Genomic DNA, 57,671 nt, shown 5'->3' with positions numbered 1-57,671 from the left:
TCTTCAGGTCATATCTGGGAATTAAATACATATTGTGCAAATTCAATTAGACCATATGTGGCAGGATATAATCCAACAATATTAAGTGGAAATGGTAGTTATACTTTTGATTTCGATCCGCCAGTTACTGGTGTGACCCTAGATTTTGGTGGCACGACAAATATTGGAGAACACTATGAAGAAGTTGTTTTATATGTAAATGGAATACATTATACTTTTACCGATGTTGGCAGTCAGAGCATTTGCGACGATCTGTCTATAATAACGCCTGAAGGAAACATGGCCGCTTGCGATGAATGCTTGCACTCTGGATGGTACGGGACACATATCAATCAAGAGATTTCATCTTTGACCGTGGAAGATATATTCTTTACAGGCAGTCCTCAAGGGACGGTTTTTTCGCTCTACTTTTGTGACAGTATCTTAGGGGACGGAGATTTTTCCACCTTAAGCACAGACATTGCCCCAAATCCATTTTCATCAATAAGAAATCTGCATTTTAATGTTCCGCTTAGCAATGCAGCTTTACATATTTATAATAATCAAGGTCAGGAAGTTTTAGTTTTCAAAGAAATTAGCGGTCAGGACATTCCTCTAAATTGTAGCTCCTCAAATTCTGGGTTGTATTTCTTAAATGTGGTTATAAATGGCCAGCACGTGCAAACAAAAACGCTTGCTATTAAATAATCTACAAAATTATATTACCGCAAATCAATCCGAAAATATATTCACCCATTGGACGTTAAAAAAATGATAATCAAACTTGATTTCTGCGGATTTAATAACTTCAATAATAACTGACTGAGATTAAACATCGCCTAACTGACGCTTACACCAAGAGCAATGGAATGTATATCATTACAGTCGGAACAAGTAAAACAGTATTTAAAAGCTTGAAGTTTGTAAAAAGTTAATTTTTAATCCGGATTCATTAAAAAGCACCTCATCACGATGGTGCTTTTTTTTGCAATAGTACTCTCAGTAATAGTGAAATCAACTCAACATTACCACATCATTATTTAATTTCAGCCCGTTGCAAAACCAATAAATAAAAGCAATGTAAACAATCATCGGTCCTAATTCCCGAAATGAGGATTGTATTGTTTTTATATCCAATAATTACATATTCGTAAAAAATCAAGTAGTATTTTTATCATCCAAACCAAATACCATGAAAATAAACTTACGGCATCCATCAGGAAAAATCTATTTTTTGTTCTTTTTGTTATTTCTTGGAAGTGTAAATCTACATGCTCAAATATTAACCAACGGCGATTTTGAAACGGGCGGAAGCGGCGTTGGATTTTTGGTACACGATTATACCTTGATAAATCCACTCACGGGCACCAGCAATCCTGGATTTTACGCACGGACAACAAATCCGGCTCTTATGAATTCAACCTACAATGCAGGCGGAGATCATACCAGCGGCACAGGCAACATGATGGTTTTTGACGGATCCACCTTAGCCAACCGTTTTTTCTGGACTACCGGCAATACAGGCGGTGCTATTGGTGGCTTCACTGCCGGAACAACATACATCTTCAGTTTTTGGATCAAATCCATTTCCAATGAGGTTACATCAGATGATGCTACCAGGGCCAACATCGGGATTTTCTTTGTCAATGCAAACAATATCAATCCGGCAAACCAGAACTTTTTGGCCCCGCTTCCGTCTGAAGGCTGGGTAAATATCCAATACTCATTCGTAGCCACGGCCGATAATGCTATGGTGCGCCTGAAAACCAACAACGGCCAGGCTATCGGAAATGATTTCGCAATCGATGATTTTTCTATAACAGAAGGAGGTTTACCATTTGAAGGTTCCTACACATCGGTCAATCCAACGTGTCCTATCGGAACAGACGGATCCATTACGGTGACACTTACCGGCGGAACTTTACCCTACACATCATACAATCTGACCGGCAGTGCCACACAAACAAACAATAATGGCATATTCACAGGCTTGGGCGAAGGAACTTACAATATATCTGTATCTGATTCAGATGGCAACCAATACATCCAAACGGCTATCGTTCTCGAAGCGCCAAATGATCTGGAGTTAAGTGCCCCCGTAACAATCTGTACCGGAGATTCGACCGCATTGACCGCAACGGGAGGAACAGGTTCCTATACGTGGTCGGCAAATCCTGCAGACAGTTCCATCACAAATCCAAACAGCGCTTCGCAAACGGTCAGTCCTTCCGTCACTACGACGTATACCGTGACTTCGGGATCAGTTTCTTCTCCGGTCAATCTGATTGAGAACGGCGATTTTACGCAAGGCGATACCTTATTCACCACAGAATATACTTTTGTTGCAGATCCGAATCCATTCGGCGTACAGGCTGCCTACAGCGTCGTCACCAATCCGAACGCCTGGTTTACCGCTTTTTCATCTTGCGGAGACCACACCACCGGAAGCGGTAATCTTATGGTCTTTGACGGATCTACAGATCCTACCGGAAATATTATCGTGTGGAGCAATCAAAACCCGGTAACAATTCTTCCGAATACCAATTATACCTTTTCATACTATGTCGCTTCTGTTTCTCCGGAAAATCCGGCCCGGTTGGAAGTCTATATCAACGGTGTTTCACAAGGACTTCCGGTAATTGCGCCCGGAGCTACCTGTTTATGGACGCAGGTTTCCTACAATTGGAACTCAGGTTCGAACACCACCGCCAATTTTATTATTTACGACAGGAATTCCTCAAGCGGCGGAAATGATTTTGCATTAGACGATATTTCATTAAAAGAGACAACAACCTGTCTATACCAAAAAACAGTCACCGTAACCGTAACTCCCGGAACGACTCCAACATTCAATCCGGTAAACGCAATTTGTTCAGGTGGGACCTTGACAGCATTACCGACTACTTCTACCAACGGAATTATCGGTGTATGGTCGCCCGCCCTGAATAATACGGCAACCACAGTTTATACCTTTACACCAACAGCCGGACAATGTGCCTCGTCCACAACGCTCACCATAACGGTAAACCAATCCACGCTGCCGACTTTTACTGCTGTTGCTCCTGTTTGTTCGGGTACAGCTTTGAGTCCGCTTCCAACTACTTCAAACAACGGAATTACCGGAATTTGGTCGCCAGCCTTGAATAACACAGCGACAACAACTTATACGTTTACGCCAACGGCCGGTCAATGTGCTTCTGTAACTACACTTACCATCACGATCAATCCAACAACAACTACACCTGTTTTTACAGCCATTGCCCCTATTTGTTCGGGTTCAGATTTGGACGCATTGCCAACAACATCGAACGACGGCATCACCGGAACCTGGTCGCCAGCCCTGGATAATACGACGACCACAACTTACACCTTTACGCCGACTGAAGGCCAATGCGCTTTATCTACCACATTGACCATAACCGTAAACGAATCTCCTGAATTCAGCATATCAGAAGGCTGCAACGGAGTCAGTTATACCTTGAATGCTGTCCAGGACAATGCTTCCGGTTCAACCTATGCTTGGTTTAACGCATCCGGTTCACAAATAGGAACTGCTTCTTCCGTCGTGATTTCCACTTCCGGATTCTATAAATTGATCGTTACCCAAAACGGCTGCAGTACAGAGGAAAACCTCAACGTTCTTTCTACATCCTGTGCCATCCAAAAAGGAATTTCGGCAAACAATGACGGATTGAATGACTATTTCGACCTGGAATCATACAACGTCAGCCAGTTGAAAATTTTCAATCGGTACGGAACCGATGTCTATTCCAAAGCCAATTACCAGAATGAATGGTACGGCCAGAGCAATAACGGCGATGAATTACCGGACGGCGCCTATTATTACGTCATCGACTTTACCGATTTACAAACCAAAACGGGCTGGATTTACATCAACAGAGCGCAATAATATGTTCTAAAGTATTTTCAGGAGCTTGATCCGGCTGTCCGCTGCAAGTCCTCGTTTGCAAATCCAGGTTTTTATAGTCTTCCCGCGAGCTTCCGTTGGTCGCTTCGGCACTCCTTAAAAACCAGGGTTTCCAAACTGTGGGCTATCCGCTTACATCCGGGCTAGGCTTACCGACCGGATGGATACTGTGATTTGACTGAAGCTTTTATCTGGAAAAACTTATATTAGTCGTACGATACATCTACCATGAAAAACAACTTGTCACCGTCACATCAGCAGGAATTACTACAGATCCTTAAAACCCGTTTCGAAAAAAACCTCAATCGCCACAAAGAATTGGATTGGGATAGAATCCAGCTGAAGTTAGAGGCAAATCCGTATAAACTCCAATCATTACAACAAATGGAACAAACAGGAGGCGAACCAGATGTCATCGCTTTCAACACCTCAACCCAGGAGTATCTTTTTGTCGACTGCAGCACAGAAAGCCCAAACGGACGAAGAAGCCTTTGCTACGATCGCGAAGCCCTCGAATCCAGAAAAGAACACAAACCCGCAAATAATGTCATTGACGTTGCAACTGCAATGGGTATTGAACTGCTCGATGAAAACCAATACAGGCAACTTCAGGAACTGGGTTCTTTTGACAACAAAACATCGAGCTGGATCAAGACCCCGGACGATATACGCAAACGAGGTGGCGCCATTTTCGCCGATTTCCGTTACGGACATGTCTTTATATACCACAACGGAGCCGAATCCTATTATGCCGCAAGAGGTTTCAGGGGAATGCTGAAAGTGTGATTGGCTGCTTTAAACGTTGCGTGCCGACATAAAGTTATCGAACCACGATCTGTCACCGTTAGGCGGATAGACGCCCTGCCGTAGAGCACTCGAACTCGTTCCCGCCAACTGCAAATGTGGTGTTTCAAAATCAAGCCGCATCAATCCTTCGGCCTGCCCTATTTCATGGAGTTTTTTCCACCAGCCAGCCTTACTTCCGGATGTGTCCCAGCTCCAACTGTCATTGATATATAACACAAAATCCACGGCAAGCCCGTATTGATGGTAAGAGGACCAAGGCTTGGCATAGGTCACAATATTACCCGGCTTGGTTCTTCCCTGCGCATAAAGGTCAGCCTGTCGTTCCGAATAGCGAAACGCTTCAAAGATGCGGAACGGAATTCCCTGAGCCCGCAATTGGACAAACGTCTTTACTACTGCCGTCCTCACTGTGGGATGAAGGTGCTCGATATTGTTATGTCTGTCTTTTCGTGACGAAGCTACTCTTGGCTTCTCGGTTGCGATATATAATTTTGTCCATGTAAATCCACCAACGACACCGTCTGAAACCAACCCATTTGCAGTCTGGAATTCACGTACTTTGACATCGGTAGCCTCATCAAAAGAACCGCTTGGATCTATAGTAAGCTTGGTTTGCAGATAGGTCACCAAAGCGCCGGAACTTCCTTTTTTCAAGAGTTGCATAATTATTATTTTAAGGTTTGTATTATTCTGAAGGTTGCGTTGGTGCAGGTGGCACATCGCTTTCATCTGTGTTCAATATATCTCCGTCTGAAGCAGTGCTAAAGTCTTGTACAGGCGGAGGTGGCGGTGGCGGGCAATCATCATCGCCATTCCCTTCATTTGAAGTGTTCTTGTTAGTCGTGGTAGCATCTACCGGTGCATTTTTATTTTCATTCAGTTTTAAACCCAGATAAGCACCTGTACTGATTCCCATGAGTGCAAATAGCTCCGGCGTGATTGTTTCCCCATCTGGCAAAGTGCCTTTTGAAGCAACGTGCGCAATGTAGATAAAGCCTACGATTACAGTCCATATCACATTTTGCAGCCGATGTACGCTGACTCCTTTTTCATCAGAAATAATATCCAGTAAAAAGCCTTTCGAAGGCATATCCTGTTGTGGAACTGCGGCACCCTGATTTTCCTTTTGGCTCGTATCTATAACCTTGCTTACCAAAGTGGTTCCGGCAGCAATGCCTAATAACCCCAGGCTTACCTGATTGAGTTCCGGAGTTATGATGTGTGGAAAATCTCCCAGATTCATCAAATACAAAAAAGATCCCATAACGATTACCGTCCAGAACGCGAGTTGTGCACGCCCCAGGCTGAATGCCGGCCTTGGATCTTTGAGTTTGTGATCTTGTACCATCTGCCGAAAATTCTCAACATTGAAAATTTCATTCCGAAGCATGGAAGATTTCTTGGAAACCAAGACCACGATAGCGGTCAGGATAAGGAGTATGACAGCATACATAAAAATCAGTAATTCGTTAAACAATATAGAATATCATACTCTCTCTCAGATTCTATATAGGAATCCGACAGAGATTGGCTGGAACGGCGAAAGTGTTTTTGGAAAAATCAAGCAGAATCAGTAACTACTTAACAGATAGCAAGTAAACAAAAAAATCAATCACTTCGATAAAGTATTACAATTTTATTTTACATACGGTACAAGTATAAAAACTGAAACGTAGTTGTCTATTCCTGCATGAATGAACAAAGTATTGAAGAAATTTAAACGAACAGAATCTGCGTATTATTATTTTACATACATTGCACAATATCAGATATATAAAAACATATACTGATAACTGCCACATCTAAAATTTCCCTTTTTAGCGTTTTTTCAAAGTTGGATTTCCTACGGGATGACCCAGCGGATAATCTATTTCCAAATACTGAACTAAAGACAAACATTTAATTTAATTCTTTTTAATTATGAGTGGTTTTATTGTAACCGGAAAACTTGATACCGTGGTAGCGGTAAAAATGTTGAATTCTGACCTGGAACACGGCAAATGGAAAACCCAACCCGGCGGAACTTGCGTCCCCGGAACGTCCATGATTTTTGAGGCCGAAAACCGTGATGGCTCAGCCGTTCCTCCTGCCGGAAAAATGGAGTATCAGGCGGCAGACGGCACGATCTTCAAATTTACTTTTGAAGACAATAATGTAAGGGACAACCTATGCACATCCGAAATGAAAAAATTAAGCGGAAACTGGGCTGTCCCTGCACCCGAATATCCAAAAACAGGCATGACATGGACCGTGACCTATTCCATTATAAACGGATCATCACAACTTTTTCTGGACGCACCCGTATTTCCAGACCAGTTAATCGCTGCGTCCAAATGTGACGCCTTTCCCACAGACAGAGTGGAAAAGCTGATTGGCGATAAATCCTGCATCTACCTTAAAGAGGTTTTCTCAAGCCCGGAGCTGCAACCTGCCGATAAATTGTGGTGCGCTACACATCCCTTGTTCCTTACACCGGCTTCCAAGGCACTACTGACTCGCGATCTTGTCCAAATAGCAAGAGAAGAATTTTCGGCAGAGGCAAAGCTTGGGGCTGATTTAGACGATGCCTTGCAGGTACAAAAGGATTTTGCAGCAGGTCTGGCAGGGAAAGAAAAAATGAGTACCATAAGAAACATACTGGAGGAAAAAAGAGACGCAAGCCGGAATCAAAAAAGAGATTATGAGCTGTTCGATGCCGTGTTATCACTGACCAATACAGATCATCAGGCAGGCTGGTCGAATGCAGTTTCATCTTTTGTCCATGATGCCGATAGCAGCTTGCTTCTACGCAGACAAATCAAAATCGTCGATCTCATATCCAAAAGATTCTGATTGTGGATATTCCGCGTTCCATCCGATTGCATTTTGACAACAGCGATCGTAAAAATCTGAAACTGATCGACGGTACGGCTGCCCTTACCATTCCTCCCGGGTCAGCTTCTCTTGAAAGCAGGGCCGGAATGACCGGATTCTGGGTAGAATTATCAGATTCCAACGGTACATTACTATATCGTATCGATACGCCCGGGCTGATAATACCTCAATCCGAAGATCTGATCAATCCGGAAGCAGAAAGTTTCGATTTGTTGATCCCGTATATGTCACAGGCCACAAATCTTGCCTTTTTTGCACCACCAAGGCATCCGGATAACCTTGAGATACAATTCGGAGAAGAATCTGTTCTGATAAAAACCTTCACTATACCATCTTTACCGGAGCTGATACAATTCCAGCCATCCGTGATACTTCCGAGCGACATTACAGGAGAAGGAAGAGGACAGGTTTTGAGCGTAGCCACATTGTTGCATCACGGCCCTGCCAAATATGTCTATAATCTTGTCATCCTGGCTGAAAAATTCAGCGGTTCGGAACAAAGTGACTTCTTAAAGGCCGCCTCCGAATGTATTTCCTTTTTGCAATCCAAACCACCTTTCACCGGCGTTTTTGGAGCAGACGCAATGAATATCTATGTCTTGGAAATCGAAACGACAGATAACGCCTTGCCTTATTTCCACACGGAATACGCTTCCGAAGGCACAACGACAACATGGAATCATGTGTGTGTAACTACCGTTTGTGACGCTCTTTTTAACTCTAAAGGAAAGCCTTTCTGGAATTGGGCCTGCATTCTGGTCAATGAAACGGAAAAGCGTATAGGCACCCAATTGGGTAATCAATTTGCCACCGGTTTGAAAGAGGGAAGTTCCGGCATTGACCACGAACAGACCTTTCAGCATGAGTTCGGGCATTGCGCCTTTGGTCTTGGTGACGAATACACCCAATCGCCTTTTGGAAGTTATACGGGTGATGAGCCTGCGTATCCCAATCTAACCAAGGAGACTTCGGCCGATAAAATCAAATGGAAAAAATTGCTTACGCCGGGAATTGACATCCCGACGATGAAAAATGTGCCCGGATGCGATTCAAAAAACGAGGACAGTAATCCGACAAATGATGATGCATCTGTAGGATCTTATGCGGGTGGAAAAAGTTTTTCCTGCGATATCTATCATCCGCAGTATCTGTGTGTGATGAACGAGGCCACAAAAGCAGATGGACTGTATTGCGAAGTATGTCTTCACGAAGCGAACAAAGTACTTGCACGAGCCGCACCTTTATTGGCTCCTGCGCCGGGATCTATCTTTTATTCACCTATTTCAGGAACATGGAACAACGCTCAGGTAGCCGCTAATGTGATAGACTACTTTGGGATGCTGTCAGATTATCCCAACTTTGACGAAACCATACTCGAACTGAGAAGCGGAACGGCCGGACCTTATGTATTTGACATCTTCAGTGTGTTAAAAAAAACAATTCCGCCAGATGTAGAAGTGTTTCAATTAGAGTATGATGATAGCGCATCCGAAGGTATCTGGTACCTGCTCTCGAAATCGCTTCAGGTTACCTTTTACGTCCATTCATTCAAATTATCAACCTACAACGAATTGTCTTTGGGTCAGATAGCACTGCCGTCCTTCCCTATCATGTCTCTCTTCGATGGCGTAGTTGTGGGAACGATCATTAACCTTTTTGCTGAATACAATGGCATGCTGGCATATGGCACACTTGGTACAGATGGAAACATCGTAAACGGAGAGCTGACAAATCAGTATGTTAAAGGACTGGCGAACACCGTTACTGATTTGTCTGTAGATCTTTCCAGCCCCATTATCTGGGTTGGCGTCATTGACCGATTCTTGGTAAAGATAAGCGGATATCAGCTTCAGAGTGAAAGCTGGTTTGATGCGGGTTTTGTGCAGATGCCAGTGCCAACCGGAAATGACTTTATCAAGATACGTATCGTAACCATTGACCATTTAGTGCATGTTATCTGCCAGTCCGATGATGGCCTGTACTACAACACATTCAATACCATCAGCTACAGTTGGAGCGGCATAGCGATAAGGGCAGTTTCCGGCCAGCCGACGTATTTTGATGTCAGTTCCGATGGAAAGAAACTGTATTTGATTGTCAACGAATCTGCCTCAGTCACCTTATATTCCAAAACGATTGGCTCAGGAAGTTGGGATTCCAAAGATATAACGGCTACTCTCGAACTTGAGCCTGCAGATGCCGTATCTTCTCTCGGAGCCGCTGTGCTTCATGGCAATCTTTATATAGTCATGCTCATCAACGAATATCCGGAATATGCCATCTATAATATAGCTCAGGGCAATTGCGTCCCGTTCCTTACCGAAATCAAGCCGCTGGAATCTTTGGCCAGCAAAACCGGAGCTATGATGGTACACGCGACATCCAACCAGATATATGTGGGACTCAGCGAAGCCAAAGGAAGTTCGTAATGAGGTTAAATCTGTAAAGAAAATCCGCTGGATGTAACGGCGGATTTTTTTTCATCTATTAGGAATCGAGAGAATAACTTCTTTTATTTTTTGAGGAATTTTTGGGTATAGGATTTTCCGGCCGCTGTTCTCAAAACCAGGATATAAGTTCCGGTACTGAGGATTTTGACAGAAAGTTTATCATTCTCCAATTCCGGATTCGTTATCAACCTGCCGCCAAGATCAAAAATTTGTGCAGATTTTATTTCAGGAGCAGATGCATTAGGGCTGATTGTGAGATAATCGTCTGCTGGGTTCGGATAGATTGTAAAACCAGCAGCAGCAATTGACGGATTGCTCAATGGGAAAGATCCTTCAACAACCGTCTGCATTTGATTTATTTCGGGATTCTCGATGACATCTACCACACCGGAAGGCCATCTGATGACAATCGAATCTATTGCAGCGGCCTGTCCCAATCCAAAATGAGCATTTAAGGTACTCATGAATCCAAAACCTTCTCCGCTTCTTATATCACGGATTTGTATGCCCCATGATCCATAAATCTCAACCCGCGCCCCAATTCCATTGCTGTTGCTTTGGATTCCTCTGAGGTGGATGGCAACCCAGTTATTTCCATTCGGGACAGCCATACGGACTATATTCCAATCGATGATGTCAAGGAAACCGTCTCCGTTTAAATCCCCTACGGCTCCTACTCCATGCCCTTCCGGATATACAATCGGAAAGAAAGTTCCGTCACCCTGACCGTACATTATTTTATTTGCGCCACCCAAAATATCCACATTCCCATCGTTGTCAAAATCATAGGCTATGTAATCGCGATACGTACTGATGTTCGATTCAAAACCGGAACCCGCCGTGATGTTGGTAAATGCATCCGTTCCCAAACCAAGATCATTGCGGAACAATTGACTGGGAACGCCTCCGTTAGAGCCTATCAGGATGTCCATATCGCCATCATTGTCATAATCTGCAACAGCCGAAGACCACGATGTTACCGGTTGGAAGTTCAATCCGGAAACCGAAGCGACATCTGTATACGTTCCATCCCCGTTATTCCGGTGCAGCTCACATGGTGGGCCCGAACATTTGGAAACGAATAAATCCTGATCGCCGTCATTGTCATAATCGGTCCAGATGGAAGCATAATTCCCTCCGACATTTCCAAAAAGACTATTGCCGGAAGATTGATAAAAACTCATATTGCCCAAGCCGTCGTTTAGGTAATAACAGTTTGGCGCAATATCATGGCATGAAAAAACATCGAGGTTTCCGTCGTTATTGATGTCTATGAAATTGGTGCGTTGACAGAAAATATACTGGCCCGGGGTTACCATGCTGTAAGCCGTTCCCGTATTATCGGATTTCCATAATGAAAGGCCATATGAACTTCCGAAAAGCAAATCAGTGAACCCATCTTTGTTATAATCAGCGGCGGCAATGCTCCAGGAAGGTTGCTGGAAGTTTGTGGAAATTGGAAAATTGGTAAATGCAAAAGTGCCCCCATCTTGTTGATAATAAACAGGAACTCCCTCAAGAGAAAACGTAAAAAGATCGTCTTTCCCATCTCCATTCATATCGACGATACAATTATACGATCCGCCGATAATAGGCCCGATAGCAGAGGTCGTGTAGGATACCGGAAACACATATTCGTCTTCGATAAGCTGGAAGTCGAAACCTTCGGTACTCCAGGTATTGTCCCATACGATATAATAGGTTGTTCCCGGCATTACATCAAACCTCTTAGTAGCTAAATTCGACTCCCCGTTCTCTGTACAGGCCAGGTCTCCGGAATTATCATCCGAAGTCAAACAGGTCAGGCCGGAAATACACGAACCTGTATATACCGTAAAACGAGTGTCTTTACATTGATTCACAGGCATATCAGAAGTAACGGTAACATGATAATAATCATCAGGAGTATACTTAAACCAATTGGCCAGTGTTGCCGTTGAGCAAGGTGTCGGTATGGTTTCCGCATTAATTGAAGCTATCGTGGTAGTACCGGCGGTAATCACTGTGGCCGTGTTACAGGGACTCTCGACATATTCGATAAGCTGGAAAGTGAGCCCGGCAGCAGTCCATCTGTTATCCCATGCTATGTAATAGGTTGTTCCGGCCAAAGCTTCGAATGTAACGGTAGACAACAGCGACCATGTTTGTCCGGGCTGGCAAGGTATCGTGCCGCCATCATCGTTACCCACATAACAGATCAATCCGTCGCAGGTTCCCGTATAGACATTGAAAAAGGTGTCTTTACAAGCATTTTCAGGTAAATCTGACGTTACGGTTACCATATGATTTTCAGTCGGCGTATAGGCATACCATTCTGCCAATGGCGCATAAGCACAGGAAGTCGCGATGTTTGTTCCGTTGATAGCATCGATCACATACGTCCCAGGCCCAATGGGAAGTGCCGTTGCGCAGGTATTTTGAGCTTTAGTCTGATCGAAAGACAACAGAATCAGCAACAATAGAAAGCTAGTGGAAAAGAAATGGGACAACCGTATTTTTTCAATTGTAGTTCTTGAATACATATTGCTTATTTTAAGGTTGGTCAATCAAAGAAAGTCAGATGACGTTTATAAAAAATCTGAACGACAATGATAACAAAAAAAGCAGAGCATCAGTCATTTAAAAGTTAAAAAACAAAAATCCGCTGCCATATGACAACGGATTTTTTCAAGAGTAGAATAGAATCAGGAATTGCTCCTGTTTATTTTTTGAGGAATTTCTGGGTGTATGATTTTCCATCTGCCGCTCTTAAAACCAGGATATACGTTCCGGTACTGAGTATTTTTACAGACAATCTGTCATTTTCCAGTGCAGGATTAGATATGAATCTTCCGGCAAGGTCATAGATTTCAAGTGATTTTATTTCCGGTGTCGAAGCATTTCTGCTTATGGTCAGGTAATCTTCAGCCGGGTTCGGGTAGATGGCGAAACCTGCCTGACCTACAGATGGATTGCTCAACGGGAACGATCCTTCCACAACGGTCTGCATTTGATTGATTTGTGGATTCGGGATCACATCTACCGTTCCTGAAGGCCATCTGATGACAATCGAATCTATCGCATCTGCCTGACCCAATCCAAAATGGGCATTCAGCGTGCTCATGTACTCAAAACCTTCACCGCTTCTTACATCACGGATCTGCTTGCCCCATGAACCGTAAATTTCAACGCGGGCACCTACACCGCTGCTGTTGCTCTGGATTCCTTTCAGGTGTACCACAACCCAGTTGTTACCGTTCGGTACGGCCATTCGGACGGTATTCCAGTCGATGATATCAAGAAAACCGTCTCCGTTCAAATCTCCTACGGCACCTACATTTATATTTCCGGGATAGACGGTCGACAAAAACGTTCCGTCACCTTGCCCGAACATGATTTTGCTTCCGCCACCCAAAACGTCCACGTTTCCATCGTTGTCAAAGTCATAGGCAATGTAATCGCGGTTCGTGTTTGGATTCGTATCCCATCCGGAACCGAGTGTGATATTCGTAAAAGCATCTGTTCCGGCGCCCAGATCATTTCTGAACAAGCGTGTTGCCGCACCTCCGTTGGAACCTACAAGTATATCCATATCGCCGTCATTGTCGAAATCTGAAATGGCGGAAGACCACGATGATACCGGTTGGAAATTCATTCCGGAAACAGAAGCGACATCTGTAAACGTTCCGTCTCCGTTGTTGCGATGCAACTCACATGGTGGACCGGAACATTTGGAGACGAACATATCCTGATCCCCGTCGTTGTCATAATCTGTCCATATCGAGGCATAATTTCCTCCGACATTTCCAAAAAGATTGATTCCGGAAGACTGGTAAAAGCTCATATTGCCCAAACCATCATTGATATAGTAACAATTCGGCGCTATATCATGGCATGAAAAAGCATCGAGGTTTCCGTCGTTATTGATATCAATGAAATTGGTTCGCTGACAGAAAATATACTGGCCGGGTGTAATTCCGGTGTAAGCCGTCCCGGTATCGTTCGACTTCCAGAACGTAAGTCCCTGGCCGCTTCCCAAAAGCAAATCGGTATAACCGTCTTTGTTATAATCGCCGGCGGCAATGCTCCACGACGGCATATAATGATTTCCAGGTACGTTGAAGTCCGTAAATGACAAGGTCCCATCATTAGCCTGGAAATGGATTCGCAGATTATTTGAGCTGACACCTGCAATATCATCCCTGCCATCGTTGTTCATGTCGACGATACAGGTATTGTAAGTACTGTTCATTGTCGGGATTGAGGTATTGGTGTACGATACCGGAAAAGTGAATTCTTCTTCGATGATCTGGAAGTCGAAACCATCTGTACTCCAAGCGTTGTCCCATACGATGTAATATACGGTTCCGGCAGTGACATCAAACGTCCTGGTTGATAAATTCGACAAGCCGCTTTCGGTACAAACCAACTCACCTGAATTATCATCGGTAGTGATACAAGACAGTAGCGTATTGCATGAACCGGTGTAAACACTGAAATTAGTGTCTTTGCAAAGATTGGCTTCAAGATCAGAAGTTACGGTCAGGTGATAATCCTGGGTCGGAACGTATCGGTACCATTTTGCCAATGTCGCGCTCGAACAGGCAGTCGTCAAAGTAAGTGCATCTATTACCGGAACCGTTGTTGTGCCGGCAGTTACCAAAGTAGCCGTGTTACACGGATTTTCTATAAACGGGTTTTCTATGATCTGGAAAGAAAAACCTGCTGTTGACCATCGGTTATCCCAGGCAATGTAATACGTGACACCCGCGTAGGCTTCGAATGTATCGGTAGATAGATAGGTACTGGCATTTCCGCTGTTACAGGCTATGATTCCCGAATCGTCGTCTCCCGCATAACAGGACAACGCGGTGCAAGTACCTGTATAAACATTGAAATTGGTGTCTTTACAGATGTTGACGGCCAAATCTGAAGTGACGGTCGTTGAATGATTTTCGGTAGGCGTATAAGCATACCATTCCGCCATGGAAGCGTTGGAGCATCCTACGGAAACATTGGTTCCATTGATGGCATCCACCACATAAGTTCCTGCCGTTACCGGAACTGCCGTAGCACACGTATTTTGTGCCTTTACGTTTTGAAAAGACACGAAAGCCAGCAGCATTGCCAGCACCTTAAAAAAGAGAAATGGGGAAGGCGCTTTTTCAATTGTAGTTTTTAAATTCATACGAAACTCATTTTAAGGTTGGTTAATTAGTCACAGTGTTCAAGCGAATTGATCCATTCTTCAACAAGGGCGATTCCTTCCTGATGGATCATGGTCCGTCCATGCAAAGGCATTCTGTATGTTTCATCTGTAGTATTCAAACGGAAATACAACATGGATTCTTCAATATGGCGTGGTGTCACGATAGTACCGAGTTCCGGCGGAAATCCCTGCATATCCTGGGTATTCACACAAACTCCCATATTTGCTTCTCCTCCATTTCCTGCGGTACTTCCATAAGCGAAACGCATGGGTCTGTAATCACAATGCCTGTTGGCTTCGTGGCAATGCGAACAGTTGGAATCGAAATAAGCACGTGCGCGCAATGCGATGGGCTGCGAAGTATCGTTGTAATTCACGACAGTATTTTCGGCAGATGGAAGGCTGAAATTATCTTCGAGATAACCGTACTCAATCCATTTGGTAAGCTGGTTCTTTACTTCCGAACCGTAGTTGTAATTGAAATTGAGGTTCTGAGGCTTGATGCCGATAGGAATATTTGTGGTTATTTCGCCACTTTCGCCAGGCGTCCATATTTTATGGCAGACGATACATTGGGATTCGTTCGGGATACGGTATTGTGCGGTTTGTGACACATTATCATCATCAAGCCACGTGACAGTCGTTCCGCTTCCGGCCATATCATAATAAGCTTCCGTCTGGTCTTCATTCCAGACATAATCGGCAAAAATATAACCTTCGGCTTTGCGTATGATGATGCGGGTTTCAATGATCCGCGTTTGGCCCGGAACAGGTATGTTCTGTACGTTATCGTAATAAAAAGTCTTTATAAGCGCTGCGCCTACGGGTAATTCAAGCGCTTTTTCATCGCCGTTGTAAGTCGCCTTTGTATTCTTTGGCATCCAGATAAAACGCTTTTTATGGGCGTAATCCGTGAACAACGCGCTGGACGGTTCATAGGGCAACACGTCAAGAGCCGGAACCTGGTCTTTCATGTCGCCTTCGAAGAATTTATAATCGGATAATTTAGGATAAGGAACCTGGGTCAGGTCAACTGTCACCGGAGAAACGGGTTCAACAGGTATGTAAGTCGTTTCGTCTTCGGAATCCGAACAGGCAAAAATCAAAAAAATAATAGAAACAAAAGCAATTACTGCTAAAGCGTAGTTTTTCTTCATAAAAATTTTGGAATCTGTTTCAAAAATATAAAAATTACCAGCTAACGCATTTCGGAAATGTGTTAAAAAAGCAATTCAAACCAGATTTTCCCGCTATTAACAGGAAAGCACACAAAATATTCAGAATGAAACAGTTCGATATCGATTTACCCTACCAAAAATAAAATCAGGGGTAAAAAAAAATCCCCGGCGCTAACCAGGGATTTTTCCAATATAGATGAAACAAATTAAAATACAAGATTCACAGTAACATCGAACTCATCGTAGATTACGTTATCTCCAAGTCCCTCAAAGAAGTTTTTAGATTTGTATTTGATGTCGTATTTGGTACGATCGATTTTGAAAGTCGTAGTCGCGCTGTTTTTACCAACTGTCAGGTCAAACGTAGCCGGAGCTGTTTTTCCTTTGATCGTGACATCGGCAGTAACAGTGTAAACACCGGCGCTTTTTTCTTTTACAGATTTGAATGCCACTTTAGCCGTAGGATATTTGTCTGTTCCAAAGAAATCATCAGCTTTCAGGTGACCTTCCAGTTTGTCTTTCCCCTGGTCAGCAGTCAAATCCGTAACAGCGATAGACGTCATATTCACTGTGAAAGCACCGCCCGTAAGTTTTCCGCCTTTAAGGGTAAGCGTACCGTCCTGGAATTTTACCGTTCCCTGGTGTTCTCCGGTTACTTTGTGGCCTGTCCATTTGATGACGCTTTTTGCAGCATCTATTTTAGTCTGGGCCGAAACCGTCAAACCTGCTGTAAGGAACAAGGCAATTGCAATTGATTTTAGATTTTTCATAATGATGAATTAGAATTAATGGTGATGGTTATTATTGTTTATTGATATTAACTATTAATTATTTATTTGAGCAGATGAGCCCTGAATTTTTCAATGAGCCGATTGAAGGTTTCAAATTCCGGTTCAGATAAGGCATTGAAAGAGGATTCAAACGATTCGATATCCGGATCCGCCTTTTCCAGCAACGCAAGCCCCGATTCCGTAATGTTGACTTCCATCATCCTTCTGTTTCCCGGACACACTTTACGCGTCACAAGTTTCTTCGCCAGCAATTTATCCACAAGCCGTGTAGTATTGCTGGTTTTGGAAAGCATGCGCTCCTGTATCAGTTGCATGCTGGCCGGACTTCCTTTTTGTCCGCGCAGGATCCGGAGTACGTTGAATTGTTCGGTAGACAAATCGTAGTTTTTGAGGATGGCCGATATCTTTTCAGAAAGCAATTTCTCGGTATAAACGATGTTCAATACGGCAGCCTTCGATTCCGAATAGGCCTGACCACTTTTGATGACATCGTTTATTTTCATTTGTACTTACAATATTTGTATATACAAATGTATGTTGATTTATGGTTACGCCGATGCTACCCGCCTGTTATTTTTTTGTTAAATGGAAAATGCCCCTTTATTAATGGCTAATTTTAGACGGATGAATCTACAGTACTCAAAAAGCTACGGCTTCCTTCTCCTTCTCGTATTCCTGACGATTTATGCCAATGCCCAGACACCTTCGAAGGTGTATAGTGCAGATGGCATTTCTGTAAAGTCATACAACTTTGAAGGACTTCGGCCGATTCTTGAAAGGAAAGCTACAGATACTACTTACGTCATCAACTTCTGGGCAACCTGGTGCGCGCCGTGTGTAGCGGAACTACCCAACTTTGAAAAATTGACGACGGCCTATCCGGATTCCAAAATCAAAGTAATTCTCGTCAGTCTCGATTTCACCAAACAGGTCGAAAAAAACCTGCTCCCGTTTTTAAAGAAGAAACAATCGAAATCTGAAGTCGTCCATTTGAGCGACCCCGATGCCAACAGCTGGATTGACAAAGTAGATCCGGAATGGTCAGGAGCCATACCGGCGACCGTCATTTACAATCCATCTTTGAATCTCCGCAAATTCTACGAACAATCGTTCACCTTTGAAGCATTACAATCTGAATTAAAACCATTTATCACTTTACCATGAAAACAATCCAAACATTCGGGCTTGCGCTGCTGCTTTTTGTGGCCGCCTCCTTCTCTACTCCGCCGGCCGGCTATAAAGTCGGTGATGTGGCTACAGATTTCAAACTGAAAAACGTCGATGGAAAAATGGTTTCCTTATCCGACTATAAAAATGCAAAAGGCTTCATCGTTATCTTTACCTGTAACCATTGTCCGTATGCAAAAGCCTATGAAGACCGAATCATCGCTCTGGACAAAATGTACGCTCCAAAAGGCTATCCGGTGATTGCAATCAACCCGAACAATCCGGAAAAACAAGCCGAAGACAGCTATGCCCTCATGCAGCAACGCGCCAGGGAAAAGAAATTCACGTTCCCGTATCTGTTCGACGACGGACAAAAAATCTATCCGCAATACGGCGCCACCAAAACGCCACATGTCTTTTTATTGCAGAAGACAGCTAAAGGAAATGTCATAAAATACATCGGGGCGATAGATGACAATCACGAAGATCCATCGGCCGTAAAAGAAAAATATGTGGAAGCTGCCGTCAATGCGCTTTTGGCAAACAAATCTGTAACCCCAACCGAAACCAAAGCCATCGGTTGCAGCATCAAAGCATAATCATGGATCTGACACAACAAGACTGGGCCGAACGCCTTGCGAATGACCCGAACGCCTTTATCCTTGACGTACGCACGGACGACGAATGGAACGACGGCATGATTCCGGGCGCAACCAACATCGATATCTATAAAGGACAAGGTTTCATCTATGCCGTCGAAGAACTCGACCGCAGTAAAAACTATTATGTCTATTGCAAAGCCGGAAGCCGCAGTGCGCAAGCCTGTGCCATCATGGGCCAGCTCGGTTTTGAAAATACTTATAATTTAATTGGAGGATTTATGAACTGGAAAGGTGAAACCGCTTTTCCGCAAGACTGAAATTCCATGAAACAAATTCCGCAACAATACGAATTCGAACCCAACTTCCGCCAATCGACGTGGCTCGTAAACGGCGAATTACGCCAGTGGAATGGCGAATACGCAAAAGTGTTTTCAACGATTTCCAGAACGGAAGACTACAGCCCGACCTATTTAGGCGAAGTCCCGAACCTGACTGCAAAAGAAGGCCTCGAAGCCTTGGATTCAGCCGTCAATGCCTATAACAAAGGACAAGGCGAATGGCCCACGATGAAGGTCTCCGAACGCATCGCCTGCATGGAAAAATTCGTCAAAGGCATGAAGACGCGTCGCGAAAAAGTCGTCAACTGGCTCATGTGGGAAATCGGGAAAAGTTTGCCAGATTCCGAGAAGGAATTCGACCGTACCGTGGAATACATCGTCAACACGATCGAGGAATACAAGAACATGGACCGTGAAGGCGCACGTTTCCAGAAAAGCGAAGGCATACACGCTATGGTGCGTCGCGGCCCGCTTGGTGTCGTACTTTGCCTCGGGCCATATAATTATCCGATAAACGAAACCTTTTCCTTGCTTATTCCCGCCATCATCATGGGAAATACGGCTATCCTGAAACCGCCTAAATTCGGTGTGCTGGCATTGTCGCCGTTAATGGAAGATTTCGCCGCCAGTTTTCCACCGGGCGTCATCAACATTGTTTACGGACGCGGACGTGAAGTTGCCGGCCCGATTATGCTGACCGGAAAAGTCGATGTCCTTGCACTTATCGGGAACAGTACTTCTGCACGGGCTTTACAGGATCAGCATCCGAATAAAAACCGCCTGCGTATGGTGTTCAGCCTCGAGGCAAAAAATCCGGCCATTATTTTACCTGATGCGGATTTGGACCTGACCATAGCCGAATGCATCAACGGAACCTTATCATTCAACGGCCAACGCTGTACCGCATTGAAAGTGGTATACGTACACGAAAGCATTGCCGATACATTCAACAAACGTTTTGGTGAAGCCATCGATGCCATGAAATTCGGTGATCCGTGGGAAGCCGGAGTAAAACTGACGCCGCTTCCGGAACCCGACAAGCCAGATTATATAGAAGGTTTGATCAACGATGCGCTGTCTAAAGGAGCTTCGGTGGTCAATGCAAAAGGCGGACAAAAATCGGTCAACTATAATTTCCCGGCCGTGGTATTTCCTGTCAAAAGCGATATGCGTTTGTTCCATGAGGAGCAATTCGGCCCCGTGATTCCGGTGATTCCGTTTTCTGACATTTCGGAGCCGCTTAACGATATGGCCGAATCGAATTACGGTCAGCAAGTAAGTCTTTTCGGGAAAGATGCCAAAACACTCGGGCCGTTGATCGATTCACTGACGAATTTGGTTTGCCGCGTCAACCTCAACAGTTCGTGCCAGCGCGGGCCTGATGTATTTCCGTTTACAGGCCGTAAAGATTCGGCTGCGGGAACATTGAGCATCCACGACGGATTGCGGTCGTTCAGCATCCGGACGTTCGTTGCGGCAAAAGACAACGACTATAACAATGGCATCCTTCAGGATTTACTCAACAACAACGAATCGAACTTTATCAATACCGATTATATTTTCTGATACATAAATCCGCGTCAATCCTGTAACCCGAATGTTCAAATCTGTAACTGGTTTAAGACAATACAATCGTAATTTTCGATAAATCAAAAACTATAGTCATGCAAAAGAAACCAGATACTACAGTCCCCGGAATTGACAGACAAGATCACGGCTTTATCCGGAAAGCGGCCCATTCGACAGATGAATCACACGAACAACAAATGCGTGAAGCCGTAAAACACGACCGTGAATTCTATGATGATCCGAAAAATCCCGGGAAAGAATTCAATGTAAATGACCAGGCGTATTCGCAATCGAGCCCTGAAGATTTTGTCCGGACCAATTCAAAATTCAAACATTCCGACGATTATGTCGAAAATCTGAACCCCGATAACTAATCGGGGTTTATCTTTGCCCTAAATTCCACATTATGACTTTGCCAGCTTCTGGTGCCGTTCCCCGCTTTTTTGAAAAAAATCCCGCGTTGCTGCTGCGCGAATTCAAATTGTTCCTCAGCGTTCGTTTCGGGCTCATCTTTGCGCTCAACATGCAATCTACGATCATCTATTATTGGGTGTATCATATTACGAATGACAAACTTGCGTTGGGTTTCGTCGGATTGGCGGAAGTGATTCCGGCAGTGGCTTTCTCCCTGTTTTCCGGACATATCGTCGATTTGAACGAAAAACGCAAAATGGTGCTTCTGTGCATCTGCGGATACATTTTCCTGGCTTTGGGGCTCGCCTGGCTTACACTTGGCAGCACGCAAAACTATCTTTCGCTTAGCACGATTCTCAAATTCGTTTACTTCTTTGTTTTCATCGGTGGCGCAATCAGGGCTTTTTACGGGCCTTCCGGTTTTTCGCTTTCCGGTTTGGTCGTTCCGCGGGAATTGTACCCGAATGCGACAAGCTGGAGCAGCATGGCGTGGCAGCTCGGTTCTGTTTTAGGGCCGTTGTCAGGCGGTTTCCTTATTGCGTCTTTTGGGATAGAAATTGGGATGTTCAGCATTCTTGCTGCCGAATTACTGCTGTTGGTTCCAATCTTACTGATCAAACCAAAACCCGTCATCATCAAAGAAAAAGAACCTGTTTTGACTTCGCTGACACAAGGATTGCGGTTCGTTGTAAAGACACCGGCGTTGCTCGGAGCACAATGCCTCGATATGTTTTCGGTATTGTTCGGAGGCGCCGTTGCTTTATTGCCTGTTTTCCAAAAAGAAATCCTGATGGTAGATGAAACCGGCTTTGGGATTTTACGTGCCGCTCCGGGAATCGGGGCCTTGTGTACCATGCTGCTGCTGGCTTTTATTCCGTTGAAGACGAATCCGGGAAAGAAACTGTTCATTGCCGTAACGGGTTTCGGTCTTTCCATCATTGGTTTCGGGTTATCGACACATTTCTTATTATCATTCTTCATGCTGATGCTTTCCGGGATTTTCGACGCCGTAAGTGTGGTCATCAGAAGTACGATCCTGCAATTACTGACGCCGGATCATATGCGCGGACGTGTTTCTGCTGTCAATACCATATTCATAAGTTCTTCAAATGAACTCGGCGATTTTGAAAGCGGTGTCATGGCACATTGGCTCGGAACGGTTCGGGCAGTCGTCACCGGCGGATGCATCACACTCAGTGTCGTGGCTTTGACATTCGCATCGGCCCCACAACTGCGCAACTTCAGTTTCATCCCTAAAATGGATCCGAATAAGATCACCGAACCGGAAATCACATAACATCTGCCGGAAATTCTGCAAAGAAAGCGTTGAACCATCAACCTATCTTTACAAAACCTAAGTACGAATAGAAAATTGGTTTCCAGGAATGGAAACTGCGTAAAAGAGTGGAATCAGTTTGGTTTCACTTTTTTTAGTTTATGCCGATTCGTAACTTTATGGCCTATTTGAAATGCAATGCCTAAAGTACTTCTGGTTGACAATTACGACAGTTTCACCTACAATCTGGCCCATTATTTAGAAGCATTCGATGCCGATGTCACCGTGTGGCGTAACGACGAATTCTCCCTAGATGAAGCAGACGCATTCCACAAAATCGTACTTTCGCCCGGGCCGGGGCTTCCAAAGGAACACTCCCAATTACTTGAACTGATAAATAGATATGCGGCCACGAAAAGCATCTTAGGCATTTGTCTCGGGCAGCAGGCCATCGCGGAAGCTTTTGGCGGAAAACTCAAAAACCTGGACAACGTATTCCATGGCATCAGCGGAAAAATAGAAGTTGTGGATTCATCTGAAAAACTATTTTATGGGCTCGAAATCCATCAAACCGTTGGGCGTTACCATTCTTGGATCGTAGACGAAAAACTGCCGGAAGTCCTCGTTCCGACATCTGTTGGCGAAAACGGTGAAATCATGTCGCTTCGGCATAAAACACTTGATGTGCGTGGCGTGCAATTCCATCCGGAAAGTATCATGACACCACATGGAAAAATGATGATTTCGAACTGGCTTTCCATCTGAAGTAACCCAAACCTAACCGAAAACGTTTTCTGTCGTTAAATTTTCGTTAAAGCGTAAATTAAACAAACGTTTAACTTAAACAAGCGTTTAAATTTGCGCCGGAATTTGAATTTATGACGACCGATTTAAACGAAAAACAGACCCAGATTCTAGCCGTAGCCGAAAAGCTCTTTGCCGACAAAGGCTTCGACGGAACTTCAATCAGGGATATCGCCAAAGAAGCCGGAATCAACATTGCCATGGTTTCGTACTACTTCGGCTCAAAGGAAAAAATGCTGGAAGCCTTGATCATGTCACGTGTTTCTGACATGCGTGTCCAGCTTGAAACACTTCAGAAGCAAAATCTCGAACCTTGGGAAAAGCTTGAAAAACTCATAGAACTATTCATTGCGCGCGTCAACAAGAATCGTTGCGTGTACCAGATCATTCATTTTGAATTTTCCTCAAAGCAACGAAGCATTGATTTTGAAGCATTTACCAGTGTTAAACATCGTAACTTAGAGACGCTTCGTGCCATTATAGGCGAAGGCCAGGAAAAAGGCATTTTCAGGAAAGATGTCATCATTGAATTGATTCCGACCATGATTATCGGGACTTTCCTGCAATTCCAGATCAGCCGTCCGTGGTATCAGCAACTATTCAACCTTAAAACCGAAAAAGATTTCGAAAACTATGTCAAAAACCAATTAACCAACCAGATTAAGCAAACCATCAAAGCACTGCTGAAAAATGAAGAATAAAAAAATAATATTCCTGTTACTTGCATTCATCACGATTGGGGTGAGTCACGCGCAGCAAAAGACAAGTCTGTCGCTCAATGACGCGGTAAAACTTGCCGTTACCCAAAGTGACCAGGCTATTTTGGCCGACAACAAGGTAACGACCAAAGGTTTTGAAACCGATGTGGTCAAAATGAACGCTTACCCTGACCTTAAAATAAGCGGTCAATATTTACGCCTGACGAATGCCGATATCCATTTGAAAAGTTCCGGTTCGTCTTCTGACAGCGACAGCGGGTCCGGGGAAAGCGGTGGCGGCACACCAAAAGTGAATCAGCTGATGTTTGGTCAGGCGAGTTTCTCGGTTCCGGTTTTTTCCGGATTCAAACTGAAGAACTCCATCGAGGCTTCAAAGAAAATAGCCGAGGCTGAAAAAGCAAATGCCAAACACACCAAAGAGCAAATCGCCATCCAGGTTGTCCAGTATTATGCCGATTTGTATAAGGTGCAACAATCGATCGGCCTGCTCCGCGAAAGCCTCAAAAGCAGCCAGCAGCGCGTTGTCGATTTTACCAATATGGAACAAAACGGACTCATCGCCCGAAACGATCTGCTCAAAGCGCAACTCGCTTCTTCACGCAGGCAGATTGCGTTGGATGAAGCCGAAAAGAACGAGCGCGTCATCAATTACTATTTGGTGACATTGCTGAAATTGCCTGCCGAAACCCAGTTGCAGATCACACCGGACAACATTGACCGCAATGTGTTCAATACCAAATTGAATTCAGAATCAGATGCCATTTCCAACAGGAACGATCTTGCGGCCCTGGAACTCGAACGCCAGGCAGCCGAATCCCAAATCAAAGTAGCCAAAGCCGATTATTATCCTTCACTGGCATTGACCGGCGGATATGTGGCTTTGGATATACAGAATGTGGTACGTGTGGAAAATGCGATGAATGTAGGAGTGGGATTGTCGTATAACATCAGTTCGATATTCAAGAACGGAAAGGCCGTGAATGCCGCTAAAAGCCGTGTGAAAGAAGTCGAGCAGCAACAACAGGTCCTGACCGACGAAATCAAAGAAGAAATCGTGAAAGCAGGAGAAGAATACCAACTGTCGCTTAAACAGGATAAGGTATATACCGAAGCTGAAGAGCAGGCTGCCGAAAATTACCGCATCGTAAAAGACAAATACGATAATGGCCTGGTCGACACCAACGATCTGCTCGATGCCGACGTAGACGATCTTACCTCAAAAATAAACCGTGCCTATTCACAGGCAAACATAGCACTCAAGTATTACGAACTTCTTGATGCCAACGGACAGCTAATCCAATCATTCAACCTCAATTAATAAACACCATAAATTCATTCACATGAAAGAAGAGAAACAAGAGGAAAAGAAAAAAACGAACAAGAAATTCGTTTTCATTTTCGGAACGCTGATTATCGTAGGATTAGCCTACGGAATCTTTAAATATATCCATTCCCAGGCGCACGAAACTACAGACGATGCCCAGGTTGAAATGAACATGAACCCAATCATTCCGCGTGTTGCCGGTTACGTCACGAAGGTTTATGTGAAAGATAACGATTATGTCAAAAAAGGCGACACACTTTTGGTGATAGACGACAAAGATTTCGTGGTTCGTGTAGAAGATGCCAAAGCTGCGTTGGCAGGAGCCGAAGGAAGTTTTGCAGTTAGCAAAGCTGATGTAGGAAGTGCCGAGGCCGGAGTTTCGGTTTCAGATGCCAACGTGCAAAGTGCCGGCGGAAACATTGAAACTGCCCGAATCCGACTCAACCGTGCCGAAAGCGATTACAACCGATACAAAATCCTATACGACAAACGCTCTATCACAAAACAACAATTCGAGCAGATCGAAGCTACATACCTTGAGGCCAAAAACCAGGTTTCCATCCTAAAAGAACAACAACGCGCAAGCCAATACCAACGTTCTGTAAGCCAGGCTCGTTCAAGCGTTTCCGGAAAACAGACAGATGTGGCCGCCGCGAACATCAATCGTGCAAAAGCTTCGCTGGCCGCCGCAGAATTGAACTTATCCTATACTGTAATCACAGCCGCGACCGACGGACAGGTTTCCAAAGTAAGCGTTCAGCCGGGACAATTGGTACAACCGGGACAATCGCTGTTCTACATTATCAACAGCAGCGAAATTTGGGTCGTGGCGAATTTCAAGGAAACCCAATTGGACAAAATGGTCGTTGGCCAGAAAGTAAGCCTTGGTGTAGATGCGTACCCTGACACGGAATTCGTTGGTGAAGTTTCATCGTTCTCTCCGGCTACAGGCGCGCGTTTTTCACTATTGCCTCCGGATAACGCAACCGGAAACTTCGTAAAGACCATCCAACGTTTGCCGGTAAAAATCATCATGACCAAAGACAACGATGCGGAGAAATTGAAAAAACTGCGCCCGGGGATGAATGTAGAGGTTGATGTGCATTTGAAATAAGTTTGAAGTTCAAGAGTTCGGAAGTTCGGAAGATATTCCTGTTGCAATCTTCCGAACTCCTGAACTTCCCACCTTTTGAACTTCCGAACCATTAACTTTTGAACTTAAAAAATGTCTGCACCTGCACAACAACATAACCCGGACGCACTCGTAGAATATGGTTTCCGGCGCGTCATCATTACCATTACTGCGGTAATGTGTGCCTTGCTCGAAATTGTCGATACGACCATTGTGAACGTGGCCCTTACTGATATGCGCGGTTCACTCGGCGCGACATTGACCGATGTTGCCTGGGTAATCACAGCCTATGCTATTGCCAACGTAATAGTTATCCCAATGACGAGTTGGCTTTCCCAGCAATTCGGCCGCAGGAATTACTTTGCGGCTTCCATCATCATATTCACCGTTTCGTCTTTTCTTTGCGGAAATGCCTCGAACATTTGGGAACTGGTCGCTTTCCGGTTTATCCAGGGAATGGGTGGAGGCGCGCTTTTGGTAACGGCACAAACAATTATTACCGAAAGTTATCCTATTGCAAAACGCGGAATGGCACAGGCGATTTATGGAATGGGTGTTATTGTTGGACCTACTTTGGGACCGCCACTCGGAGGTTATCTGGTGGATAACTTTTCATGGCCATATATCTTTTACATCAACATTCCTCTTGGAATCATAGCGACTTTCCTGACGATTACTTTTGTCAAAAGTCCTAAATACGGCGAAAAATTAAAGGCAAAACAGGTCGACTGGTGGGGAATTGTTTTCCTGGCGTCATTTATCGGATCATTACAGTTTGTATTGGAACACGGACAACAGGACGACTGGTTCAACGATGGATTGATTGTACTGCTTAGTGTAGTATCTGTGTTTGGATTTGTGGCATTCATCTGGCGTGAACTCGTCTACAAACACCCAATCGTAAACCTCGGGGTCTTAAAAGACGGTAACCTCAAAATAGGTACAATCATGTGTTTCATTTTAGGTTTCGGTTTGTACGGATCGACGCTCGTAATCCCAATCTATACCCAGCAAATCCTCGGTTGGACTGCTACCGATGCGGGAATGTTACTGATTCCCGGATCTTTGGTTACAGCCTTTTTGATGCCCATTGTGGGTAACCTGATCCAGAAAGGTGTGCCCCAGGCCTATCTTGTCGCGGCAGGTTTCTTTGTGTTTTTTGGCTTTACGCTCTGGATGCACAATGTAATGACACCCGATACCGGAGTTGAACATTTATTCTGGCCGTTGATCCTGCGTGGAATTGGGTTGTCTTTATTGTTTGTTCCGATTACGACTATGGCACTTTCTACATTGAAAGGAAAGAACATTGGCGAAGGCGCGGCTTTTACCGGAATGATGCGACAACTGGGCGGATCTTTCGGGATTGCGTTGATCACGACATTTATCACGCGTTTCAGCCAGAGCCATCGTGTAGACCTGGTCGCGAATCTGGATATTACGAAGCCCGAAGTCCAGAATCGTGTGAATCAAATGCAACAAGGTTTTATGGCTAAAGGCTTCTCTTTCAACGAAGCACTTGGAAAAGCATATCAGGCCATGGATTTTTCTGTGATGAAACAGGCAACAGTTATGTCTTATATGGATGTTTTCCTATACCTTGGCATTATGTTTTTATGCTGTATTCCAGTAATTTTGTTTGTGAAACGAGGTAAAAACAAGATCGATCCAGCCGAGGCGATGCACTGATGAAGGTTAAAAAAAATATTCGGCTTGATTAACTTTAAATTATTTTATTGTTATATTTGACTGATTTCGTTTTAGTTAACCTCTAAAAACTACAGAATGGGACTATTTGGCGTAAACATCAGGAAGATTTTGAAAGAAATCAGACGAACGAGTGAATATTATTCGAACGACCTGAGTAAAGACATAAACGATTCGTTTGAGGATCTTAAAAGTGATTACGATGAAACGTCTGGTGTTGTTCCTGAATTTGAACAATTCGTAAACGAGCTAAAGCCGAAACTCGACTCTAAAGATGCAGTAAAGCTCGAAGCCTTCACCAAAAAAATCTCAAAAATCAACCGTAATGCCTGGAATGGCGTGGAAGCACTTTACACACTGAAACGTTATCAGCAAAAGAATTCAACCGAAACACTTCGCGACATTGATGAACTTGAATTGGAAATTACATCATAACCTTTCCAACTTATATAAAACGAAAAGCCGTCCTTTAAGAACGGCTTTTTTATTTTTCCAGATTAGCATCATTTCTCCCTTATGCCGAGCGACATTCTACGGTCGGGACGTCTTTCTTCCTCTGATGCTGTAGCCGGCACACTTGCAAATTGAGATCCGTATCCTTCGGCACCAGCTAACTGAATGTCACTCACACCAAATGCCAGCAAGGCTTTTTGCAAGGCGTCGGCTCGTTCCTGGGACAACTTCACATTTGCTGGCTCGTTTGCGGATTTATCTGTGTAACCTCCAACTTTGGCTTTTAGCTTTGGATACTGTTTGAATATGGTGGCAATATTCAATAGTTGTGTTTGACTTTCAGTGGTAATATTGGAACTGTTCAGATCAAAATTAACATCGTCGAAATCAAACCACACATCTTTACCAGCAGCCCGGCTGTTATCATTGAGGAATTCGACCAATTTGAATTCCATGGTCCCTTTACTGAAAGGCAAGCTCGAACCGTCCGGCAATACTACCGTTTTACGCAGTGTATCTGGTTTAGACTCTGGTGAAACTGCAGTGATTACTGTAGAAATGGTATCGGTAAAACTGACCGGTTCACGTACTTCGACATTTCTGTTGAAAAACCAAACTGACAAACCAACAAGGCCAATCAGAAGAACAAGAGGCAACAGCCATGCGTTTTTTTCAAAAGTGTTAGCGTCTGACATAGGTCTTCTTTAAGATTAATTACTGATCTTTCCTTAAATTTAGTCCAATTATTTCAAAATACGGCTATTATGATGCAAGAAGCCAAACCAGAATCTGTAGAGGAATACATCGATTCGTTCGATGCCGTTACAAAAGATATCCTTTTGGCCGTTCGAAAAACCATACAATCGGCTGCACCTGATGCCACCGAAAAAATCAGCTACGGAATGCCGGCTTTCGTCTACAAAGGAAACCTTGTGTATTACGCTGCTTACGCAAAACACATTGGGTTTTACGCAACACCAAACGGAAATGAATCCTTCAAAAAAGAACTGTCAAAATACAAAACGGGAAAAGGTTCAATACAATTTCCGATTGCTGAACAAATGCCGTTGGAATTGATAAAACGCATAGTTGCATTCCGTGTCAGGGAAAATGACGCGAAGGCAGAAGCCAAAAAGCTCAGGAAGTGATTTCGGCCGAACGTACTTTATACAGAAACTGAAGCATCAGCGCCGTCGCAAAAGCCCCGAACGTATGCCATAAAAAATGAGTTCCGCTGCTGAGCCAGTTCCATCCGTCCGCAATCCGGAAAATAATAGCCACAGAAAAGCACAATAACGCAAGCAAGACATACTGCCCGAAACGAAAAGAATGTGTCGCCAGGAACCAAAATACCGGAACGACGACCAATAGCGCCATCAGCGTATAATTCAGGTTGATCCAGAATTGGATGTTCGTCACGGAATCCAAATGGGAGCGCATCCAGAACGTAAACGCTATATAAACCGAAACGATTCCAATGGCAATATACCATCGGCTGACCCGAATCAGGAAATGGATCGCGGCGCTGATACAAAGCAGCATAATAGGCAGCCAATCCATCATGATAAACGGACGCCACAAACGAAATCCGTGATAAACGCCACCTCCAATCGCGCCTACAAGAAGCAATAAGGCACAATACAACAGGAACGGATACTTGGGATAATCGTCTCTGAGTTTCCACAACCAAAAGCAGGCGATTCCTAAAAACAGTAATGAACTGATGAAATTAAGTGGTTCGGGAAACAGCCGGTCGAGATTGGTTTCGGTGTAGAGCATTCCGCCGTCTGCAGGCAATCGGGTCGATTCCATAACTAAATATTGGATTCCTAAATTACTAAAATTTCAATGTCAAAAAGAATCAGGCAAAAACCATAAATTTGATTTAACACAAATAAAGTAGTATGTCATTTCAGGCCTATCTGGATAACGTCCAGGCAAAAACAGGTAAAACCCCTGATGAATTACAACAACTGGCAACCCAAAAAGGTTTTGTCATCGACGGCAAACTGAATCCCCAAACCAAGGCCACGGAAATTATCAACTGGTTAAAGGAAGATTTTGATCTGGGTCACGGACATGCCATGTCGATTGTGGCTTATTTCAAGGGAAAGCGCGACTGATCGTGTGAAAAAACTTAACATTGGAACGCTGATCAATTAGCTAACTTTGCAAAAAAATTTCCAACTAAATGCAACATCTTATTGACCGATTCATCAGTTACGTTACCGTAGACACGGAATCAGATCCGGAATCAGCAACCACACCTTCTACCGCAAAACAAATGGTCCTGGCCGAAATGCTTTTCCAGGAACTGACCAAAATCGGACTTACCGAAGTGACCATTGACCACAACGGATATGTCATGGGAACTTTGCCTTCGACTGTCGATCATGAAGTTCCGGTAATCGGTTTTGTCTCCCATTTCGATACATCACCGGATTTTAGCGGGGCCAACGTAAAACCTCAGGTCATTCCAAATTATGACGGTGGCGATATTGTCCTGAATGAAAAGGAAAACATCGTTCTTTCACCTTCGTATTTCAAAGATTTGTTGCAGTATAAAGGACAGACGCTGATTACTACGGATGGAACTACGCTACTCGGTGCCGATGACAAAGCCGGGATCACGGAAATTGTTTCGGCGATGGAATATCTGATTCAGAATCCTCAGATAAAGCACGGAAAAATCCGCGTTTGCTTTACGCCAGATGAAGAAATAGGCCGTGGTGCCGATCATTTCGACGTAAAAAAATTCGGGGCAAAATGGGCCTATACGATGGACGGAAGCCAGATTGGCGAACTCGAATATGAGAACTTCAATGCGGCCGGAGCCAAGGTTTCGTTCAAGGGAACAAGCGTGCATCCGGGTTACGCTAAAGGAAAGATGATCAATTCGATGCTTCTTGCAAATGAATTCATCAATGCGCTTCCGAAGAAAGAAATTCCTCAGGAAACAAAAGGTTACGACGGATTCTACCATGTCACCGGATTGACTGGATCTATCGAAGACAGTACGGTCCAGCTCATTATCCGCGACCACAGCATGAAGGAATTCAAGAAGCGCAAAAAACATGTGAAGAAAGTCGTTTCTAAAATCAACAAAGCATATAAGAAGCAATTCGGAGGCGATATCGCAACGCTTGAAATGACCGACCAGTACTACAACATGCGCGAAAAAGTAGAACCTGTGATGCACATTGTAAAGACGGCCGAAAAAGCGATGAAAGATCTGGGCATAAAGCCAATCATAAAACCGATTCGTGGTGGAACGGACGGTAGCCGCTTGTCGTACATGGGACTTCCGTGCCCGAATATATTCGCCGGCGGACACAACTTTCACGGCAAGTACGAATATGTTCCGGTTGAAAGTATCCAGAAAGCGGTTGATGTTATTGTTCGTATTGCAGAGCTTACGGCAATCGACGCTTCAAAAGCAAAATCTAAAAAAACGGGCAAATCCAAAAAATAAATTTGAACCGATATAGTTCAAAGCCATTACCTTGAGTGATGGCTTTTTTATTTTGGTGATTTGTACATTTGAAAAAAAGCCGAAAATGGAAAAACCTGCGAAAGTCTGGGATAAGACGGGCCAATGGGCGGAAGCCATCGATTTGGTCAAGTCTATCGTCGTAAAAACCGAACTGGTCGAAATGACAAAATGGGGCGCGCCTATTTTTACGGTTGGCGGAAAAAATGTAGCTGGGATTGGCGGTTTTAAAGAACATTTTGCCATTTGGTTCTGGAATGGCGTTTTTTTAAAAGATGAAGCCGGCAAGCTAGTCAATGCGAATGAAGGCGTGACCAAAGGACTTAGGCAATTGCGCTACAAAAATATGGAAGAGATACGGTCAGACGAAAAACTGATCTATGATTACCTGGTTGAAGCGATCGAGAATGAAAAAGCCGGCCTTTCGATCAAACCCGAAAAGAAACAAACCATAATTCCGGAGTTGATCCAGAAAGCATTGGATTCAGATTCGGAACTGAAGATTGCTTTTGAAAAATTTACTCCTTTTAAACAGCGGGAATTTATTGAATATGTCGATTCGGCTAAACGCGAGGAAACGAAGGTTCAGCGGTTGGAAAAAATTAGCTTGATGATACGCGATGGTATTGGATTGAATGATAAATATCGGAAATGACATTCGGAGCGTAAGTGCGTTAAGAGTTTAGAGAACTCCAAACTAAACTTATTGAAGACCTTCCAGGTTTATTAAACCCGGAAGGTTTATAAACCTGGAAGGTCTATTGTAATGAAAAATCAATTACCCCAACTGTAGTTTTTCTGCCGAAAAAGTTAAAATTGTATCTGTAAAAATTCGTTCCAAACAATCGTTTACAATCGGAACAAATAAAAAAGCCCTGCTGTTGCAAGGCTCTCATATCTGTGATAGATAAAACTATTTCTTTTCGATTACCGGTGCATTTAAAGCGGCGCTCATTTCCATGGATATGGCCGAACGTTCCATCTTTAGTTTTCCGGACATGGTTTCGATGACGACTGTTTTTTCAGCGAGTTCCGATACGCGTCCGTGAAGTCCGCCTTTTGTGATGATTTTGTCGCCCACTTTAAGACCGCTTTCAAAAGCGCGCTCCTTCTTGGCACGGGTTTGCTGCGGACGGATCATGAAAAAATACATGACCACTATGATCATTAAAATAAAGGGCAATTGACTGTTCAATAAAGATTCCATATTATTTCTTTTCTTCTACGTTTGAGGTGATGGTTACTACGTCCTGACCGGATTTAGTGTTGGTGCTTAAGGTGACGGTTTTGGATTGTTTTCCGTGTTTGCCTGCAGAATTGAAAGATACTTTTATTTCTGCCGAAGCTCCGGGATGGATAGGCTCTTTAGGAAATTCCGGAACCGTACAGCCGCATGAACCGTGTGCTTCCTGTATCACAAGATCTGCTTCGCCTGAATTCGTGAATTTAAAAGTCGTACTAACCACATCACCTTGATTGATGGTCCCGAAATCATGCTCCAGTCTTTCAAATGTGATTTTTGGGTATTTACCATCTTTTGGAATTTCACGATCCGGTCTTGAACCTGGTGGCAACGGAAGACCTGTTCCTGAGATCACTTTACCGTTCGGATCGACTTTGATGGTTACTTCTTCCTTCTTACAGGAACTCACGCACAATGCAAAACTTACCGCCAATGCGCAAATAAGCTGTTTTTTCATAGGATTACATCAGGCCGCGGCCTGTTTTGTTTAGTTTGTTATTTGTCTGGTATTCTTTGACGAGATTATCCAGGATTCCATTTATAAAGATACTGCTCTTTGAAGTCGAATATTCCTTTGCGATTTCAAGGTACTCGTTGATGGTAACTTTTACAGGAATCGACGGAAATTTCTGGAACTCGCAAATAGCCATCTTAAGGATTATGGTGTCTATTTCGGCAATCCGTTCCGTATCCCAATTCGGGGTTTTGTCTTCGAATTCCTTTGCCAGCGTCTCTTCGTTAAGGGCTGTCCTGCGCAACAGTTGGATGGCGAAATCCTTATCTTCCTCATCTTTATACAATTGAGGAATCACGAAGTTTTCGTTCTCCTGAAGCATTTTAAGCTGACGGGCGATTTGCGTATTTACAACAGGAATGTCATCAACCCAGGTAAGTTTGTAGTCTTCGAGATAATCATACAACTTTTCATTCGGGACGATAACCTGCGTGAACAAATCATGGATGAATTGTGTATCCGAAGCGAAATCGGAAACGGAAGATGTCATATAATTGGCATACAGATCACTTTCCTTTACCGCTTTGAGCAAAATCAGGATGTAATCATCGTTGAGCCTCCAGTTGTTTATTTTGCGGTTTTCAAGTGCATCTGAAAATTTCTGATCGTTATCAAGCAACTGAAGCAGACGGTTGTTTACGAACTTGAGATTTGGATTGCGCTCTTCGGGCGTGCTCAGGTGTTTGTTCCTGGATTTTTCTATGAAATCCATTTCCTTTTGTCGCATTTCTGTCAGCGTAGACAACATGATCAGGTAAAGATCCTGGATGTTGTCAAGGCTTTGCAACAGGAATTTTTCCTCTTTGATGAGATCGTCAGATGAATTCTGGTGCATCGCGTAAATCGATTGCATCACCTTGATCCGGATATGTCTTCTGTTTAGCACTCTAAAGAACTTATATAATTAGGGCGGAAGTTAGTCGCTTCCGCCCTGCAAAAATACATTTTTATTTTAAATGGTATAGGCTTTACACAATGGTAACCTATGCCCTTTTGCCTTACTTGGAATACTCCAGTTTGCGTTCGGCTATGCGTTTTTCCGCAATTGCCATGGCTGCCTGATATGGAGTCAGGTTGCGCGCCTCGGAAAGATTGAAGATTTCAAGAGTCGTATTGTAGATATTTTCTGTACGACGCAGCGCTTCTTCTTTCCCGTAATTGACGATTTCACCGTACACATTGATGATTCCGCCGGCGTTGATCAAAAAGTCAGGTGCATAAGCGATGCCTCTTTGTTGGAGTATTCCACCGTGTATGCGTTCGTTCGCCAGCTGATTGTTCGCCGCTCCGGCAATGACACCGGCCTGAATCCTGTAAACCGTATCATCGTTGATCGTCGCTCCAAGTGCACAAGGCGCGTAGATATCACAATCGAACTCATATAAATCCGAACCGGAGAAAATAGCCGCATTGTATTTCTTGGCGACTTCTTCCATGCGTGATTCGCTGATGTCTGTGATGGTTACGATGGCACCTTCTTTTGTCAGATAATCCACAAGCGTTTCCCCAACATGTCCGGTTCCTTGTACCAGGACGCGTTTGCCTCCGAGGTTTTCAGATCCGAATTTATACTTCGCAGCAGCCTTCATTCCCATATAAACGCCATAAGCCGTCACGGGCGAAGGATTTCCGGATCCGCCTTTTGATTCAGAGATACCGGTTACATATGGCGTCACTTCACGAATCAGGTCCATGTCAGGCGTTGTAGTTCCAACGTCTTCAGCCGTAATGTATTTTCCGCTCAAAGAGTGGATGTATTTACCGAATTCGGTGATCATTTCCGGCGTCTTATCCGTTTTCGCGTTTCCGATGATGACTGCTTTTCCTCCTCCAAGGTTCAAACCGGAAATCGCAGACTTGTATGTCATTCCTCTTGAAAGGCGCAAAACGTCGTTCAAAGCTTCCCACTCGTTGTCGTATTTCCACATACGCGTGCCGCCCAAAGCTGGTCCGAGCACGGTGTTATGAATACCGATTATTGCTTTTAATCCAGTATCTTTGTCGTTGCAAAAAACAATCTGTTCGTGGTTGTCGAATGATGCCTGTCCGAAAACAGGATCGATCTTGTGAAGCTCCTTTGCGGTAGTGAATTCAGTGGTCATAATGTTCAGCATTTATTGCGACTTTATCAAAAAGCCTTCACAAAATTATCGATTTATTTAAAACAATGTCTTTTCGAAGGCTTAAATTGTGTTTTTGTTAATAAAATTTAGCCAAAACAGATACCGCTAAAATTAAATTAATCTCGATTTTTTAACAGAATTAAAAATATAAGCTGCCTAAAATCTGAAAAACTCAAATGAAAGAGCTTCAATATTTAAACAAATATTTCATTAAGTATAAATACCATTTCTTAACAGGAATACTCATTACGATTGCCGCCCAGATTTTCTCTTTGTTTACCCCGAAACTCGTCAGCAGTTCGTTCAAGGTGATTGAGGAACAAGCAGGAAAATCCGGATCGATGGCTTCTGATATCGTCACCCAGACTTTATTTCACAATATTTTACTTATCATCGGAACGACCTTATTCTCTGGTTTCCTTACTTTTTTGATGCGACAGACGCTTATCGTAATGTCACGCCACATTGAATTCGACCTTAAAAATGAAGTCTTTCGCCAGTACGAACGCCTGACCCAGCATTTCTATAAACAGAACCGCACCGGCGATTTGATGAACCGCATCAGCGAAGATGTCGGAAAAACCCGTATGTACGTTGGCCCGGCTGTAATGTATACTATCAACACGGTCATAAGATTCATAGTCGTCATCGTCTTTATGTACCGCGTTTCACCTATGCTTACATTATATACATTGCTTCCGCTTCCGCTGCTTTCTTACGCTATTTTCAAATTGAGCCAGGAAATCAACAAAAGAAGCACTGTTTTCCAACAATATCTATCCAAAGTTTCCAGTTTCACCCAAGAAGTTTTCTCCGGAATCCGCGTCATAAAAGCCTATGCGATAGAGCCGAAACAGCAGCAGGAAATGGACGCCTTATCGTATGAAAGTAAAGCCAAAAGCCTTAGCCTTGCGCGTGTCCAGGCACTTTTCGGGCCGCTTATGATTGCGCTTATAGGGATGAGCAACCTGGTCGTGATTTATTTTGGTGGAAAAATGTACATCGATGGCGATCCGCATATCAGCAACATTGGAATCATAGCCGAATTTATTCTGTACGTCAATATGCTTACGTGGCCTGTCGCCTCATTAGGCTGGGTTTCGTCTATGGTGCAGGAAGCAGAAGCATCACAAAAACGTATCAACGAATTCCTCAAAATCCGTCCGGAAATCAAGAACCCGGTGCTTCACGCAACTCCAATCAATGGTGAAATTGAATTCAAAAATGTCGAATTCATTTATGAGGATACAGGAATCAAGGCACTGTCGAACATCAGTTTTAAAGTCGGAAAAGGCGAAACATTAGCCGTTTTCGGACGCACAGGTTCCGGAAAATCGACGTTGCTGCAATTGATCAGCAGGTTATACGATGTCACATCGGGAGAAGTTAAAATGGACGGAACAGATCTTCGTAAAGTAAATCTTAACGACCTGCGCCAAAACGTAGCCGTCGTTCCTCAGGACGCGTTCCTGTTTTCTGATACGATTGCCAACAACATCCGTTTCGGGAATGAAGACGCGACTATCGAAGAAATCATCGAATCTGCCAAACTTGCGGCCGTACACGACAATATCTCAGGCTTTACCCTGCAATATGAAACCATTTTAGGCGAACGCGGCATTACGTTGTCGGGCGGACAAAAGCAACGTGTTTCGATTGCCAGGGCTTTGATACGTGATCCTCAGGTTTTGTTGCTGGACGATTGTCTGTCTGCCGTAGACACAGAAACCGAAGAAACCATCCTGACCAACCTGCTGTCCTATTGCCGCGACAAGACCACTATAATCGTGAGCCACAGGGTTTCAACCGCGCGCAATGCAGATCATATCATGGTTCTTGACCAAGGCAATATCATCCAGTACGGAACGCATAATGAATTGGTAGATCAGGAAGGATACTACAAAGAGTTGTGGCTGCGACAGCTTTCAGAAAAAGAATTGTCGTAACTGTTGGTTTGTTATCGTTTTTTTACCATTTTTGGATAGAAAACGAAACAAGATAGATATGAGAGAAAATGACATGCTCGAAAAAGATGAGATTTTTTCCAAAGTACTGCGCGCCGGCAGGAGGACTTACTTCTTTGATGTAAGGGCCACGCGTGCCGAAGACTACTACATAACCATTACCGAAAGCAAGAAATTTACCGAGGAAGACGGCTCGTTCCACTTCAAAAAGCACAAAATTTATTTATACAAGGAAGATTTCGCCTCGTTTATGGAAATCATGAATGAAATCACGTCCTATGTATTGAATAACAAAGGAGAAGAAGTGATCTCCGAACGTCACCAACGCGATTTCAAACGCGAATACGACAATGTCGACATCGAAGAAGCGGCAAAGGCTGCGAGTTTTACTGACGTTGATTTTGATGATATCTGATAAGATGAATGTCCGAAGATAAAAGACTAAGGACTCAAAAACAGTAAACATATTGATCCGGATTCGTCCGGATTTTTTTCATCAAAAAAACTTCAAATACCCCGAACAGGCTAATCAAAAAGCTTTAATACTTTATATTTGCCCAATGCAAAAAGTCCTCAATTTCCTCATAAAATACGGAATTTATATCCACAGTATCGCTGTAATCCTGTTTGTCTATATCGTCCAGCAAAACATCGACCGCGTTCCAAGGGACAACTTCAAGCTCGCCTTATCGATTTGCTTATTGGCATTGGCAATCTTCAATCTTGCAACATCTGCAATCGCCCTGAAAAAGAGGCGAAAGGAACAAAAATAAATTACCTGATAAAAGGCTCTCCTATCACACAGCCATTGTTAATTGTTAATTATTAATTGAATTAACCGACCCGCAACCCGTTTTTCACCTCAAAACCAGGCGAAAGCAGTACAATATCATTTTCCAAACCCACCGAACCAAGTACCAGGCACTGGCTCATAAATTTCCCGATTTGCTTGTGAGGAAAATTGACGACTGCAACAATCTGTTTTCCAACCAAATCCTCTTTTGAATAGCGTTTGGTGATTTGTGCCGATGATTTCCTTATCCCGATTTCACCCCCAAAATCAATCGTGAGTTGATACGCCGGTTTTCGAGCTTCGGGAAAATCTTTGGCTTTAATGATTGTCCCTACACGTATATCTACACGTTCGAATTCTTCCCACTTCAGGTTGTTCTCAGCTGAATCCATAAACAGATTTTTTATACGAAAATATCAAGGTAATGAACTTCATCGGACAACGGCATGATTCCGTGTTTCTGAAGTGCGTTGAAATATAAACTGTCTCCGGCTTTAAGCATATATTCGGTATCGCCCACCTGCATTTTCATGCTGCCATCAATCACATATACAAACTCTTCGCCTTCATGCGTGAGCAAATGCGGAACAACTTCGTCCTTTTTGGCCGTGAATAGAAATGGTTGCATTTTCTTTTGGTGGAATTCAGATGCAAATGGAAAGATCATATAGCCCTTTTCGGTCTTTACCAATTTCGAAATAGCTTCAGATTGAGGTGTCATAATCGGTTTATCCCAACCTTCTTTTTCAAGCAGTCCGGAAATGGTCGTTCCTAAAACCTGTGCAATCTTGACCAAAGTTGCCACCGACGGAATCGCTTTGTCGTTCTCTATCTTCGAAATCATACTCTTTGAAAGCCCGCAACTGTCGGCCACTTCCTGAAGCGTTCGGTTTTGTTTTATACGAAGCATCCGGATTCTGTCGCCCACTTCCAACGTAGCGGTATGAATCGTTTTAACATCTGTCATATAGAAAGTTTTGAACAAAAATCGATTTAGTGTAAAAACTACACCTATTTTTATCAACTTTGTTGAACAAAGGTAAACAAAAGAGAATGAAAACTATTTTTATAAGATGGAAAGTAGCCGTATGTATTGCATTTCTATCCTTCGTCAATCCATTCTACGCACAAAAACCTATTGAAATCAAAGTCGATCTCAAAAAAGAAATTGGCCCGATGAAACCGGTCTGGGCTTGGTTCGGATATGACGAACCGAATTACACCTACATGAAAGACGGTAAAAAACTGCTGACCGAAATCTCGCAATTGAGTTCCGTTCCGGTTTACGTAAGAACACATAGTTTGTTGGTTTCGGGCGACGGAAAAGCCGCACTCAAATGGGGTTCGACCAATGCGTATACCGAAGATGCAAACGGAAATCCAATCTACAACTGGAAAATCACCGACAGTATTTTCGACACCTTCATCCAACGCGGCATGAAACCGCTGGCCCAGATTGGCTTCATGCCAGAAGCACTCTCGACACATCCGACGCCATACCAACACCATTGGAAACCCGGCGATCCGTACACCGACATTATCACCGGTTGGGCTTATCCGCCAAAAGATTACGACAAATGGCGTGAACTTGTATATCAATGGGTCAAACATTGCGTCGATCGCTACGGCCAGAAAGAAGTCGAAAGCTGGTATTGGGAAGTCTGGAACGAACCGAACGGCCATTACTGGAAAGGCACACGCGACGAATTCCTCAAGATGTACGATTATGCTGCCGACGGTGTCAAAAAAGCGCTTCCGACAGCAAAAATCGGGGGAAACAATATTGCAGGGACACGCACCAAAGAAGCCCAGGAATGGGTCAACGAATTCATTGTGCATTGCATTTCCGGAACCAATTTCGCCACTGGAAAAAAAGGTGCGCCGTTAGATGCGATTCTGTTTCACGCCAAAGGCTGGCCCAAAGTCATCGACAAAACCGTGACTATGGATATGGCGCCTCAACTCAATGACATTGCTACTGGATTCCGGATTGCCGCATCGTATCCCGAAACCAAAAATCTTCCAATCATCATTGGCGAATCTGATCCGGAAGGCTGTGCGGCCTGCGGCATGGCGACGAATCCGGAGAACGCATACAGAAACGGAACCATGTATTCGAGTTACACCGCAGCGACGTTTGCGCGTAAATATTTGCTTGCAGATGAAGCCAAAGTCAATTTCCTCGGCGCCGTTTCGTGGTCGTTTGAATTTGAAGACCAGCCTTGGTTCTACGGATTCCGCGATTTGGCGACGAATGGCGTGGATAAACCGGTTCTCAACGTTTTCAGGATGTTCGGGAAGATGAAAGGCAATCGTGTTTCTGTTGAAAGCAATCGGATGTTGCCACTGACAGATATCCTTAAATCGAGTGTCCGCACGACACAATCCGACATTGGCGGTTTAGCTAGTTCCGATGCAAGATCGGCAGCGGTCATGGTCTGGAATTATCATGATGTCGATAAACCAGGTGAAACGGAAGATGTCGCGGTTTCCATCGATAATATTCCATCGGACAAAGCATCTGTAAACATCTATCTCATCGATAAAGACAACAGCAATTCCTACGAAGTCTGGAAGAAAATGGGTTCACCCCAAAACCCGACACCGGAACAAATCAAGACGTTGGAAGCTGCCGGACAACTCAAATGTATCAGCACATCATCAATTAAAATAAAAGCCGGAAAAGCAATCGTTCCTTTAAAATTACAGCGGCAAGCCGTAGCTTTGGTAACGCTTGAATGGTAAGCCCCCCAACCCCCAAAGGGTGATATAACACTGCGTAACAGGCTTTTGTTACACCTATCGAAAACCATTTGACTATCTTCGTCACTCCGTGAAAAAAGAAAAGAAAATAATCCAGCTTATTACAATCCATCCAGCAAAGAGCGAAGCGACTTCGCGCCTCAAACAACCAGAAAAAAAATTAAAAAAAACTTTGTGACTTCGTGTCTTAGTGTCAAAACAATCATTCCTATGAAAACCCATAAAATCTATTTTTCCATCTTCCTTCTTTCAAGCGTCGCAATAGCCCAAAGCGATGTAAAGCTTCCTGAACCTTATGCCACAAAATCGGTCAAGAATTTCAGCAGTGTCATCGGCTGGAAAGCAGATGAAAAACCAATCGCACCAAAAGGTTTCACCGTAACCAAATTCGCCGACGGCCTTGAAAACCCGCGCTGGATTTATGTCGCCCCAAACGGAGACATCTTTGTAGCCGAATCAGGTACAAGAATCCCAAAACAAAAACGCTCAGACGAAAAAGATGAATTCTTCAAGTCAAAAGCACAGAATTTCGGAAGCGCGAACCGCATCACCCTATTCCGCGACAAAGACAAAGATGGTGTTTATGAAACCAAGTCATGGTATCTGTCCGGCCTGAACCAACCGTTCGGAATGCTTATCTTGAATAACTATTTCTATGTCGCCAATACAGACGAATTATTGCGTTTCCCATACAATCCGACAGAAACCGAAAACAAATCGAAGCCGGAAAAACTGTTAGATTTACCTTCAGGCGGATACAACAATCACTGGACGCGCAACATCATTTCCAAACCGGACGGCAGCAAAATCTACATCACGGTCGGATCTGAAAGCAATGTGGCCGAAAGACCGGAAGGTATCAAATCTGAATTCGAACGTGCCAACATCCTCGAAATAAACCCCGACGGAACCGGAAAACGCATTTTTGCAAGCGGCCTCAGAAACCCGAACGGAATGGATTGGGCGCCCGAAACCAATATGCTCTGGACGGCCGTGAACGAACGCGACGAACTGGGCGACGACCTCGTTCCGGATTATGTGACAAGCGTTCAGGACGGCGGATTCTACGGATGGCCTTACTCCTATTACGGCCAGCACGAAGATCCAAGAAGAAAAGGTGAACGTCCGGATTTGGTTGCTAAAGCCATTGTTCCGGATGTCGCTGTCGGGTCGCACACGGCATCATTGGGAATTGCATTTTACAAGGCTGACGCATTTCCAGAAAAGTATAAAAACGGATTGTTCGTGGGCCAGCACGGTTCGTGGAATCGGGCGGATTTATCCGGTTACAAAGTGCTTTTCATACCGTTCAAAAACGGCAAACCAGCTGGTAAACCTGAAGATTTCCTTACTGGCTTTGTTGCCGATGCATCAAAAAGCAAAGTCCATGGCAGGCCGACGGATGTAAAAGTTTTGCCTAATGGTGATTTATTGGTGACAGATGATGCGGCAAAGACTATCTGGCGCGTTTCTGCCGATAAATAACAGATAAACCGGTCATTTTTGACAAATTATTATTAAATGGTAATTCTTTTTGCGGTACTGCTGATTTTGTTAGTCTGACATTCATAAATGTTGTAAATTGGAAGTGTCAACCAAAACAAAAAAATGACCATTTACCATATAAGTGCCGAATGCTTTCCCGCAGCCAAAGTGGGTGGGCTTGCCGATGTTGTCGGCGCACTTCCAAAATACCTCAACCGCGCCGGACAAGATGCCAAAGTGGTGATTCCGGGATACGATACCAAGTTCAACCTTACGTCTGATTTTGTAAAGGAATTTGAAGGTGAAGTACGTCTCGGGCCGTTCCATTTTCATTATTCCGTGGAACGTGAAAGTGCCAATTCACTGGGCTTTGAATTATACCTGATCCGGATTCCGCAATTGTTCGACAGATCCGGGATTTATGGTTATGAGGACGATACCGAACGGTTCACCACGTTCCAGATTGCTTTCCTCGACTGGCTGACCAAAACCGGGGCGCGACCGGATGTTGTGCATTGCCACGACCACCACACCGGGCTGGTTCCGTTTATGATGCAGCATTGTTTCGATTTCCAGCATTTCAACCGCATTCCTACAGTCCTTACGATCCACAATGCCCAATACCAAGGCTGGTTCGGGTTCGACAAAATGCACTACCTGCCGGATTTCAATGCGGTGAACGGCGGCTATCTCGAATGGAACGGCCTGATCAATCCGCTTGCATCGGCTATAAAATGTGTGTGGAAAGTCACGACGGTTTCCCCGAGTTATCTTGACGAGATGTCACAAAAGGCAAACGGGCTCGAAAACCTGTTGCGGTACGAGCGCGTGAAATCTGTCGGAATCCTCAATGGCATCGATGCCGAATTCTGGAATCCGAAGACCGACAACCTGATCAAAAACAACTACGACATAAAAACTTCGGAAGCCGGAAAGCTAAAAAACAAACAAGAGCTGTGCGCCGAATTCAATCTGGATGAAAACCTTCCTTTGTTCTCTTTCATCGGCCGGCTTGTCTATGAAAAAGGCGCTGAATTATTCCCGGAAGTCATCCGTCGCGCACTTTCCGGCGATACAGGAAAATGCAGCATCCTGATCCTTGGATCGGGCGACCCCGAGACCGAAGAACGCCTGCGTGCCATTGGTCATTTCTACCGCAACAATTACAATTACTATATCGGATACAATGAGGAACTCGCGCATCGTGTGTATGCAGCCTCAGATTTTTTGCTGATGCCATCGCGTGTCGAGCCATGCGGCCTGAACCAGATGTATGCCTTGCGTTACGGAACGGTGCCGGTAGTGAGACGTACAGGCGGCCTTAAAGACACCGTAATAGACATGGGCGACGGCGGCCCCGGAATCTGCCACCAACAGACGTCTTCAGATGACATTGTCGCTTCCATGCAACGAGCCATCGGGTTATTCGAAGACTCGGCCAAACTCAAGGCAATCCGCAAACAAGGCATGGCCATAGACCACTCGTGGGATTCGGTCGCCGGACAATACACAGAACTTTATCAATCAGTAGCTACCCTAATATCATGAGAAATAAATCGCTTGCCATCATACTTGGTGGCGGACAAGGCTCGCGCCTGGCACCTTTGACAAACAGCCGATCCAAACCGGCGGTTCCCATTGCGGGAAAATATCGTTTGGTCGATATTCCGATCTCGAATTGCATCAACAGCGACATCAAGCGCATTTTCGTATTGACGCAGTTCAATTCGGCATCGTTGAACCAACATATTAAGAACACGTATCATTTCAGTTCGTTCAGTACGGCTTTTGTCGATATCCTGGCCGCGGAACAGACGCCTGAAAACGCGGGCTGGTTCCAGGGAACAGCCGATGCCGTCCGACAGTGCATGAACCATTTCCTCAACCATGAATTCGAATATGCACTGATTCTTTCGGGCGATCAGTTGTATCAGATGGATTTTAATGAAATGATCAAAAAACACGAGGAAAGCGGGGCCGAGATTTCGATTGCGACACTTCCGGTGAATTCCAAGGACGCACCGGGCTTCGGTATCATGAAAACCGATGCCGACGATGTAGTCACGGCCTTCATCGAAAAACCAAAGCCAGATGTATTGCACGAATGGACATCGCCCGTAAGCGAAGAAATGCAGGCACAAGGCAAACATTATCTGGCATCTATGGGAATTTATGTGTTCAATCGCGACCTTCTCGTAAAGCTGATGTCGGATCAATCCACTACAGATTTTGGAAAGGAAATCATGCCACAGTCTGTCGGGAAGCACAAAATGAGAAGCTTCCAGTACGAAGGCTATTGGACGGACATCGGTAATATCGATTCGTTCTTTGAGGCTAACCTCGAACTCACCGACGAAATTCCGCAATTCAATCTATTCGACAACGCCAACCGGATTTACACCAGGGCGCGTATCCTGCCACCGACCAAGATAATCGGGGAATCGAAAATCCGTAAAGGCATGATCGCCGAAGGCTGTATTTTGCATGGCTGTACGATTGACCGTTCGGTAATCGGGATCAGGACGAGAATTGGGAAAGACACCGAAATCCATAACTCCTATGTCATGGGTAGCGATCACTATCAGAACCTAAAGGAAATCTACGAAAATCTCGAACACAGGCTCATCAATATTGGGATTGGGGAGCGCTGTTATCTGAACAACACCATAGTAGACAAGAATTGCCGCATCGGGAACGACGTATACTTAAACGGAGGCTCGCATCTCGCGGATTCGGATCACGAATTATACACGGTCAAAGATGGCATCATCGTAGTCAAGAAGAATGCCGCGGTTCCGGACGGATTCCGGGTTGGCGATACTACCGAAGCAATCTGACAATAATTCATCCTATGAAAAAAGCGCCTCTAATCCGGCGCTTTTTCTTTTTATATGGATTCGGGCTATGGTTGTCCCGATGAATCGGAAATGGCTATGGTTTCTGTTATGAATTCCTGTCGGGCGTCTTCCTGATCCAAATGCAGCAGTAACTCTTCGGCTTCTGAATAATCTGAAATGACTTTGACTGCAAGAATCGATAACGGAATCATAAAAATGTCTGAAATCATATCTGCTTTGGTTGAAAAAATGAATTCTTCTACGGTATTCGCCGATAAAGCAGTACGATTCGCGACTTGGGAAAGTATGGTATTGAGTATCCAGAAAAACCACCACCAGCCTAAAAAAGCAGTTGAAAGTTTTACTTCTTTGAGCTGTTTGTTATTTAAAAAGATATCGATGGTTTCCTGATACATTTCCCGCATCATTTGAAAAGGCCTGAAGAAGTTCAAAACCGGGACAAACCAACTTCCCGCAGCCCAACCATCGGAATACTCCAATACGGTAACGCGTTGCCCAAGATTAAAATATGCCCTTCTGAACCACCGGATAAACGTGATGCCGGAAACAAGATAAAGGATTAAAAAGACAACGGCAATCAGCCTTTCACGCAGGTCGTTCATGCTGAGTTCGTCAGGCGAAACATAGTTGCTGTCCTGCAAATTGATCAATAACCTGTATTGAAAATATGCCGAAACCAAGGATGCCATCTGGACTGTAAGTACAATCCAGACCATAATGATGGCAATTCGCGCCCTTTCTGTATTCGGCCTGATTTCCATTATATTATATGCTGTTCAAAACATAATCATTGACCAAAGCCATATCGGCATCTTCTATTTTGGCCTTATGTTGCATACGCTTAAGAATGGGAATCCAATCTTCTTTTGAAAAATCTTTGGGTTGATATAATCCATGACAATTGGCACATTTCGCATCGAAGATGGCTTTGCCTTTGAACATGCTTTCAGTCATGGCATTGGTGGCTGCTGCGGTTGGCGGGACTGTAGCTTCAACCACTTCCGGCTTTGGTGTTTCCGGTTCCGCGGGTTGTGACGTAGCCGATACGACGTTTTTAGAGGCACATGAAAAAAGCAGGCAAACGACTGCTATAGAAAATACTATTCGCTTCATTGGTTTGGATTTGAATCAAATATAACGGATTTCCAAAAACAACAGACACAAAAAAGCATCCCGAAAGATGCTTGTGAGTTAACAGTTAACAAGTAATGGTTAACGGTTGACAATCCAGAGAAAACCAACCGTTTATTTGGACACAGGTGAATGTATAGAATACTGATTTTGAAATCAAAAACTGCATCAAAATTAACAGTTAATTGTTATCCGTTAACTGTTAATTGTTATCTGTTAACTTATTTGACGTCCATCAGCTCCACATCGAACACCAGAACCGCATTCGGAGGAATGACACCACCGGCACCGCGTTCCCCATAACCCAAGTACGGCGGGATAACGAAACGCGCTTTATCACCAACCTGCAACAAAGCGATGCCTTCATCCCAACCTTCGATTACGTTACCTTGGCCGAGCGGAAACTCGATTGGCTTTTTACGATTGTATGAGGAATCGAATACTTTTCCGTTTTCAAGCGACCCTGAATAATGAACGGAAACGATTCGGTTATTTTCGGCTTTTTTACCGTTCCCTTTCTGGATGATTTTATAACGAAGACCGCTTTCCGTCTTTTCAAAACCAGCGGCAAGTGCTTCCATTTTTGCTTCAGATGCCGCTTTCTCTACGGCTTCACGCTGTGCACGTGAACCTTCGAATACACGGAACGCTTCTACGGCATTCCATTTTTCAGCCTCTTCACCAACACGGATGATTTCTACCTTATCCATAGTGTCACCCTGCGCAATGGCATCGACAACATCCTGGCCTTCGACCACTTTTCCAAACACGGTATGCTTGTCATCAAGCCACGGCGTTGCCACATGCGTAATGAAAAACTGGGAACCATTGCTTCCCGGACCTGCGTTGGCCATACTTAAAACACCTGGCGCGTCATGACGCAAATCCTGATGGAATTCATCATCGAACTGATAACCCGGTCCGCCTGATCCCGTTCCGTTCGGGTCGCCTCCCTGGATCATGAAATCCGGAATCACGCGGTGGAATTTGAGTCCGTCGTAATACGGCTTGCCTTGCGGTTTTGCTTTATTTTCGAGGTTCCCTTCGGCGAGCGCGACAAAATTGCCTACGGTTCCGGGAGTGAGTTCAGGTGTCAGTTTGATCAGGATTTCGCCTTTTGGAGTATGGAATTTGGCGTATAGTCCGTTTTGCATATCTTTCGGTTTTAAATGAATGGCAAATTTAGCGATATATAAATTGCGGCTGCCTGAATTTGTGATTTCTTGAAGATTTAGGTATGAAAAAAAAACTTTTGCTGCTACTTCTATTTATTATCCCAATCGGAATCCCGGCTCAGCCAAACTTTGTCAGCAAAGGCAAATTGATGAACACCGCCAATCAGAAATTTTCATTTTCAAACCTCAGGATCAAGGATCAGGAAGTGACTTTTTTTGATCTTGAAACCAAATCGGAATTCCAATACCTGCTCAATTCGATAAAGTATATCGAAGATGCCGAAGGAACCGTAGTCTACGGAACCAAACCCGAGAAAAAACCGACCGAAACCAAAAAGCCGGAACCCATAATTTCCGGTTATCCCGATGGAATTTACATGACCAAAGAAGATTTCCTCAATCATAAACCGTCAAAGACTGAAGCTGTTTTACCATTTACACTAACCGGTTTTGAAAAGGAATTCGCTCCGGACGAACAACAGGTGATGTTCTATTATGTGGAATCGGATAAAAAAGTAAAGAATACCTTTGCGATATTTTACAGGAAAAACCTGTATTTCCAAGTAGATGCAATTCTGGACAACCGCAACAAAAAAGACCGATCGCAGGACAGCGACTTCCCGAATTCATTCACCAAAGTTTTACTCGGAGGCGAACATTTATTTTACATGGAGACCGATCTTGGCAATTTGTGGGTCAAGGCATTGGCCGTCAACGGAGGCGTTCCTACCAGTGTCGTCAATTCTGCCAAAGGGATTGTTTGGGATATCGCGAAAAAGGAATTCAATATTTTCCGCGACTGCAAGGATTTCAATTTGTTCGTTGCCGATATAAAACCGGAAGCCACAATCAACTGCGACCAGGAAGGACAATACAACCCAAAAGCGGTTCGGGCGATTGTCGAAGAGTTGAAATGAGACAGAAGCAAGAGGCAAGATTAGACAGGAAAATTGCCTCTTGCTTCTACCCTTCTACCCACTCACTCACACTCCGGGAGCGAACTGATCCACTGATTTACCATTTCGACAGCTTCTTCATGCACGATGGTCCGTCCGATACGAGGCATCATGTAAAACGAAATATCAGTGCTCATCATAAACGGCAACGTAGAACCTGAGGCGTTTTGCGGATTGACTATTTTTACGTGATCAAAGCCCGGCGGTTCGAGCGTGGCACCGACACAGACACCCATTTGTGAAGGATCGGAAGTGACGTTGAAGCCAAAGCGCAATACAGTATAGGAAGCCGTGCCGCCGTCTGAGTGGCAATGGGCACAATTGCTGTCGAAATAGGAACGGACACGAAGGTCGAGCGGTTGCGAAGCATCTGAATAATCTACTGTAGAAACAACGTTGGAAGGAATACCCGTTGCGATTCCATGTCCACTAAGATATTCCAATTGATTGCTATCGAAGTCATCCGGATAATATCCGATGAAATTATTGAGGTTCTGAGGCTTGAACCCCAGAGGGCGCGCCACTTCGTTCTGGTTGTGGCACGTGGCGCAGTCGTTTTGTGACGGAATGCGGTAATCTATGGTGCGTGTAGTGGAATTCTGGGTGAACGTGATGGTTTTGATTTCGTCGCTTGTGCTGTAAAAGGCTTCGGTCTGCTCGTCGTTCCAGATGTAATTGGCGAAAATCCAGCCGTCGGCTTTGCGTATCATTAATCGGGTCTCAACAAGCTGACGGCCATTTGGTGTATCTGAATAAAAGAAATTTTTAATCAGGACGGAACCGACCGGCATTTCAAAAGGTTCCGAATCGGAGACATATTGGGCCGATGTACCTTCCGGTATCCACAGAAAACGTGCTTTTGAAGCGTAATCTGTAAATAATTGGCTCGACGGTTGGTATGGAATCAATCGTACGCTTGGGTGCAGCAGATTCATTTCGCCATCAAAAAAATGATAATCGGATAGTTTCGGATAAGGCACCAGCGAGAGGTCGACAGTCACCGGATCTATGACTTCCGGCTCGATATATTCGTCATGGTCATCCTTTGAACAGGAAACAATCAAAAACAAAAAGGCCAAAACGGAAAGATTGCGTAAAAGTAGCTTCATGCGGCAATATAGAAATTTATTGTGTATTGATATTGGTATTGTTTAGTGACGAACGTACATTTGCTGCTCTGATTTTCCCACAACCGACAACCATGAGAATCGATATCATCACCGTACTTCCGGATTTATTGCGCAGCCCGTTCGAAGGTTCCATCATGAAACGCGCGATTGATAAAGGCCTCGTAGAAGTACATTTCCACAACCTTCGCGATTACACGCTCAACAAACAAAAAAGTGTGGACGATTACCAGTTTGGCGGGGGCGCAGGCATGGTCATGACGATACAGCCGATTGACGATTGCATCACCAAGCTCAAATCGGAGCGTGGCTACGACGAAATCATCTACATGACGCCGGACGGGGAAACCCTGAACCAGCAAATGGCCAACCGGATGTCGTCGTTTGAAAACATCATCATTTTGTGCGGACATTACAAAGGTGTCGACCAACGCGTGCGCGATCATTTCATTACCATGGAAATCTCTATTGGCGATTATGTTTTGAGCGGAGGTGAATTGGGCGCTTTGGTGTTGTCTGATGCGCTGATCCGATTGATTCCGGGTGTTTTATCAGACGAAACCTCAGCATTGACCGACAGTTTCCAGGACAATTTACTCGCACCGCCTGTGTACACACGCCCAAGCGAATACAAAGGCTGGAAAGTGCCGGATGTGCTCATGAGCGGACATGCGGCCAACATTGAAAAATGGCGCGAGGATATGGCCTATGAACACACCAAAAACAGAAGGCCGGATTTACTGGAAAATTAAACTTCAAAGTTTGGTTCTGCCTCAAAATTTGTGAATATTTACAAAACGAACATTAGTCATCATGAAAGAGGAAAACACAAAGAACAAACTATCCGGATTATCTGTAGAAGAACTTGAAAAAGAAAAGAGTAAAATCAAAGGCGTTGCAATCGGATTGGGGATTGTGATGGTTTCGGCAGCCGTCATTTTACTTTTCCTGATGGCCAAAAGCGGAAAATTCGGCCTGGCGGCCATCATACCGGCTATGTTTTTAACCTTAATGCCCATACTGATACGAATGAGCCAGGTTGAAACCGAGCTCAAATCAAGAAAAAACAACTCCTAATCCAAATCGAAATGAGCCAGTGCCTGAATTGTGAAGAAACCATCGTAGCGAATTTTTGTCCGAACTGCGGCCAGAAGAAATTCAAACGCATCGACCGGAAGTATCTGATCGATGAGCTGCAATATTCGGTCATACACACCAATAAAGGATTCTTTTATTCGGTGAAGAAAATCCTGCTCAATCCGGGAAAGACGGCACGGGAATTCATAGACGGGAATCGGGTGAACCATTATAAACCCATCCTCATGGCTTTTACATTGGTCGGTATTACCACATTCGTATCCTATAAAATCCTGGGGTTGCAGAACATCATGAAAGAGGTGTATGCCGCCATGAAAATAAATGACAACGTGTCCCATGATGTCATTACATTTTTGTCCAGTTATAATTCCGCGATGATGTTGGCATTCATTCCACTCGTTTCTGCGTTTTCCGCCATTGCGTTTCGAAAATGGGGCCAGAATTATTACGAGCACATCATCATGAACACCTATGGACTCTGTTTCTACACCTTGTTCTCATTGCTTGTGATCTATCCGGTCATGTATCTGACAAGACACGAGGTACAGACTTTTATGACAGTAAGCATGTTAAGTTCCACGGTTGTTTTACCAATCATGGTCTGGTTCTATAAACAGTTTTATTATGAGAAAAGTTTAGTGTCGATAATCATTCGCGTCCTTTTAATGTTCGTGGCGATGTTCATTCTGTTTGTGATTGCCATTTTCGCATCGGTGATTCTCTTTGTCATCATAAAAGGGCCTGAGGCAGCCGCTTATTTTAAGCCTAAGCAATAAATAATGACCCGAATATTGCTTTTAGAAGACGATGCCATTCTTTCAAAAGTAGTTCAGAATTTCCTGATAAGCCGCAACTTTGAATGCGATGCGGTTTTTGATGGGGAAGTGTTCTTCAGACAGCTTCGTCAGCAGCAATACAATCTTTTCCTTTTGGATATAAACGTCCCGAAAATGAACGGTCTGGATGTGTGTTCCCAAATTCGGGAAACCGATAAAAGTACGCCAATCCTGATGCTCACAGCCTACGGAGACGTGCAGGACAAACGCGATGCCTTTGATAAAGGCGCCGATGATTATCTGGTCAAACCGTTCCACATAGACGAATTGTTCATGCGGATCCAATCGTTGCTCCGGCGCAGCAGCATCCCACAGCAACAAGACGAAATCATCTCGGTTTCAGATCTTGAAATCAACACTACATCTGCCACGGTCAAAAGAGACGGACAGGAAATCACGCTAACCCAGAAGGAATATCAGTTGCTTTTGCTGCTTGCAAAATCTAAAGGCCGCGTGCTATCCAAAGCAGCTATATCGGAACAACTCTGGGACAATCAATTCGATACGAACCTGAATACCATTGAAGTCTACATCAATTACATCCGCAAGAAAATCGATCGGGATTTCAGTACGAAACTTATTCATACAAGGCTTGGTTTCGGATATTATCTGAAAGAAGAATGACACTGAAACGAAAGGTTGCGATAAACATCAGCATAGCATTTTCAGTTCTGTACGGTTTGCTCGCGTTGTTGATCTATATTTCGTTTTCTTCCTTCCGAAAAGATGAATTCCGCAATCGGCTCGAAGACAAAGCCCAGACAACAATTCGGTTGTTGTTTGAAATCCGTCAGATCGACAGGCAACTACTGAGGCTCATCGACCAGAATACCATCAACAAACTCTATAATGAAAAAACGTTGGTGTTCGACAAAAACACGAACTGATTTACAGCAGCATAGACGATGCGACGATCCAATGGAGCATCAACGACCTGAAGCAACTCAAGCAAAGTAAAAAAAACATTTACCGTTCCATAGCCGAAAAAGACATGGTGGGTGTTTTCTACGATTTCAAGGGAACCAACGATTATTATGTGCTCGTCGCCGCCGAAGACAAATACGGACACCAACAGCTTGATTTCCTGATGAAGATTCTGGTGCTTTCATTTTTACTCGGAACGGCTTTGGTGTGGTTTTCCACGTACACTTTCATCCGGAAACAGCTTAAACCATTGGACGATTTCCAAAATAAGATTACTGATATCACCGCGCTCAAACTCAATAATCCGTTGCCGGTTGGAAAAGAAAGCGACGAAATTACGATCCTGACAAAGGCTTTCAACGAAATGATGATCCGGATCGATACCTCGTTCAACGCCCAGAAAGAATTCACGGCCAATGCGTCACATGAACTGCGCACGCCGGTTTCCAGATTGTCTCTTCAGTTGGAAAGTGTATTGCGCCAAGGCGGACATTCGGCTGAAACTGTCGATTACTTAAAAAGCATGCGGACAGATCTGGAACAGGTCGGCGATTTGATCCAATCGTTGCTTTTGCTGGCGCGGATGAACGAGCAGGCCAAAAAACTGCTGACTCCGGAACGAGTGGACGAAGTCATTTTCACGGCTTTCGACAAGGTCAAAAAGACGCATCCGGACTTCCACATGAACTTTGAGATTTCGGGTGACGATACCAATCTGGAAATTTCAGGGACAAAATCATTACTTGAAATCGTGTTCGTGAACCTGCTTCGGAACGCGTATTTATATTCGGACGATAAAAATGTGAACGTCAGAATTTCCCCGAATCCGGACGGTCTGCAACTTCTCATCGAAAACTCCGGAAAAACCATTCCGCAGGATGAGCAGCAAAAGATTTTTGAACCTTTCATGCGTGGGGTAAATTCCGGTGTCATTCAGGGTTCAGGCCTCGGATTGCGTATCGTGAAACGCATTCTCGATTATCATGGCGCTTCAATTTCCTATCAATCCGAAACCTCATTTCACGTATTCATTGTTCAATTCCCGCAGTCGATTTAAGCTATTTTTAAGGTGGTTCTAAAGCCGCGTTTAAGGTCGGGCCGACATCTTTGCCGCATCAATTTTTGCGACAATGAACAAACGACTGCTCTTTTACCTGATTGCCTTTAGCGGTTTTCAGGTTTTTTCCCAGGTCACGATGACGCTGGAAGATTGCGACAAGGCACTCCAGCAAAACAACCTGGAATTACTTTCTGAACAATACAATGTAACGGCGGCACAAGCGGCTGTCGTTCAGGCCCGGATTTGGGAACATCCGATACTTTCTGCCGACTGGAATGCCTACAATCCGGAAAGCGACATCTATTTTGACATAAAGCATCAGAAAACCGTCGCCATAGATCAATTGATCTATTTGGGTGGAAAAAAGCGCAACGAGATCAAGCGGTCATGTCAGCAGGCTGAAATCGCCTCGCTCCAACTCGAAGAATTGCTTTTCAACCTCAAATTCCAGTTGAGGAGAAGTTTCTATTCGCTCTATTTTGACACTAAAAAAAACACGGTTCTCGAAAGCCAGATTTCTCGTATTGAAAATTTGCTGACGGCTTATGAAGAACAGGCTGCCAAAGGTAACATCGCGCTCAAGGAAGTCGTGCGTTTGCAATCGCTTCTGCTCGATCTCAAAAATCAACGCTTCGAAATCCTCGAACAGATTGTTGAGGAACGCAAAGACCTGGCACTTTTGACCGGTATTGAAAATCCGATTATACCTGTCGTAAATGAGAAACTTTTATTGGAACAATTCCAGATGCAGCTACTCAACGTTGATATATTGGTGGAAAAGGGCAAAGAAAAAAATCCGGAGTTCCGCATCGCCCTGAAAGACATCGAAGCACATGAAACGGCTGTGAAATTCCAGAAATCATTGGCCGTTCCAGATGTGAATCTCGGAGTCGGCTATGACCAGGCTTCGGGTGCTTTCCGCGATGAAGTCAACATGCGATTGTCCATTCCGCTTCCGCTTTGGAACAAAAACAAGGGAAACATCAAAATCGCCCAGGCTGAACTGGACCAATCCAAAACCCAATCGGAACTCAGATTACTTGAGCTCAAGTCTGAAATGCAGCGCGCTTTTGATTGGTGGGAAGAAAACAGAAGAGAGGCATCAGGCATAAAACCAACTGTTTACGAAAATCTTGAACAAGTCAATCAGGGTGTTTTTTCAAACTTCAGCAAGCGCAACATCTCACTGAACGAATTCACAGATTTCATGGAAAGCTATAATTCCAGCATGCTGCACATTAACGAACGCTACAAGCAACTTATCCTTTCGGGCGAAACACTGAATCATTTGACAAATACCAGCATCTTTTAATATGAAACGAATATTCTTATTACTGACTATCGGCGTGGTTTTTTCTGCCTGCCATAAAAAACAGGATACCCAGCTCAGCCAGACGTTTGTGCTCAGCGATAAAATGCTCGGGACGACGAAAACCGTCGAAGCGAAATTACTCCCACTCAAAAATGAAGATACGTTCTACGGAAAAATCACTTCGGACAACAACAAAACCATCGAAGTCTATCCCGTCGTTGGCGGAAGCGTGACCAAAGTGTATGTGGAATTAGGCGATTACGTCAAAAAAAACCAGTTGCTCGCTACGATAAAAAGTACCGATGTGGCCAGTTTCGAGCAACAGCTTGAAGATGCCAAAAACGATGTGATCGTGACGCGGAACAACTACAAAGTCGCCCAGGAACTGTTCGAAGGCAAACTCAATTCAGAACGCGATGTGGTCCAGGCCAAAAGCGAATACGAAAAAGCAAAGTCACAATTGCAGCGCGTGGAGGAAAATTACAACATCTATCACATCAAGTCAGGTTCGATCTACGAAGTACGGTCGCCTTTGAACGGATTCATCACCGAAAAGAAAATCAATGAAAATATGCTTTTGCGCGGCGACCGGACCGACAACATTTTTGATATAGCCGAAATCAACGAAGTATGGGCCATCGCTCACGTCAACGAAGGCGATATCAATCGGGTGCGTGAAGGCGAATCGGCACAAATCACCACGCTCAGTTATCCGGATAAAATCTACGATGGTAAAGTGGATAAGATCTTCAACATCATCGATCCGGAAACCAAGGCTATGAAAGTCGTGATCAGACTGCAGAATCCAGGTTTCGAACTCAAGCCGGAAATGCGCGCCGGCATCAAGTTGTCTTATGAGGAAAAGGGGAATAAGATGATCGCCGTTCCGTCCGATGCCGTGATTTTCGACAAAAGCCACCATTTCGTCATGGTTTTCAAAGACCGCAACAACATCGAGACACGTCAGGTAGAAGTCTTCCGACAAGTGGGAAAAATCACCTACATCTCATCAGGCCTGACCGAAAACGAAAAAGTAATGACGACCAACCAACTATTGGTCTACGATGCCCTAAACGATTGATCCATGAACAAATTCATCAAAAACATCATTGCCTTTTCGCTTAAAAACAAGGCCTTTACGTTCTTTTGGGTTGGCATCGTGGCCGTCAGTGGCTATCTGTCATTCCGGGAAATGCCCATCGAAGCGTTCCCCGATGTAACCAATACCCAAATCGTAATCGTCACCCAATGGAAAGGCAGAAGCGCCGAAGAAATCGAGCGTTTCGTGACTTCGCCTGTAGAAATCGCGATGAACGGCGTTCAGAAAAAGACAAGCGTCCGAAGTATTTCGATGTTCGGATTATCTGTCATCAAAATCATTTTCGACGATGATGTGGAAGATTTTTTCGCCAGACAACAGGTCAACAATCAATTGGCGACGGTTTCCTTGCCGGACGATGTCGAGCCTGAAGTCCAACCACCGTACGGTCCGACCGGAGAAGTGTTCCGATACGTGCTCAAAGGCAAAAACCGTGATGTGCGTGATTTACTGACGCTCCAGAATTGGATCATCGACAGGCAATTGCGGGCTGTTCCGGGAGTGGCCGATATTGCCTCTTTCGGCGGACAGGAAAAGACCTACGAGATTTCGGTTGATCCGAACCGATTGGCCAAGTACGATATTACGCCTTTGGAAGTCTTCGAAGCCGTGAACAAATCGAACCTCAATGTGGGTGGCGATGTCATCGAGAAAAACGGACAGGCTTATGTGGTCCGTGGTGTCGGGTTGTTGCAATCGAGAATAGACATTGCCAATATCATCGTGAAGGAAGCGGGCGGAAATCCGGTTCTGGTCAAGAATCTGGCCGATGTGACCGACAGTTCGTATCCACGCGTGGGCCAAGCCGGATTGAACGACCGCGATGATGTCGTGGAAGGTATCATCATTATGCGAAAGGGCGAAAATCCGCAGGAAGTTCTGGGACGCGTCAAGGAAAAGATTGCTGAAATCAATGAACGCGTATTGCCATCGGACGTAAAAATGGAGACGTTCTATGACAGAGACAATCTGATGACGTTCACGACCGAAACCGTAATGCATAATTTGCTCGAAGGTATT

57 protein-coding genes (2 of these 57 only partly in view) are annotated in these 57,671 nt (G+C 44.3%); 38 read left to right on the top strand and 19 right to left on the bottom strand.

The features are described from left to right. From G6047_RS08125 to G6047_RS08115, 3 genes are all read left to right on the top strand, one after another. On the top strand, window positions 1-687 hold the 3' portion of the coding sequence (locus G6047_RS08125) for a T9SS type A sorting domain-containing protein (RefSeq protein WP_169527098.1). Its footprint begins 129 nt before the window's first position; the window shows 687 of its 816 coding nt (coding positions 130-816); its start codon lies beyond the left edge, outside the window; the stop codon is at window positions 685-687. A 484-nt stretch (window positions 688-1,171) separates the two neighbouring features. Next, the gene (locus G6047_RS08120; protein WP_169527097.1) at window positions 1,172-3,889 is read left to right on the top strand and encodes a T9SS type B sorting domain-containing protein; all 2,718 of its coding nucleotides are present in this window, start codon (window positions 1,172-1,174) and stop codon (window positions 3,887-3,889) included. Window positions 3,890-4,135: 246 nt separating this feature from the next. Next, on the top strand, window positions 4,136-4,693 hold the full coding sequence (locus tag G6047_RS08115) for a DUF4256 domain-containing protein (RefSeq protein WP_169527096.1): 558 nt from the start codon (window positions 4,136-4,138) through the stop codon (window positions 4,691-4,693). A 9-nt stretch (window positions 4,694-4,702) separates the two neighbouring features. Here the strand turns inward: G6047_RS08115 and G6047_RS08110 are convergent, their stop codons facing one another. Both G6047_RS08110 and G6047_RS08105 read right to left on the bottom strand, forming a co-directional pair. Next, window positions 4,703-5,377, bottom strand: coding sequence for a peptidoglycan-binding protein (locus G6047_RS08110; protein WP_235946514.1), 675 nt, complete (start codon window positions 5,375-5,377; stop codon window positions 4,703-4,705). Window positions 5,378-5,399: 22 nt separating this feature from the next. After that, window positions 5,400-6,167 (bottom strand): hypothetical protein, encoded by a 768-nt coding sequence (locus tag G6047_RS08105; RefSeq protein ID WP_169527095.1) that lies wholly within the window; start codon window positions 6,165-6,167, stop codon window positions 5,400-5,402. Window positions 6,168-6,634: 467 nt separating this feature from the next. Between G6047_RS08105 and G6047_RS08100 the strand changes: the two genes are divergently transcribed. Both G6047_RS08100 and G6047_RS08095 read left to right on the top strand, forming a co-directional pair. Beyond that, entirely contained in the window at window positions 6,635-7,546 is a 912-nt protein-coding gene (locus tag G6047_RS08100) for a hypothetical protein (protein ID WP_169527094.1), read from the top strand. Between the two features lie 2 nt (window positions 7,547-7,548). After that, the gene (locus G6047_RS08095) at window positions 7,549-10,017 is read left to right on the top strand and encodes a M64 family metallopeptidase (protein WP_169527093.1); all 2,469 of its coding nucleotides are present in this window, start codon (window positions 7,549-7,551) and stop codon (window positions 10,015-10,017) included. 83 nt (window positions 10,018-10,100) lie between these two features. Here G6047_RS08095 and G6047_RS08090 read toward each other — a convergent pair whose 3' ends face one another. From G6047_RS08090 to G6047_RS08070, 5 genes are all read right to left on the bottom strand, one after another. Then, the gene (locus G6047_RS08090) at window positions 10,101-12,560 is read right to left on the bottom strand and encodes an FG-GAP-like repeat-containing protein (RefSeq protein ID WP_169527092.1); all 2,460 of its coding nucleotides are present in this window, start codon (window positions 12,558-12,560) and stop codon (window positions 10,101-10,103) included. A gap of 179 nt (window positions 12,561-12,739) precedes the next feature. Then, window positions 12,740-15,205, bottom strand: a complete 2,466-nt coding sequence (locus G6047_RS08085; RefSeq protein ID WP_169527091.1) for an FG-GAP-like repeat-containing protein — start codon at window positions 15,203-15,205, stop codon at window positions 12,740-12,742. 26 nt (window positions 15,206-15,231) lie between these two features. After that, complete coding sequence (locus G6047_RS08080; RefSeq protein ID WP_169527090.1) at window positions 15,232-16,383, bottom strand: hypothetical protein; 1,152 nt, start codon at window positions 16,381-16,383, stop codon at window positions 15,232-15,234. A gap of 227 nt (window positions 16,384-16,610) precedes the next feature. After that, window positions 16,611-17,174 (bottom strand): YceI family protein, encoded by a 564-nt coding sequence (locus G6047_RS08075; RefSeq protein ID WP_169527089.1) that lies wholly within the window; start codon window positions 17,172-17,174, stop codon window positions 16,611-16,613. A 62-nt stretch (window positions 17,175-17,236) separates the two neighbouring features. After that, window positions 17,237-17,698, bottom strand: a complete 462-nt coding sequence (locus G6047_RS08070) for a MarR family winged helix-turn-helix transcriptional regulator (RefSeq protein ID WP_169527088.1) — start codon at window positions 17,696-17,698, stop codon at window positions 17,237-17,239. A gap of 121 nt (window positions 17,699-17,819) precedes the next feature. Between G6047_RS08070 and G6047_RS08065 the strand changes: the two genes are divergently transcribed. The 12 genes from G6047_RS08065 to G6047_RS08010 all read left to right on the top strand — a co-directional run bounded on the left by G6047_RS08065 (window position 17,820) and on the right by G6047_RS08010 (window position 28,682). After that, window positions 17,820-18,359 carry a TlpA family protein disulfide reductase gene (locus G6047_RS08065; RefSeq protein ID WP_235946513.1) on the top strand — a complete coding sequence of 180 codons (540 nt, stop codon included), beginning with the start codon at window positions 17,820-17,822 and terminating at the stop codon, window positions 18,357-18,359. After that, on the top strand, window positions 18,356-18,961 hold the full coding sequence (locus tag G6047_RS08060; protein ID WP_169527086.1) for a thioredoxin family protein: 606 nt from the start codon (window positions 18,356-18,358) through the stop codon (window positions 18,959-18,961). Before G6047_RS08065 ends, G6047_RS08060 begins: the two co-directional genes overlap by 4 nt. A 2-nt stretch (window positions 18,962-18,963) precedes the next feature. Further along, the gene (locus G6047_RS08055; RefSeq protein ID WP_169527085.1) at window positions 18,964-19,281 is read left to right on the top strand and encodes a rhodanese-like domain-containing protein; all 318 of its coding nucleotides are present in this window, start codon (window positions 18,964-18,966) and stop codon (window positions 19,279-19,281) included. A gap of 6 nt (window positions 19,282-19,287) precedes the next feature. Next, window positions 19,288-20,868 carry an NADP-dependent glyceraldehyde-3-phosphate dehydrogenase gene (locus G6047_RS08050; RefSeq protein ID WP_169527084.1) on the top strand — a complete coding sequence of 527 codons (1,581 nt, stop codon included), beginning with the start codon at window positions 19,288-19,290 and terminating at the stop codon, window positions 20,866-20,868. Between the two features lie 98 nt (window positions 20,869-20,966). Next, window positions 20,967-21,245 (top strand): hypothetical protein, encoded by a 279-nt coding sequence (locus G6047_RS08045; RefSeq protein ID WP_169527083.1) that lies wholly within the window; start codon window positions 20,967-20,969, stop codon window positions 21,243-21,245. Between the two features lie 32 nt (window positions 21,246-21,277). Further along, window positions 21,278-22,582: an MFS transporter gene (locus G6047_RS08040; RefSeq protein WP_169527082.1), complete on the top strand. Its 1,305-nt coding sequence runs from the start codon at window positions 21,278-21,280 to the stop codon at window positions 22,580-22,582. 177 nt (window positions 22,583-22,759) lie between these two features. Beyond that, window positions 22,760-23,326, top strand: a complete 567-nt coding sequence (locus tag G6047_RS08035; RefSeq protein WP_169527081.1) for an anthranilate synthase component II — start codon at window positions 22,760-22,762, stop codon at window positions 23,324-23,326. A 113-nt stretch (window positions 23,327-23,439) separates the two neighbouring features. Then, window positions 23,440-24,066 (top strand): TetR/AcrR family transcriptional regulator, encoded by a 627-nt coding sequence (locus G6047_RS08030; protein WP_169527080.1) that lies wholly within the window; start codon window positions 23,440-23,442, stop codon window positions 24,064-24,066. Continuing rightward, entirely contained in the window at window positions 24,056-25,402 is a 1,347-nt protein-coding gene (locus G6047_RS08025; protein WP_169527079.1) for a TolC family protein, read from the top strand. The genes G6047_RS08030 and G6047_RS08025 overlap by 11 nt, the downstream gene beginning before the upstream one ends. Before the next feature lie 22 nt (window positions 25,403-25,424). Next, window positions 25,425-26,522 carry an HlyD family secretion protein gene (locus tag G6047_RS08020; RefSeq protein ID WP_169527078.1) on the top strand — a complete coding sequence of 366 codons (1,098 nt, stop codon included), beginning with the start codon at window positions 25,425-25,427 and terminating at the stop codon, window positions 26,520-26,522. Between the two features lie 111 nt (window positions 26,523-26,633). Continuing rightward, window positions 26,634-28,229, top strand: coding sequence for an MDR family MFS transporter (locus G6047_RS08015; protein WP_169527077.1), 1,596 nt, complete (start codon window positions 26,634-26,636; stop codon window positions 28,227-28,229). Between the two features lie 96 nt (window positions 28,230-28,325). Continuing rightward, complete coding sequence (locus G6047_RS08010; RefSeq protein WP_169527076.1) at window positions 28,326-28,682, top strand: hypothetical protein; 357 nt, start codon at window positions 28,326-28,328, stop codon at window positions 28,680-28,682. A 68-nt stretch (window positions 28,683-28,750) separates the two neighbouring features. On the opposite strand, the gene G6047_RS08005 is transcribed toward G6047_RS08010, so the two are convergent. After that, on the bottom strand, window positions 28,751-29,395 hold the full coding sequence (locus tag G6047_RS08005) for an OmpA family protein (protein ID WP_169527075.1): 645 nt from the start codon (window positions 29,393-29,395) through the stop codon (window positions 28,751-28,753). Window positions 29,396-29,464: 69 nt separating this feature from the next. Between G6047_RS08005 and G6047_RS08000 the strand changes: the two genes are divergently transcribed. Beyond that, window positions 29,465-29,848: an iron chaperone gene (locus tag G6047_RS08000; protein WP_317168280.1), complete on the top strand. Its 384-nt coding sequence runs from the start codon at window positions 29,465-29,467 to the stop codon at window positions 29,846-29,848. Here the strand turns inward: G6047_RS08000 and G6047_RS07995 are convergent. Next, the gene (locus G6047_RS07995; RefSeq protein ID WP_169527074.1) at window positions 29,838-30,512 is read right to left on the bottom strand and encodes a hypothetical protein; all 675 of its coding nucleotides are present in this window, start codon (window positions 30,510-30,512) and stop codon (window positions 29,838-29,840) included. The genes G6047_RS08000 and G6047_RS07995 overlap by 11 nt on opposite strands. A gap of 92 nt (window positions 30,513-30,604) precedes the next feature. On the opposite strand from G6047_RS07995, the gene G6047_RS07990 reads away from it, so the two are divergent. The 3 genes from G6047_RS07990 (at window position 30,605) to G6047_RS07980 (ending at window position 32,845) form a co-directional block, all read left to right on the top strand. Beyond that, a complete protein-coding gene (locus G6047_RS07990) occupies window positions 30,605-30,823 on the top strand; it encodes a DUF4287 domain-containing protein (protein ID WP_169527073.1) in 219 nt (72 codons plus the stop codon). A 68-nt stretch (window positions 30,824-30,891) separates the two neighbouring features. Continuing rightward, on the top strand, window positions 30,892-32,172 hold the full coding sequence (gene pepT, locus G6047_RS07985; RefSeq protein ID WP_169527072.1) for a peptidase T: 1,281 nt from the start codon (window positions 30,892-30,894) through the stop codon (window positions 32,170-32,172). Window positions 32,173-32,257: 85 nt separating this feature from the next. Beyond that, window positions 32,258-32,845, top strand: a complete 588-nt coding sequence (locus tag G6047_RS07980; RefSeq protein WP_169527071.1) for a YdeI/OmpD-associated family protein — start codon at window positions 32,258-32,260, stop codon at window positions 32,843-32,845. Window positions 32,846-33,103: 258 nt separating this feature from the next. Here G6047_RS07980 and yajC read toward each other — a convergent pair whose 3' ends face one another. From yajC to G6047_RS07960, 4 genes are all read right to left on the bottom strand, one after another. Next, window positions 33,104-33,397 (bottom strand): preprotein translocase subunit YajC, encoded by a 294-nt coding sequence (gene yajC / locus G6047_RS07975; RefSeq protein ID WP_169527070.1) that lies wholly within the window; start codon window positions 33,395-33,397, stop codon window positions 33,104-33,106. Between the two features lies 1 nt (window position 33,398). After that, window positions 33,399-33,890 (bottom strand): DUF1573 domain-containing protein, encoded by a 492-nt coding sequence (locus G6047_RS07970; protein WP_169527069.1) that lies wholly within the window; start codon window positions 33,888-33,890, stop codon window positions 33,399-33,401. 4 nt (window positions 33,891-33,894) lie between these two features. Then, window positions 33,895-34,800 carry a transcription antitermination factor NusB gene (gene nusB / locus G6047_RS07965; RefSeq protein ID WP_169527110.1) on the bottom strand — a complete coding sequence of 302 codons (906 nt, stop codon included), beginning with the start codon at window positions 34,798-34,800 and terminating at the stop codon, window positions 33,895-33,897. Between the two features lie 145 nt (window positions 34,801-34,945). Further along, window positions 34,946-36,049: a Glu/Leu/Phe/Val family dehydrogenase gene (locus G6047_RS07960; protein ID WP_169527068.1), complete on the bottom strand. Its 1,104-nt coding sequence runs from the start codon at window positions 36,047-36,049 to the stop codon at window positions 34,946-34,948. 197 nt (window positions 36,050-36,246) lie between these two features. Here G6047_RS07960 and G6047_RS07955 point away from each other — a divergent pair, with 197 nt between their 5' ends. From G6047_RS07955 to G6047_RS07945, 3 genes are all read left to right on the top strand, one after another. Next, entirely contained in the window at window positions 36,247-38,016 is a 1,770-nt protein-coding gene (locus G6047_RS07955; protein ID WP_169527067.1) for an ABC transporter ATP-binding protein, read from the top strand. Between the two features lie 58 nt (window positions 38,017-38,074). Next, complete coding sequence (locus G6047_RS07950) at window positions 38,075-38,449, top strand: PUR family DNA/RNA-binding protein (protein ID WP_169527066.1); 375 nt, start codon at window positions 38,075-38,077, stop codon at window positions 38,447-38,449. Window positions 38,450-38,594: 145 nt separating this feature from the next. Next, on the top strand, window positions 38,595-38,807 hold the full coding sequence (locus tag G6047_RS07945) for a hypothetical protein (RefSeq protein ID WP_169527065.1): 213 nt from the start codon (window positions 38,595-38,597) through the stop codon (window positions 38,805-38,807). A 61-nt stretch (window positions 38,808-38,868) separates the two neighbouring features. Here G6047_RS07945 and G6047_RS07940 read toward each other — a convergent pair whose 3' ends face one another. Continuing rightward, the gene (locus G6047_RS07940) at window positions 38,869-39,219 is read right to left on the bottom strand and encodes a tRNA-binding protein (protein ID WP_169527064.1); all 351 of its coding nucleotides are present in this window, start codon (window positions 39,217-39,219) and stop codon (window positions 38,869-38,871) included. Window positions 39,220-39,230: 11 nt separating this feature from the next. Then, a complete protein-coding gene (locus tag G6047_RS07935; RefSeq protein ID WP_169527063.1) occupies window positions 39,231-39,794 on the bottom strand; it encodes a helix-turn-helix domain-containing protein in 564 nt (187 codons plus the stop codon). A gap of 86 nt (window positions 39,795-39,880) precedes the next feature. On the opposite strand from G6047_RS07935, the gene G6047_RS07930 reads away from it, so the two are divergent. The 4 genes from G6047_RS07930 (at window position 39,881) to G6047_RS07915 (ending at window position 45,912) form a co-directional block, all read left to right on the top strand. Continuing rightward, window positions 39,881-41,572: a GH39 family glycosyl hydrolase gene (locus tag G6047_RS07930; RefSeq protein WP_169527062.1), complete on the top strand. Its 1,692-nt coding sequence runs from the start codon at window positions 39,881-39,883 to the stop codon at window positions 41,570-41,572. Window positions 41,573-41,800: 228 nt separating this feature from the next. Then, window positions 41,801-43,075 (top strand): PQQ-dependent sugar dehydrogenase, encoded by a 1,275-nt coding sequence (locus G6047_RS07925; protein WP_169527061.1) that lies wholly within the window; start codon window positions 41,801-41,803, stop codon window positions 43,073-43,075. 123 nt (window positions 43,076-43,198) lie between these two features. After that, on the top strand, window positions 43,199-44,623 hold the full coding sequence (locus tag G6047_RS07920; protein ID WP_169527060.1) for a glycogen synthase: 1,425 nt from the start codon (window positions 43,199-43,201) through the stop codon (window positions 44,621-44,623). After that, complete coding sequence (locus G6047_RS07915) at window positions 44,617-45,912, top strand: glucose-1-phosphate adenylyltransferase (RefSeq protein ID WP_169527109.1); 1,296 nt, start codon at window positions 44,617-44,619, stop codon at window positions 45,910-45,912. The genes G6047_RS07920 and G6047_RS07915 overlap by 7 nt, the downstream gene beginning before the upstream one ends. Window positions 45,913-45,977: 65 nt before the next feature. Here the strand turns inward: G6047_RS07915 and G6047_RS07910 are convergent, their stop codons facing one another. From G6047_RS07910 to G6047_RS07900, 3 genes are all read right to left on the bottom strand, one after another. Next, on the bottom strand, window positions 45,978-46,694 hold the full coding sequence (locus G6047_RS07910; protein WP_169527059.1) for a DUF4328 domain-containing protein: 717 nt from the start codon (window positions 46,692-46,694) through the stop codon (window positions 45,978-45,980). A gap of 4 nt (window positions 46,695-46,698) precedes the next feature. Then, window positions 46,699-47,046 (bottom strand): hypothetical protein, encoded by a 348-nt coding sequence (locus G6047_RS07905; RefSeq protein ID WP_169527058.1) that lies wholly within the window; start codon window positions 47,044-47,046, stop codon window positions 46,699-46,701. A gap of 239 nt (window positions 47,047-47,285) precedes the next feature. Beyond that, entirely contained in the window at window positions 47,286-48,218 is a 933-nt protein-coding gene (locus G6047_RS07900) for a peptidylprolyl isomerase (protein ID WP_169527057.1), read from the bottom strand. 83 nt (window positions 48,219-48,301) lie between these two features. Here G6047_RS07900 and G6047_RS07895 point away from each other — a divergent pair, with 83 nt between their 5' ends. Next, window positions 48,302-49,156 (top strand): hypothetical protein, encoded by an 855-nt coding sequence (locus G6047_RS07895; RefSeq protein ID WP_169527056.1) that lies wholly within the window; start codon window positions 48,302-48,304, stop codon window positions 49,154-49,156. A 62-nt stretch (window positions 49,157-49,218) separates the two neighbouring features. Here the strand turns inward: G6047_RS07895 and G6047_RS07890 are convergent, their stop codons facing one another. Continuing rightward, window positions 49,219-50,304 carry a hypothetical protein gene (locus G6047_RS07890; RefSeq protein ID WP_169527055.1) on the bottom strand — a complete coding sequence of 362 codons (1,086 nt, stop codon included), beginning with the start codon at window positions 50,302-50,304 and terminating at the stop codon, window positions 49,219-49,221. A gap of 92 nt (window positions 50,305-50,396) precedes the next feature. Between G6047_RS07890 and trmD the strand changes: the two genes are divergently transcribed. The 9 genes from trmD to G6047_RS07845 form a co-directional block, all read left to right on the top strand. Then, window positions 50,397-51,074 (top strand): tRNA (guanosine(37)-N1)-methyltransferase TrmD, encoded by a 678-nt coding sequence (trmD, locus tag G6047_RS07885; RefSeq protein ID WP_169527054.1) that lies wholly within the window; start codon window positions 50,397-50,399, stop codon window positions 51,072-51,074. Window positions 51,075-51,135: 61 nt separating this feature from the next. Next, window positions 51,136-51,399, top strand: coding sequence for a hypothetical protein (locus G6047_RS07880; protein ID WP_169527053.1), 264 nt, complete (start codon window positions 51,136-51,138; stop codon window positions 51,397-51,399). An 11-nt stretch (window positions 51,400-51,410) separates the two neighbouring features. Next, window positions 51,411-52,196 carry a DUF3667 domain-containing protein gene (locus tag G6047_RS07875; RefSeq protein WP_169527052.1) on the top strand — a complete coding sequence of 262 codons (786 nt, stop codon included), beginning with the start codon at window positions 51,411-51,413 and terminating at the stop codon, window positions 52,194-52,196. 3 nt (window positions 52,197-52,199) lie between these two features. After that, window positions 52,200-52,880, top strand: coding sequence for a response regulator transcription factor (locus G6047_RS07870; RefSeq protein ID WP_169527051.1), 681 nt, complete (start codon window positions 52,200-52,202; stop codon window positions 52,878-52,880). Further along, window positions 52,877-53,143 carry a hypothetical protein gene (locus G6047_RS07865; protein WP_169527050.1) on the top strand — a complete coding sequence of 89 codons (267 nt, stop codon included), beginning with the start codon at window positions 52,877-52,879 and terminating at the stop codon, window positions 53,141-53,143. The genes G6047_RS07870 and G6047_RS07865 overlap by 4 nt, the downstream gene beginning before the upstream one ends. A gap of 104 nt (window positions 53,144-53,247) precedes the next feature. After that, window positions 53,248-54,237: a sensor histidine kinase gene (locus G6047_RS07860; RefSeq protein WP_169527049.1), complete on the top strand. Its 990-nt coding sequence runs from the start codon at window positions 53,248-53,250 to the stop codon at window positions 54,235-54,237. 73 nt (window positions 54,238-54,310) lie between these two features. Continuing rightward, entirely contained in the window at window positions 54,311-55,552 is a 1,242-nt protein-coding gene (locus G6047_RS07855; protein WP_169527048.1) for a TolC family protein, read from the top strand. Between the two features lies 1 nt (window position 55,553). Next, on the top strand, window positions 55,554-56,633 hold the full coding sequence (locus tag G6047_RS07850; RefSeq protein ID WP_169527047.1) for an efflux RND transporter periplasmic adaptor subunit: 1,080 nt from the start codon (window positions 55,554-55,556) through the stop codon (window positions 56,631-56,633). Between the two features lie 3 nt (window positions 56,634-56,636). Continuing rightward, on the top strand, window positions 56,637-57,671 hold the beginning of the coding sequence (locus G6047_RS07845; protein ID WP_169527046.1) for an efflux RND transporter permease subunit. Its footprint extends 2,058 nt past the window's final position; 1,035 of the gene's 3,093 nt are visible here — the first part of the coding sequence; its start codon is at window positions 56,637-56,639; its stop codon lies beyond the right edge, outside the window.

Source organism: Flavobacterium silvaticum (genome assembly GCF_012911565.1).
GTDB classification, from domain to species: Bacteria; Bacteroidota; Bacteroidia; order Flavobacteriales; family Flavobacteriaceae; genus Flavobacterium; species Flavobacterium silvaticum.
The sequence above is the reverse complement of the archived record's forward strand: the minus strand, read 5'-3'. Positions and strand labels throughout refer to the sequence as shown.

Excerpts from the sequence above, each read along its gene's own strand:
- G6047_RS08120 (WP_169527097.1), top strand. The coding sequence starts at position 1,172 with ATGAAAATAAACTTACGGCATCCATCAGGAAAAATCTATTTTTTGTTC.
- G6047_RS08115 (WP_169527096.1), top strand. The coding sequence starts at position 4,136 with ATGAAAAACAACTTGTCACCGTCACATCAGCAGGAATTACTACAGATC.
- G6047_RS08110 (WP_235946514.1), bottom strand. The coding sequence starts at position 5,377 with ATGCAACTCTTGAAAAAAGGAAGTTCCGGCGCTTTGGTGACCTATCTG.
- G6047_RS08105 (WP_169527095.1), bottom strand. The coding sequence starts at position 6,167 with ATGTATGCTGTCATACTCCTTATCCTGACCGCTATCGTGGTCTTGGTT.
- G6047_RS08100 (WP_169527094.1), top strand. The coding sequence starts at position 6,635 with ATGAGTGGTTTTATTGTAACCGGAAAACTTGATACCGTGGTAGCGGTA.
- G6047_RS08090 (WP_169527092.1), bottom strand. The coding sequence starts at position 12,560 with ATGTATTCAAGAACTACAATTGAAAAAATACGGTTGTCCCATTTCTTT.
- G6047_RS08085 (WP_169527091.1), bottom strand. The coding sequence starts at position 15,205 with ATGAATTTAAAAACTACAATTGAAAAAGCGCCTTCCCCATTTCTCTTT.
- G6047_RS08080 (WP_169527090.1), bottom strand. The coding sequence starts at position 16,383 with ATGAAGAAAAACTACGCTTTAGCAGTAATTGCTTTTGTTTCTATTATT.
- G6047_RS08075 (WP_169527089.1), bottom strand. The coding sequence starts at position 17,174 with ATGAAAAATCTAAAATCAATTGCAATTGCCTTGTTCCTTACAGCAGGT.
- G6047_RS08070 (WP_169527088.1), bottom strand. The coding sequence starts at position 17,698 with ATGAAAATAAACGATGTCATCAAAAGTGGTCAGGCCTATTCGGAATCG.
- G6047_RS08065 (WP_235946513.1), top strand. The coding sequence starts at position 17,820 with ATGAATCTACAGTACTCAAAAAGCTACGGCTTCCTTCTCCTTCTCGTA.
- G6047_RS08060 (WP_169527086.1), top strand. The coding sequence starts at position 18,356 with ATGAAAACAATCCAAACATTCGGGCTTGCGCTGCTGCTTTTTGTGGCC.
- G6047_RS08055 (WP_169527085.1), top strand. The coding sequence starts at position 18,964 with ATGGATCTGACACAACAAGACTGGGCCGAACGCCTTGCGAATGACCCG.
- G6047_RS08050 (WP_169527084.1), top strand. The coding sequence starts at position 19,288 with ATGAAACAAATTCCGCAACAATACGAATTCGAACCCAACTTCCGCCAA.
- G6047_RS08045 (WP_169527083.1), top strand. The coding sequence starts at position 20,967 with ATGCAAAAGAAACCAGATACTACAGTCCCCGGAATTGACAGACAAGAT.
- G6047_RS08040 (WP_169527082.1), top strand. The coding sequence starts at position 21,278 with ATGACTTTGCCAGCTTCTGGTGCCGTTCCCCGCTTTTTTGAAAAAAAT.
- G6047_RS08035 (WP_169527081.1), top strand. The coding sequence starts at position 22,760 with ATGCCTAAAGTACTTCTGGTTGACAATTACGACAGTTTCACCTACAAT.
- G6047_RS08030 (WP_169527080.1), top strand. The coding sequence starts at position 23,440 with ATGACGACCGATTTAAACGAAAAACAGACCCAGATTCTAGCCGTAGCC.
- G6047_RS08025 (WP_169527079.1), top strand. The coding sequence starts at position 24,056 with ATGAAGAATAAAAAAATAATATTCCTGTTACTTGCATTCATCACGATT.
- G6047_RS08020 (WP_169527078.1), top strand. The coding sequence starts at position 25,425 with ATGAAAGAAGAGAAACAAGAGGAAAAGAAAAAAACGAACAAGAAATTC.
- G6047_RS08015 (WP_169527077.1), top strand. The coding sequence starts at position 26,634 with ATGTCTGCACCTGCACAACAACATAACCCGGACGCACTCGTAGAATAT.
- G6047_RS08010 (WP_169527076.1), top strand. The coding sequence starts at position 28,326 with ATGGGACTATTTGGCGTAAACATCAGGAAGATTTTGAAAGAAATCAGA.
- G6047_RS08005 (WP_169527075.1), bottom strand. The coding sequence starts at position 29,395 with ATGTCAGACGCTAACACTTTTGAAAAAAACGCATGGCTGTTGCCTCTT.
- G6047_RS08000 (WP_317168280.1), top strand. The coding sequence starts at position 29,465 with ATGATGCAAGAAGCCAAACCAGAATCTGTAGAGGAATACATCGATTCG.
- G6047_RS07995 (WP_169527074.1), bottom strand. The coding sequence starts at position 30,512 with ATGGAATCGACCCGATTGCCTGCAGACGGCGGAATGCTCTACACCGAA.
- G6047_RS07990 (WP_169527073.1), top strand. The coding sequence starts at position 30,605 with ATGTCATTTCAGGCCTATCTGGATAACGTCCAGGCAAAAACAGGTAAA.
- pepT (WP_169527072.1), top strand. The coding sequence starts at position 30,892 with ATGCAACATCTTATTGACCGATTCATCAGTTACGTTACCGTAGACACG.
- G6047_RS07980 (WP_169527071.1), top strand. The coding sequence starts at position 32,258 with ATGGAAAAACCTGCGAAAGTCTGGGATAAGACGGGCCAATGGGCGGAA.
- yajC (WP_169527070.1), bottom strand. The coding sequence starts at position 33,397 with ATGGAATCTTTATTGAACAGTCAATTGCCCTTTATTTTAATGATCATA.
- G6047_RS07970 (WP_169527069.1), bottom strand. The coding sequence starts at position 33,890 with ATGAAAAAACAGCTTATTTGCGCATTGGCGGTAAGTTTTGCATTGTGC.
- nusB (WP_169527110.1), bottom strand. The coding sequence starts at position 34,800 with ATGCAATCGATTTACGCGATGCACCAGAATTCATCTGACGATCTCATC.
- G6047_RS07960 (WP_169527068.1), bottom strand. The coding sequence starts at position 36,049 with ATGACCACTGAATTCACTACCGCAAAGGAGCTTCACAAGATCGATCCT.
- G6047_RS07955 (WP_169527067.1), top strand. The coding sequence starts at position 36,247 with ATGAAAGAGCTTCAATATTTAAACAAATATTTCATTAAGTATAAATAC.
- G6047_RS07950 (WP_169527066.1), top strand. The coding sequence starts at position 38,075 with ATGAGAGAAAATGACATGCTCGAAAAAGATGAGATTTTTTCCAAAGTA.
- G6047_RS07945 (WP_169527065.1), top strand. The coding sequence starts at position 38,595 with ATGCAAAAAGTCCTCAATTTCCTCATAAAATACGGAATTTATATCCAC.
- G6047_RS07940 (WP_169527064.1), bottom strand. The coding sequence starts at position 39,219 with ATGGATTCAGCTGAGAACAACCTGAAGTGGGAAGAATTCGAACGTGTA.
- G6047_RS07935 (WP_169527063.1), bottom strand. The coding sequence starts at position 39,794 with ATGACAGATGTTAAAACGATTCATACCGCTACGTTGGAAGTGGGCGAC.
- G6047_RS07930 (WP_169527062.1), top strand. The coding sequence starts at position 39,881 with ATGAAAACTATTTTTATAAGATGGAAAGTAGCCGTATGTATTGCATTT.
- G6047_RS07925 (WP_169527061.1), top strand. The coding sequence starts at position 41,801 with ATGAAAACCCATAAAATCTATTTTTCCATCTTCCTTCTTTCAAGCGTC.
- G6047_RS07920 (WP_169527060.1), top strand. The coding sequence starts at position 43,199 with ATGACCATTTACCATATAAGTGCCGAATGCTTTCCCGCAGCCAAAGTG.
- G6047_RS07910 (WP_169527059.1), bottom strand. The coding sequence starts at position 46,694 with ATGGAAATCAGGCCGAATACAGAAAGGGCGCGAATTGCCATCATTATG.
- G6047_RS07905 (WP_169527058.1), bottom strand. The coding sequence starts at position 47,046 with ATGAAGCGAATAGTATTTTCTATAGCAGTCGTTTGCCTGCTTTTTTCA.
- G6047_RS07900 (WP_169527057.1), bottom strand. The coding sequence starts at position 48,218 with ATGCAAAACGGACTATACGCCAAATTCCATACTCCAAAAGGCGAAATC.
- G6047_RS07895 (WP_169527056.1), top strand. The coding sequence starts at position 48,302 with ATGAAAAAAAAACTTTTGCTGCTACTTCTATTTATTATCCCAATCGGA.
- G6047_RS07890 (WP_169527055.1), bottom strand. The coding sequence starts at position 50,304 with ATGAAGCTACTTTTACGCAATCTTTCCGTTTTGGCCTTTTTGTTTTTG.
- trmD (WP_169527054.1), top strand. The coding sequence starts at position 50,397 with ATGAGAATCGATATCATCACCGTACTTCCGGATTTATTGCGCAGCCCG.
- G6047_RS07880 (WP_169527053.1), top strand. The coding sequence starts at position 51,136 with ATGAAAGAGGAAAACACAAAGAACAAACTATCCGGATTATCTGTAGAA.
- G6047_RS07875 (WP_169527052.1), top strand. The coding sequence starts at position 51,411 with ATGAGCCAGTGCCTGAATTGTGAAGAAACCATCGTAGCGAATTTTTGT.
- G6047_RS07870 (WP_169527051.1), top strand. The coding sequence starts at position 52,200 with ATGACCCGAATATTGCTTTTAGAAGACGATGCCATTCTTTCAAAAGTA.
- G6047_RS07865 (WP_169527050.1), top strand. The coding sequence starts at position 52,877 with ATGACACTGAAACGAAAGGTTGCGATAAACATCAGCATAGCATTTTCA.
- G6047_RS07860 (WP_169527049.1), top strand. The coding sequence starts at position 53,248 with ATGGTGGGTGTTTTCTACGATTTCAAGGGAACCAACGATTATTATGTG.
- G6047_RS07855 (WP_169527048.1), top strand. The coding sequence starts at position 54,311 with ATGAACAAACGACTGCTCTTTTACCTGATTGCCTTTAGCGGTTTTCAG.
- G6047_RS07850 (WP_169527047.1), top strand. The coding sequence starts at position 55,554 with ATGAAACGAATATTCTTATTACTGACTATCGGCGTGGTTTTTTCTGCC.